This is a genomic window from Marivibrio halodurans (genome assembly GCF_017963645.1).
GTDB classification, from domain to species: domain Bacteria; phylum Pseudomonadota; class Alphaproteobacteria; order UBA8366; family Aestuariispiraceae; genus Marivibrio; species Marivibrio halodurans.
In genome coordinates, this window is the sequence record NZ_JAGMWN010000011.1 from 1 (window position 1) to 55794 (window position 55794).

At 68.4% G+C, this 55794-nt stretch carries 54 protein-coding genes and 1 tRNA gene (1 of these 55 only partly in view); 31 read left to right on the top strand and 24 right to left on the bottom strand.

Annotation, left to right across the window (positions count from 1 at the left end; translation table 11 throughout):
• Positions 1-375 precede the first annotated feature (375 nt).
• From KAJ83_RS17105 to KAJ83_RS17125, 5 genes are all read left to right on the top strand, one after another.
• Entirely contained in the window at positions 376-2208 is a 1833-nt protein-coding gene (locus KAJ83_RS17105) for a potassium/proton antiporter (RefSeq protein ID WP_246484801.1), read from the top strand.
• Positions 2209-2316: 108 nt separating this feature from the next.
• On the top strand, positions 2317-2550 hold the full coding sequence (locus KAJ83_RS17110) for a hypothetical protein (protein WP_210683334.1): 234 nt from the start codon (positions 2317-2319) through the stop codon (positions 2548-2550).
• Positions 2551-2661: 111 nt separating this feature from the next.
• Positions 2662-3354, top strand: coding sequence for an SAM hydrolase/SAM-dependent halogenase family protein (locus KAJ83_RS17115; protein WP_210683335.1), 693 nt, complete (start codon positions 2662-2664; stop codon positions 3352-3354).
• Between the two features lie 116 nt (positions 3355-3470).
• A complete protein-coding gene (locus KAJ83_RS17120; protein ID WP_210683336.1) occupies positions 3471-3938 on the top strand; it encodes a Dps family protein in 468 nt (155 codons plus the stop codon).
• 603 nt (positions 3939-4541) lie between these two features.
• Positions 4542-4955, top strand: a complete 414-nt coding sequence (locus KAJ83_RS17125; RefSeq protein WP_210683337.1) for a hypothetical protein — start codon at positions 4542-4544, stop codon at positions 4953-4955.
• Between the two features lie 30 nt (positions 4956-4985).
• Here the strand turns inward: KAJ83_RS17125 and KAJ83_RS17130 are convergent, their stop codons facing one another.
• Genes KAJ83_RS17130 through znuC form a run of 3 tightly spaced genes read right to left on the bottom strand, consistent with a single transcriptional unit; the run spans position 4986 to position 7055 of the window.
• The gene (locus tag KAJ83_RS17130) at positions 4986-5408 is read right to left on the bottom strand and encodes a Fur family transcriptional regulator (protein ID WP_210683338.1); all 423 of its coding nucleotides are present in this window, start codon (positions 5406-5408) and stop codon (positions 4986-4988) included.
• Positions 5405-6208 (bottom strand): metal ABC transporter permease, encoded by an 804-nt coding sequence (locus KAJ83_RS17135; RefSeq protein ID WP_210683339.1) that lies wholly within the window; start codon positions 6206-6208, stop codon positions 5405-5407. Before KAJ83_RS17135 ends, KAJ83_RS17130 begins: the two co-directional genes overlap by 4 nt.
• A complete protein-coding gene (znuC, locus tag KAJ83_RS17140; protein WP_281413174.1) occupies positions 6201-7055 on the bottom strand; it encodes a zinc ABC transporter ATP-binding protein ZnuC in 855 nt (284 codons plus the stop codon). Before znuC ends, KAJ83_RS17135 begins: the two co-directional genes overlap by 8 nt.
• A gap of 136 nt (positions 7056-7191) precedes the next feature.
• Between znuC and KAJ83_RS17145 the strand changes: the two genes are divergently transcribed.
• Positions 7192-8316, top strand: coding sequence for a zinc ABC transporter substrate-binding protein (locus KAJ83_RS17145; protein WP_246484810.1), 1125 nt, complete (start codon positions 7192-7194; stop codon positions 8314-8316).
• A gap of 24 nt (positions 8317-8340) precedes the next feature.
• On the opposite strand, the gene KAJ83_RS17150 is transcribed toward KAJ83_RS17145, so the two are convergent.
• The 7 genes from KAJ83_RS17150 to KAJ83_RS17180 all read right to left on the bottom strand — a co-directional run bounded on the left by KAJ83_RS17150 (position 8341) and on the right by KAJ83_RS17180 (position 14798).
• A complete protein-coding gene (locus KAJ83_RS17150) occupies positions 8341-9333 on the bottom strand; it encodes an LLM class flavin-dependent oxidoreductase (RefSeq protein ID WP_210683340.1) in 993 nt (330 codons plus the stop codon).
• 593 nt (positions 9334-9926) lie between these two features.
• Positions 9927-10003 (bottom strand) — tRNA-Arg (locus KAJ83_RS17155).
• 104 nt (positions 10004-10107) lie between these two features.
• Positions 10108-10842: a M48 family metalloprotease gene (locus tag KAJ83_RS17160; RefSeq protein WP_210683341.1), complete on the bottom strand. Its 735-nt coding sequence runs from the start codon at positions 10840-10842 to the stop codon at positions 10108-10110.
• A gap of 77 nt (positions 10843-10919) precedes the next feature.
• Complete coding sequence (locus KAJ83_RS17165; protein WP_210683342.1) at positions 10920-11705, bottom strand: SDR family oxidoreductase; 786 nt, start codon at positions 11703-11705, stop codon at positions 10920-10922.
• 115 nt (positions 11706-11820) lie between these two features.
• The gene (locus KAJ83_RS17170) at positions 11821-13161 is read right to left on the bottom strand and encodes an NAD(P)H-dependent oxidoreductase (RefSeq protein ID WP_210683343.1); all 1341 of its coding nucleotides are present in this window, start codon (positions 13159-13161) and stop codon (positions 11821-11823) included.
• Between the two features lie 77 nt (positions 13162-13238).
• A complete protein-coding gene (locus KAJ83_RS17175; RefSeq protein WP_210683344.1) occupies positions 13239-14042 on the bottom strand; it encodes a phytanoyl-CoA dioxygenase family protein in 804 nt (267 codons plus the stop codon).
• 96 nt (positions 14043-14138) lie between these two features.
• A complete protein-coding gene (locus KAJ83_RS17180) occupies positions 14139-14798 on the bottom strand; it encodes a GntR family transcriptional regulator (protein WP_210683345.1) in 660 nt (219 codons plus the stop codon).
• Between the two features lie 196 nt (positions 14799-14994).
• On the opposite strand from KAJ83_RS17180, the gene KAJ83_RS17185 reads away from it, so the two are divergent.
• The 5 genes from KAJ83_RS17185 (at position 14995) to KAJ83_RS17205 (ending at position 20493) form a co-directional block, all read left to right on the top strand.
• Positions 14995-16053, top strand: coding sequence for a TRAP transporter substrate-binding protein (locus KAJ83_RS17185; RefSeq protein ID WP_246484821.1), 1059 nt, complete (start codon positions 14995-14997; stop codon positions 16051-16053).
• A gap of 58 nt (positions 16054-16111) precedes the next feature.
• On the top strand, positions 16112-16624 hold the full coding sequence (locus KAJ83_RS17190; RefSeq protein ID WP_210683346.1) for a TRAP transporter small permease: 513 nt from the start codon (positions 16112-16114) through the stop codon (positions 16622-16624).
• Complete coding sequence (locus KAJ83_RS17195; protein WP_343222050.1) at positions 16621-17943, top strand: TRAP transporter large permease; 1323 nt, start codon at positions 16621-16623, stop codon at positions 17941-17943. Before KAJ83_RS17190 ends, KAJ83_RS17195 begins: the two co-directional genes overlap by 4 nt.
• 329 nt (positions 17944-18272) lie before the next feature.
• Entirely contained in the window at positions 18273-18986 is a 714-nt protein-coding gene (locus KAJ83_RS17200; RefSeq protein WP_210683347.1) for a response regulator, read from the top strand.
• Positions 18979-20493 carry a PAS domain-containing sensor histidine kinase gene (locus KAJ83_RS17205; RefSeq protein ID WP_210683348.1) on the top strand — a complete coding sequence of 505 codons (1515 nt, stop codon included), beginning with the start codon at positions 18979-18981 and terminating at the stop codon, positions 20491-20493. The genes KAJ83_RS17200 and KAJ83_RS17205 overlap by 8 nt, the downstream gene beginning before the upstream one ends.
• A 39-nt stretch (positions 20494-20532) precedes the next feature.
• On the opposite strand, the gene recQ is transcribed toward KAJ83_RS17205, so the two are convergent.
• On the bottom strand, positions 20533-22377 hold the full coding sequence (recQ, locus tag KAJ83_RS17210; protein WP_210683349.1) for a DNA helicase RecQ: 1845 nt from the start codon (positions 22375-22377) through the stop codon (positions 20533-20535).
• Positions 22378-22508: 131 nt separating this feature from the next.
• On the opposite strand from recQ, the gene KAJ83_RS17215 reads away from it, so the two are divergent.
• Complete coding sequence (locus KAJ83_RS17215) at positions 22509-23150, top strand: helix-turn-helix domain-containing protein (RefSeq protein ID WP_210683350.1); 642 nt, start codon at positions 22509-22511, stop codon at positions 23148-23150.
• A gap of 13 nt (positions 23151-23163) precedes the next feature.
• Here the strand turns inward: KAJ83_RS17215 and KAJ83_RS17220 are convergent, their stop codons facing one another.
• Complete coding sequence (locus tag KAJ83_RS17220) at positions 23164-23580, bottom strand: YraN family protein (RefSeq protein ID WP_210683351.1); 417 nt, start codon at positions 23578-23580, stop codon at positions 23164-23166.
• The gene (gene rsmI, locus KAJ83_RS17225; protein WP_210683352.1) at positions 23577-24488 is read right to left on the bottom strand and encodes a 16S rRNA (cytidine(1402)-2'-O)-methyltransferase; all 912 of its coding nucleotides are present in this window, start codon (positions 24486-24488) and stop codon (positions 23577-23579) included. The genes KAJ83_RS17220 and rsmI overlap by 4 nt, the downstream gene beginning before the upstream one ends.
• A 115-nt stretch (positions 24489-24603) precedes the next feature.
• Between rsmI and KAJ83_RS17230 the strand changes: the two genes are divergently transcribed.
• The 6 genes from KAJ83_RS17230 (at position 24604) to typA (ending at position 33693) form a co-directional block, all read left to right on the top strand.
• Complete coding sequence (locus tag KAJ83_RS17230; protein WP_210683353.1) at positions 24604-26232, top strand: penicillin-binding protein activator; 1629 nt, start codon at positions 24604-24606, stop codon at positions 26230-26232.
• 24 nt (positions 26233-26256) lie between these two features.
• Positions 26257-27549, top strand: coding sequence for an AmpG family muropeptide MFS transporter (locus KAJ83_RS17235; RefSeq protein WP_210683354.1), 1293 nt, complete (start codon positions 26257-26259; stop codon positions 27547-27549).
• Positions 27550-27730: 181 nt separating this feature from the next.
• A complete protein-coding gene (gene ppa, locus KAJ83_RS17240) occupies positions 27731-28330 on the top strand; it encodes an inorganic diphosphatase (RefSeq protein ID WP_210683355.1) in 600 nt (199 codons plus the stop codon).
• A 48-nt stretch (positions 28331-28378) separates the two neighbouring features.
• Positions 28379-28945, top strand: coding sequence for an O-acetyl-ADP-ribose deacetylase (locus KAJ83_RS17245; RefSeq protein ID WP_210683356.1), 567 nt, complete (start codon positions 28379-28381; stop codon positions 28943-28945).
• Between the two features lie 4 nt (positions 28946-28949).
• Positions 28950-31715, top strand: coding sequence for a bifunctional acetate--CoA ligase family protein/GNAT family N-acetyltransferase (locus KAJ83_RS17250; protein WP_210683357.1), 2766 nt, complete (start codon positions 28950-28952; stop codon positions 31713-31715).
• 124 nt (positions 31716-31839) lie between these two features.
• The gene (typA, locus tag KAJ83_RS17255; protein WP_210683358.1) at positions 31840-33693 is read left to right on the top strand and encodes a translational GTPase TypA; all 1854 of its coding nucleotides are present in this window, start codon (positions 31840-31842) and stop codon (positions 33691-33693) included.
• A gap of 39 nt (positions 33694-33732) precedes the next feature.
• Here the strand turns inward: typA and KAJ83_RS17260 are convergent, their stop codons facing one another.
• Entirely contained in the window at positions 33733-34074 is a 342-nt protein-coding gene (locus KAJ83_RS17260) for a DUF1674 domain-containing protein (protein WP_210683359.1), read from the bottom strand.
• A gap of 163 nt (positions 34075-34237) precedes the next feature.
• Here KAJ83_RS17260 and htpX point away from each other — a divergent pair, with 163 nt between their 5' ends.
• Positions 34238-35101 (top strand): zinc metalloprotease HtpX, encoded by an 864-nt coding sequence (htpX, locus tag KAJ83_RS17265; RefSeq protein ID WP_210683360.1) that lies wholly within the window; start codon positions 34238-34240, stop codon positions 35099-35101.
• A gap of 25 nt (positions 35102-35126) precedes the next feature.
• Here htpX and KAJ83_RS17270 read toward each other — a convergent pair whose 3' ends face one another.
• Positions 35127-35702, bottom strand: a complete 576-nt coding sequence (locus KAJ83_RS17270) for a hypothetical protein (protein WP_210683361.1) — start codon at positions 35700-35702, stop codon at positions 35127-35129.
• 192 nt (positions 35703-35894) lie between these two features.
• Here KAJ83_RS17270 and rsmB point away from each other — a divergent pair, with 192 nt between their 5' ends.
• Both rsmB and KAJ83_RS17280 read left to right on the top strand, forming a co-directional pair.
• Positions 35895-37265: a 16S rRNA (cytosine(967)-C(5))-methyltransferase RsmB gene (rsmB, locus tag KAJ83_RS17275; protein ID WP_210683362.1), complete on the top strand. Its 1371-nt coding sequence runs from the start codon at positions 35895-35897 to the stop codon at positions 37263-37265.
• Between the two features lie 55 nt (positions 37266-37320).
• Complete coding sequence (locus tag KAJ83_RS17280) at positions 37321-38070, top strand: glucose 1-dehydrogenase (RefSeq protein ID WP_210683363.1); 750 nt, start codon at positions 37321-37323, stop codon at positions 38068-38070.
• A 12-nt stretch (positions 38071-38082) separates the two neighbouring features.
• Here the strand turns inward: KAJ83_RS17280 and KAJ83_RS17285 are convergent, their stop codons facing one another.
• Both KAJ83_RS17285 and KAJ83_RS17290 read right to left on the bottom strand, forming a co-directional pair.
• Positions 38083-38796, bottom strand: a complete 714-nt coding sequence (locus KAJ83_RS17285) for a pyridoxamine 5'-phosphate oxidase family protein (protein ID WP_210683364.1) — start codon at positions 38794-38796, stop codon at positions 38083-38085.
• Entirely contained in the window at positions 38793-39236 is a 444-nt protein-coding gene (locus KAJ83_RS17290) for a GNAT family N-acetyltransferase (protein WP_210683365.1), read from the bottom strand. The genes KAJ83_RS17285 and KAJ83_RS17290 overlap by 4 nt, the downstream gene beginning before the upstream one ends.
• 156 nt (positions 39237-39392) lie before the next feature.
• Here KAJ83_RS17290 and pdxR point away from each other — a divergent pair, with 156 nt between their 5' ends.
• Both pdxR and KAJ83_RS17300 read left to right on the top strand, forming a co-directional pair.
• Positions 39393-40889 (top strand): MocR-like pyridoxine biosynthesis transcription factor PdxR, encoded by a 1497-nt coding sequence (pdxR, locus tag KAJ83_RS17295; RefSeq protein ID WP_210683366.1) that lies wholly within the window; start codon positions 39393-39395, stop codon positions 40887-40889.
• A 266-nt stretch (positions 40890-41155) separates the two neighbouring features.
• Positions 41156-42466, top strand: coding sequence for an adenylate/guanylate cyclase domain-containing protein (locus KAJ83_RS17300; RefSeq protein ID WP_210683367.1), 1311 nt, complete (start codon positions 41156-41158; stop codon positions 42464-42466).
• A 10-nt stretch (positions 42467-42476) separates the two neighbouring features.
• Here KAJ83_RS17300 and KAJ83_RS17305 read toward each other — a convergent pair whose 3' ends face one another.
• Positions 42477-43328 carry a LysR family transcriptional regulator gene (locus KAJ83_RS17305; RefSeq protein ID WP_210683368.1) on the bottom strand — a complete coding sequence of 284 codons (852 nt, stop codon included), beginning with the start codon at positions 43326-43328 and terminating at the stop codon, positions 42477-42479.
• Between the two features lie 108 nt (positions 43329-43436).
• Here KAJ83_RS17305 and KAJ83_RS17310 point away from each other — a divergent pair, with 108 nt between their 5' ends.
• Both KAJ83_RS17310 and KAJ83_RS17315 read left to right on the top strand, forming a co-directional pair.
• Entirely contained in the window at positions 43437-43841 is a 405-nt protein-coding gene (locus tag KAJ83_RS17310) for a tautomerase family protein (RefSeq protein ID WP_210683369.1), read from the top strand.
• Between the two features lie 94 nt (positions 43842-43935).
• Positions 43936-44811 (top strand): AEC family transporter, encoded by an 876-nt coding sequence (locus KAJ83_RS17315; RefSeq protein WP_210683370.1) that lies wholly within the window; start codon positions 43936-43938, stop codon positions 44809-44811.
• 9 nt (positions 44812-44820) lie between these two features.
• Here the strand turns inward: KAJ83_RS17315 and KAJ83_RS17320 are convergent, their stop codons facing one another.
• The 3 genes from KAJ83_RS17320 to KAJ83_RS17330 form a co-directional block, all read right to left on the bottom strand.
• Entirely contained in the window at positions 44821-45381 is a 561-nt protein-coding gene (locus tag KAJ83_RS17320; protein WP_210683371.1) for an HNH endonuclease, read from the bottom strand.
• Positions 45382-45666: 285 nt separating this feature from the next.
• Entirely contained in the window at positions 45667-46284 is a 618-nt protein-coding gene (locus tag KAJ83_RS17325) for a DNA-3-methyladenine glycosylase family protein (RefSeq protein ID WP_210683372.1), read from the bottom strand.
• Between the two features lie 15 nt (positions 46285-46299).
• Positions 46300-47400 carry a class I SAM-dependent methyltransferase gene (locus tag KAJ83_RS17330; RefSeq protein ID WP_210683373.1) on the bottom strand — a complete coding sequence of 367 codons (1101 nt, stop codon included), beginning with the start codon at positions 47398-47400 and terminating at the stop codon, positions 46300-46302.
• A gap of 116 nt (positions 47401-47516) precedes the next feature.
• On the opposite strand from KAJ83_RS17330, the gene KAJ83_RS17335 reads away from it, so the two are divergent.
• Both KAJ83_RS17335 and KAJ83_RS17340 read left to right on the top strand, forming a co-directional pair.
• Positions 47517-48707, top strand: coding sequence for a phosphoglycerate kinase (locus tag KAJ83_RS17335; protein ID WP_210683374.1), 1191 nt, complete (start codon positions 47517-47519; stop codon positions 48705-48707).
• Positions 48708-48795: 88 nt separating this feature from the next.
• Complete coding sequence (locus tag KAJ83_RS17340) at positions 48796-50064, top strand: PQQ-dependent sugar dehydrogenase (RefSeq protein WP_210683375.1); 1269 nt, start codon at positions 48796-48798, stop codon at positions 50062-50064.
• Between the two features lie 42 nt (positions 50065-50106).
• On the opposite strand, the gene KAJ83_RS17345 is transcribed toward KAJ83_RS17340, so the two are convergent.
• From KAJ83_RS17345 to KAJ83_RS17355, 3 genes are read right to left on the bottom strand one after another with little or no spacing between them, the layout of a single operon-like run.
• Positions 50107-50754 carry a demethoxyubiquinone hydroxylase family protein gene (locus KAJ83_RS17345; RefSeq protein ID WP_379786743.1) on the bottom strand — a complete coding sequence of 216 codons (648 nt, stop codon included), beginning with the start codon at positions 50752-50754 and terminating at the stop codon, positions 50107-50109.
• Between the two features lie 25 nt (positions 50755-50779).
• Positions 50780-51283 carry a disulfide bond formation protein B gene (locus KAJ83_RS17350; protein WP_210683376.1) on the bottom strand — a complete coding sequence of 168 codons (504 nt, stop codon included), beginning with the start codon at positions 51281-51283 and terminating at the stop codon, positions 50780-50782.
• 2 nt (positions 51284-51285) lie between these two features.
• Positions 51286-51876 carry a YqaA family protein gene (locus KAJ83_RS17355; protein ID WP_210683377.1) on the bottom strand — a complete coding sequence of 197 codons (591 nt, stop codon included), beginning with the start codon at positions 51874-51876 and terminating at the stop codon, positions 51286-51288.
• Positions 51877-52130: 254 nt separating this feature from the next.
• On the opposite strand from KAJ83_RS17355, the gene mdh reads away from it, so the two are divergent.
• From mdh to KAJ83_RS17375, 4 genes are all read left to right on the top strand, one after another.
• Positions 52131-53102, top strand: a complete 972-nt coding sequence (gene mdh, locus KAJ83_RS17360; protein ID WP_210683378.1) for a malate dehydrogenase — start codon at positions 52131-52133, stop codon at positions 53100-53102.
• 395 nt (positions 53103-53497) lie between these two features.
• On the top strand, positions 53498-54694 hold the full coding sequence (gene sucC, locus KAJ83_RS17365; protein WP_210683379.1) for an ADP-forming succinate--CoA ligase subunit beta: 1197 nt from the start codon (positions 53498-53500) through the stop codon (positions 54692-54694).
• On the top strand, positions 54694-55569 hold the full coding sequence (gene sucD / locus KAJ83_RS17370) for a succinate--CoA ligase subunit alpha (protein WP_210683380.1): 876 nt from the start codon (positions 54694-54696) through the stop codon (positions 55567-55569). Before sucC ends, sucD begins: the two co-directional genes overlap by 1 nt.
• A 115-nt stretch (positions 55570-55684) precedes the next feature.
• Positions 55685-55794 carry the start of a 2-oxoglutarate dehydrogenase E1 component gene (locus tag KAJ83_RS17375; RefSeq protein ID WP_210683381.1) on the top strand. The gene runs 3133 nt beyond the window's last position, so the window shows 110 of its 3243 coding nt (coding positions 1-110); the start codon lies at positions 55685-55687; its stop codon lies beyond the right edge, outside the window.

A 55794-nucleotide genomic window follows, 5' to 3' on the forward strand; every position in this document is an offset into this window, starting at 1 on the left:
GCTCGCTCCTTCCTTCTTTGGATACCGACATCTTAAACAGATGTCGGCGGGAGGGGCGGGCCATCCATAAAGGGGGGGGGGCTTTGGCCAGCGGTCCAGCGCTTCGCCCGGATCGTCCGAGGCAAAGCCCCGGATGTCACGGACGTGTGCATGATCATTCCACTTCTTGGGGGAGAGACCGCGCCAAATCCTTGACCCCGCCGCGCCGGCCGCCGTTCAGGATCATTGGCCCACGCGTAGAGCGAGGACTGAGACCGAAGGGGCGCGCCCATGAGGGCGTATCATGAAGGCATATCATGAGGGGCTGGCCATAAAGGACTGCCGCGCCTTCCGAAATTCCCCCAAGACCCCCTTCCGGGATGCTATATCTGACCCATGGAATCCGCCGATACGATCGCCCTCTTCGGGGCCCTCACCGTCCTGATCAGCGTCTTGGCCGGCGCGGCCTCGACCCGTTTCGGGGCACCGATGCTTCTGGTCTTCCTGATCATCGGGATGCTGGTGGGGGAGGACGGGCCCGGCAATATTTCCTTCGACGATTATCACACCACCTATCTGGTCGGCAGTATCGCGCTGGCGATCATCCTGTTCGACGGCGGCCTCCGCACGCGCTGGCCGGTCTTTCGCGGGGCGGCGGCGCCGGCCTCGCTGCTGGCGACATTGGGGGTTCTGGTCACGGCGGGGGTGACGGCGCTCGGCGCCTATGCGGTGCTGGATGTCGGGTATCTCCAGGCGATGCTGATCGGCGCGATCGTCTCCTCGACTGACGCGGCGGCGGTGTTCCTCATCCTGTCCGGCCGGGGCGTGCGCATAAGGGAGCGTCTGCGCGGTATCCTGGAGGCGGAAGCGGGCCTGAACGACCCGGTCGCCGTGCTGCTCACCACCACCTGCGTCAGCCTGATCCAGGCCGGCGTCGCGGCGAACGCGGGCGAGACGGGGTGGTTGATGGCGGAACGGTTCGTCTTTCAGATCGCCGGCGGGCTTCTGGGCGGGTTGGTCGGCGGCGCGGTGATGCTGATGGCGATCAACCGCATGGCGATCGCCTCCGGCCTTTATCCGATCATGGCGGCATCGGCCGCCGTGCTGCTGTTCGCGGCGATGCAGCAGGTGGGCGCGAGCGGCTTTCTCGCCGTCTATCTCGCGGGCCTCGTCGTCGGCAGCAACCGGCACCGGGCGACCTATGTCATCATGCGGTTCCATGACGGGCTGGCCTGGCTGTGCCAGATCGTGATGTTCCTAATGCTGGGTCTGCTGGTGACGCCGAGTTCGCTGGTGCCGTTGATCGTCCCCGCGCTCGCCATCGGGCTGACGCTGATCCTGGTGGCGCGCCCGGTCGCGGTGCTGCTCTGCGCGCCGTTCCTGAAGCTCGCCCCGAGGGAGGGGGCGTTTCTCTCCTGGGTCGGGCTGCGCGGGGCGGTGCCGATCTTCCTCGGCACCATTCCCGTGCTGGCGGGGCTGGAGGACGGCGATCTCTATTTCGGAATCGTCTATATCGTGGTGCTGCTCTCCCTCGTGCTGCAGGGGTGGAGCGTGGGGCCGGTCGGGCGGCGGCTCAACGTGCTGCTGGCGCCGCGTCCGGAGCAACCGCCGCGCGTCGAGATCGACATGCCGTCGGAGACCGGGCGGGTCCTGGTCGCCTATAGCGTCCAACCGCAGAGCCTCGCCACCCGCCGGACGGTCGATCGTCTGCCCCTGCCGGCGGATAGCCAGATCGTCTCCATTCTGCGCGACGGCCAGGTGCTGCCGGCGGCGCGGGTCGACCGTGTCGGGCCAGGCGACGATGTGCTGGTGACGACCGTCAGCGACGCGCTGCCGACCATGGACAGGCTTTTCGGGGCCCGGCCCAGCCAACCGCGCGACACGACCGCCCTGTTTCGTTTCCCCGCCGCGACGCAGGCCGGCGCGATCCTGGAGCAATATGGCGAATGGCTGCCCCCGGCGTTGGCACCGCTTCCCATCGGCGAGCTGTTGACGGCCCTTCTGCGTGTGAAGCCGCGCGAGGGGGCGCGCATCGTTTTCGCGCGTTGCGACCTGGTGGTCACCGCCATGGCGGACGGGGCGGTGACGCAGGTCGGCCTGGAACCCGCCCTGGACCGGACGCCGGGCCAGGTCGCGATGATTCGTGCGCGGCTCTATCCCCGCCTGCTTTGGGGGGCGCTTCGCCGTCGGGTCGTCGGCACGGTGCGCACCAAATCGCCGGAGGAGTAGGGTTGGCGCACATGGTGCGTCTTTTTCCTTCCATTGCGCACAGGGTGCGCTAGAATCGTAACAGGTACGTCATGAACGACATCATGCACGGCACGGAGACCTGGAACGATGGAAAGCGCGATCGAGACGGCGCAAATGCTGACCATGGTGGTGCTGATCGGTTTCACCTCGCCGGTGGACGGCCGGTTCGCGCCGGTTAGCTACAGCTTCTATCAGGCAACACCCCGGCAATGCGCGGAGGAACAGGCGCGCAATCACGACGATGCGCGGCGCATCCTTTGCCTGGATAAGAGCAAGGAAGACCGGCGAACCATGAGCGACATGCTGCGCGAAGTCGGCTGATCGTCCCCAGCGCCGCGGGATATATCGGCCGGTTTCGCCGGTTGCCGCGCGCGGACGCTTTACGCCGGGTGGCCCTCATCCCCATATGGACGCTATAGGGAGGGGATGACGATGCTTTGTTACGTCACGGATTTCGGGGTGACGGGCCCCTATGTCGGGCAGATGCGCGCGGCCGTGAGCGCGCGCGCTCCCGCGTTGCCCCAGATCGACCTGATGCATGATGCCCCGGCCTTCGCGCCCCGGCCGGCGGCCTATCTGCTGGCGGCCCTGGCGGCGGAGATGCCGGCGGGCGCCACCTTCTGCGTCGTGGTCGACCCGGGCGTCGGCGGGCCACGCCGTGCCTTGATGCTGGAAGCCGGCGGGCGGCGTTTCGTCGGCCCCGACAACGGGGTGCTGGCGATCGCCGCGCGGCGCGATCCGGCGGCGCGGTGGCACGAACTCACATGGCGGCCGGAGCGGTTGAGCGCGAGCTTCCACGGCCGTGATCTGTTCGCGCCGGCCGCCGCCCGCTGGGCGGTGGACGAGATGCCGGCCCATCGCCCGGTCGAGGAGACGCCGGTCGGCGCCGATTGGCCGGAGGATTTGGCGGAGGTGATCTATATCGACCGCTACGGCAACTGCATGACGGGCCTGCGGGGAGACAGGGCGAATCTGCCCTTCGCGCGATGCCGAACCTTCTCGGAAGCGGGGGTGGGCGAGGTCTTCTGGTACGCGAATTCCAACGGCCTTGCCGAGATCGCGGTCAATCAGGGCAGCGCCGCCGACACCCTCGGCCTGCGGGTCGGTTCGCCGATCGCGATGTGACGGCCCCGGCGACGGATTATAATTTAGAACAATTCCAAAAAACACTTGAACACATTCCGCCCCTTACCATCTATCATCGAGAAGGGACGCCAAAACAGCAGCCAAAGGAGGCAGCGATGGATATCGATATCGGCATGAAGCAGGATGAGCGTAGCGAGGTCGCGAAGGGCTTGGCGCGCGTTCTGGCGGACAGCTACACGCTCTACATCAAGACCCACAACTTCCATTGGAACGTGACGGGGCCGATGTTCAATTCGCTTCACGCCATGTTCGAGGAACACTATACCGAACTGGCCACCGCGGTCGACGAGATCGCCGAGCGTATCCGCGCGTTGGGCGAGTTCGCGCCGGGCTCCTACAAGGCCTTCGCCGAACTGACCTCGATCAAGGAGGAAACCGGCGTGCCCGAGGCCAAGGAGATGATCCGCCAGATGGTCGAGGGGCATGAGACCGTGGCGCGCACCGCGCGGGAGGTCTTCCCGACCGCCGAGAAGGCGGGCGACGAGCCGACGGCCGACCTGCTGACCCAGCGCATGCAGGTGCATGAGAAGACCGCCTGGATGCTGCGCAGCATGCTTGAATAACCGTCCGGCCGGCGGCCGCCGGGCGATCCTCCAACGATCCCCCAACGGGAAAGCCCCGCTCGATCCGCGAGCGGGGCTTTTTCGTGCCCCTGCGCGCGTTGGCGATCCCTAGGATAACACCTATTAGGTTAAATTTTATTTCATTTCATGTATAATGTGTATCCGTTCCAAATGGGAATCACCAAGAGGAGGGGGAAATGCGACATGTTTTTTCATTCTCCGTGGTCGTCGCGACATGGGGCGCGTTGCTCGCGGTGCCTACCTGGGCGCAGGGCGGGGCTCTGAGCGGCGGTGAGATCGAAACGCTGCTGTCGGGCTCCGTCGCCGAGGGAACGACGGATAAGGGGGCCGGCTATCAGATACGCTATGACGCCGACGGAACCGCGCATTTCAAGCTGGAAACAATTCATTCGCCGATGACGGCCAGTGGGGCGTCGAGGGCGATGCTTATTGCGCGCAATGGGAAAGGATACGCAAAGGCAAGCGGGGGTGCTGGACCGTCACGGACCTGGGCGACGGACGCTACACCTTCGGTGGCATCGACGGCGCGGACGATCTCGAGGTCGAAATCGAGAACTAATGACCGGACAGCGGGAGGGTGGAATGCGTCGAACGCTCTTGATCCTCGGCGCCATCGGGGCGACCGCGCTCGTCGCTTCCGGGTGCGCGTCCTATGACGAGCGCCAGGCGGAACTGCACGAGATTCTCCTGCACTGGCAGGGCGCCAAATCGACCTATCTCGATCATGAGGGCGAGAAGGTGAAGGTGGATCGATTGCCGGCGCGGGACGGGCGGCACGAAATACGCGTGCGGCATCTGTGCTCGGATTGCGGGATGGAGAACGCGGAACGCCTCCGGATCGCCGAATCGGTGGCCGAGGAGGTCATGGCGGGAACCTGCCCGGCCGGATATACCGTGCTGGAGGAAGGCCATACGGTCGAACCGCTGGGACAGAAGCGGAGCTATCGCGCCTTGTCGGCCGGCATCCGGCGCTATCTGTTCAGGTGCCGGACCTGACCCCACCTCACGCGGATCGATGCCGGCCGGTCACTCGGCGCCGCATCGCTCGCACAAGCCACGCAGCTCGACGATCGCGCTGTCGAGGGTGAAGGCGCGTTCCCGCGCCCGTTCGCAAAAGCGCGTATCGACCTCCGGGTCCGACCATTCGGCCACGTCCCCGCATTGCCCGCAGATCGCGAAGACCACCGCCCCATGATGCGCGTCGCGCCCGGCATGGCAGCAGGCGATATAGGCGTTGAGCGTCTCCAGCCGGTGGACCAGCCGGTCCGCGACCAGCCGGTCGAGGGCGCGATAGACCTGCATCGGCGCGCGCAGGCCCGCGCCGCGTAGCGCGTCCAGGATCGCATAGGCGCTGAGCGGCGCGTCGCTCGCCTCCAGCGCGTCGAGGACGAGCCGCTCGTTCCGGGTAAGGGTGCGGGCGGTTCTGGTCTTCGAGGGATTGTCGCTCATCGGCCAGTCTCCGCCCGCCCGCGCGGAATCGCAAGGCTCGTCAGGAAAATCGCGGTCGCGGCGACCACGATCGACGGGCCGGAAGGGGTGTCGGCCTCCAGCGAGCCAAAAAGGCCCAGGGCCACCGAGAGCGCCCCGAAGACGGCGGCCAACCCCGCCATCGCCTCCGGCGTCGGGGCGAAACGCCGTGCCGTCGCGGCCGGAATGATCAGCAAGGCGGTGATCAGCAGCACCCCGACCAGTTTCATCGCCAGCGCGATCACGCCCGCCATCAACAGCATGAAGAGCGCGCGGGACCGTTCCGGCCGCAAGCCCTCCGCGGCCGCAAGTTCCGGGTTGACCGTCGCCGCCAGCAAGGGGCGCCAGAGCCAGGCCAAGCCGGCCAGCACGGCCGCCCCGCCAAGATAGACCGCCAGGATATCCGCGTGGGAGACGGCCAGGATATCGCCGAAGAGAAGCGCCGTCAGATCGATTCGGACCCAGGGCATGGCCGCCACCATCACGAGGCCCAGCGCCAATGTCGCATGGGCCAGGATGCCGAGCAGCGCGTCGGTGGAGAGCGTCGGCCGCCGCTGCAACAGCAGCAGCGCCAGCGCGACCAGCGCCGCCACGGCGAAGACGCCAAGCATCGGCTCGATCTCGAACAAAAATGCGAAGGCGATGCCCAGCAGCGCCGAATGCGCCATCGTATCCCCGAAATAGGCCATGCGCCGCCAGACGATGAAACAACCAAGCGGCCCGGCCATCACGGCGACGCCGATGCCGGCGGCGAGCGCGCGCAGGAAGAAGGGTTCAAGCATTCGGCGTCTCCCGGCCTGCCGTATCGGTATCACCGGCCGTCGTCACGATACTGCCGTCGGCATGGTGGTCATGGTCGTGATGATGGGGGTAGATGGCAAGCGTCTCGCCCGCGCGCTTGCCGAAGAGGCGGAGATATTCCGGGCTCTCCAGCACTGTCTGGGGCGCGCCGCAGCAACAAACATGCCCGTTGAGGCAGATCACCGAATCCGTGTCCGCCATCACCACATGCAGATCGTGGCTGATCATCAGGATGCCGCAGCCCGTCTCGTCCCGGATCGTGCGGATCAGATCGTAGATCGCCACTTGGCCGGTGAAATCCACGCCCTGCACCGGCTCGTCCAGCACCAATAGCGCGGGGTCGCGCACCAGCGCGCGGGCCAGCAGGGCGCGCTGGAATTCACCGCCCGACAGGCGCTGGACCGACGCCTTGCGCAGATGGCCGATTCCCACCCGCGCCAGCGCCGCGTCGAGCGCCGCGTCGTTCGGTCGCGCGGTCAGGCGCATCAGCCGTTCCACCGTCAGCGGCAGGGTCCAGTCGATCGCCAGCTTCTGCGGCACATAGCCGACGGTCAGTCCGTCCGCGCGGCGCACCCGCCCCTCGTCCGGCGCGATCAGGCCGAGCGCGGCGCGCGCCGTCGTGCTTTTCCCCGAACCGTTGGGTCCGATCAGCGTCACGATCTCGCCGGGCCGTATGCTCAGATCGACGCCCCGGACCAGCCATCGCCCACCACGTTGCACGCCGAGCCCCGTTGCCTCCACCAGGGGTGCGGCGTTCCGCCGCCCGGCGGCGGCCGGCGGGGTCGGCGGGGGGCGGTCCATCGCGTGATCGACGGCATGTTTATGCATCGGGACCCCTTGCGGAAAATCAATTCGGGTGGCATATGCCTCGAACCGAAATGTTATGAGGTAACATCACATGTCTTCCCGGATACAGCATGGACCCGCCCGCCGGTCAAGCATCCTCGATCTTGGCGGAAATCGGATGCGGGGCGTCGCGGGCGCCCTGCTGGCGCTCGGCCTGCCCCTGGCCATGGCGATGGGCACGGCCGTAACCCCGGCCCGGGCGGAGGCGCCGCGCGTCGTCACCTCGGTCAAGCCCGTGCAGGGGCTGGTCGCCGCCGTCATGGGGGATGTCGGCACGCCGGAGGTTCTGGTGGAGGGAACACGGTCCCCGCACGGCTATGCCCTGACGCCGTCCGACGCGCGTGCCTTGGCGGGCGCGGATTTGGTGGTCTGGATTGGGCCGTCGCTCTCGGGATTCCTCGGCCGGGCCCTGGAGACGACGGCCGAGGGGGTGCCGGTCCTTACCCTGATCGAAGCCGATGGAATCGCGACCATGCCCTTCGCGTCCGGTCATCATCACGGCCATGATCATGGGCATGATGATGAAGACGCGCATCACGGGGAAGCGCATGAGGACGGGCATGCGCACGACCATGACGAAGCGCGCGCCGGGGAGGCGGAGCATGATCATGACCATGATCACGGGGACGAGCATGGCCATGACCATGATCACGGAGATACCCATGATCACGGGGACGACCACGGCCATGAGCATGGCCATGAGGAGGGACACGCGCACGGGGCCGGCACCGATCCGCATATATGGCTCGACCCGGAGAACGCGCGGCTGATGCTGGACGCGATCGCCGCCCGCCTGGCGGAGATCGATCCGGCCAACGCGGCCGTCTATGCCGGCAATGCCGGGGCGGCCAAGGCGCGGGTCTCGGCCTTGGAGACGGAGCTTACCCGTGAAATCGGCCCATTCGCCGAACGCGGCTATGTCGTCTTCCACGACGCCTATCGCTATTTCGAACGGCGTTTCGGCCTGCATTCCCTGGGCGCCATCGCCATCGACCCTGAAATTCCGCCGGGCGCCGAGCGGATCGTCGCGCTACGCCGATCCGTGCGGGAAAGCGGCGCGGCCTGCGTCTTCATGGAGCCGCAGTTCGACCCCGCCATCGTCGATACGGTCATCGAGGGAACCGGCGCGCGGAAGGGTGTTCTGGACCCGCTCGGCTCCACGCTGGCGGAGGGGCCCGATTTCTATCAACGGCTGCTCCGCGCGATGGGCGATTCCTTCCGGACCTGCCTGTCCGGGGGCTGACCGGCGGCGGCCGGCCTTGTCCCCTCATACCCGGGCAAGACCGGCCGCCGAGGCGATCAGTTCGAAGGAGCGCAGGCGCTTCGGGTGCTCGAAGACATCCGACACGACCATCAACTCGTCGGCGCCGGTCTCCTCGACCAGGGCCTGGAGGCCCTGCCCGACGGTTTCGGGCGATCCGACGACCGAACAGGCCAGCATTTGCCGTACATGCGCCTTCTCCGCCGGTGACCAGACGCTTTCGATGTCGTCGACGGGCGGGCGCGACAGGGTGCGCGTGCCGCGGATAAGCTCGGTGAAGGATATCTGTTGCGTGGTGGCCAGCCTGCGCGCCTCCTCGTCCGTTTCGGCGGCGATGACGTTGACGCCGACCATCGCATAGGGGCTGGAAAGCTGGTCGCTGGGTTTGAAGCGCTCGCGATAGATACGCAGCGCGGATATCATATGCTCCGGCGCGAAATGCGAGGCGAAGGCGTAGGGCAAGCCCAGTTCGGCCGCCAAGGTCGCCCCGAAATGGCTGGAGCCGAGAATCCACAGCGGCACGTTGGTTCCCGCCGCCGGCACGGCCTCGATGCGTTGATCCTCCGCGCGCGGCGCGAGAAACGCCTGAAGTTCCAGAACGTCCTGGGGAAAATTCTCCGCCGATTGCGGCGACCGGCGCAGCGCGCGCAGCGTGAGCTGATCGGTACCCGGCGCCCGTCCGAGACCGAGATCGATGCGCCCGGGGAACAGTTGCTCCAGGGTGCCGAATTGCTCCGCGACGATATAGGGCGCGTGGTTGGGCAGCATGATGCCGCCCGCGCCGACCCGGATGCGGGACGTCCCCCCGGCGATATGGGCGATCACCACCGCGGTCGCGGCGCTGGCGATGCCCTGCATGTTGTGGTGTTCCGCGACCCATAGGCGGCGATATCCCCAATCCTCCGCATGCCGGGCCAGGTCGCGGGCATCGTCCAGCGCCCGGCGCGCGTCCGAGCCCTGCTTGACCCGGGCGAGTTCGAGAATGGAAAGCGGAACCATGGCGGAAACTCCTATTCGCGGTCGCGCGTCTGTTCGGGTGTCTCTATTCGGGCGTTGGACGAACCGGCCGGATGGCCCACGCCCGCCCCGGCGGCCACGCCGTCATGACGCCTCGCCGGGAAAAGAGGGAACAAGGTGAAGTTGGGAACGCGCGGCGCGCATCGCCAGCACTGATTATCGATTGACGTGCCACTCGGCGGTCTTGGCCGCGCGGCGGGGACGCATTTTGGGCCGCGCGCCGAACCCGGGCGTGGGCGGGGAGCTGATTCGGCTGCCTTCCGGCTTCCCCCGCCCCGGCGGCGGGACCGAGAACCCGCCTGAACCAGACCATCCAACCGGCGATTCAGGCGGCCTCGTAGGAGGCGCCAGTGCAGACCCTAAGAAAGTGGGCGATCGAGCCACCGGCACGGTCGTCGAAGGGCTATGGAAAGATCGGGAAGGATCGTCGACGGGGGAGGGAATGGCGCGCCATCCCGAAGGGATGTTGACCCAAAACTGGAGTACCAGTTCGACGTCAGGAGAAATGGCGCGCCCCAAAGGACGAAGTCCGAACTCTTTAAAGAACCGGGAGCGGTGTTCGAGTGAAGGGAGAATGGCGCGCCCGACAGGATTCGAACCTGTGACCTCCGCCTTCGGAGGGCGGCGCTCTATCCAGCTGAGCTACGGGCGCTTGATCGCGGCGGCGGCCCGGTGACCGGGTCGCGCCATTATCGTTCAGTGCGCTCTATAACGAAGCCGGCCCGGCTTGGCCAGAATGAAGTTTGCCGGACAGCCTTAGCGCCCGGTCTTTTCATAGGCGCGGAACTGGTCCAGCAGGCGCGCGGCGGGGAGCAGGCGGGTCTGCCAGAGCGTCATGGAGTCCGGGGCCGCGCGGGCCTGCCATTGGCGGAAATCGCGGCACCAGCGCCCCTCGACCGCCTTGCGGAAGGCGACGGAGTCGGGGGCGATCGGGCCCGAGGCCGTATCGAGGCCGAGCGCCGCGCGGGCGCGCGCCTCCACCAGCGAGGCCTCGCATTCCAGGTCGAGCGTCCGGGCACCGCCGGCGATATCGCCTTCAAGCTCCTGCAGCCCGTGGCCGGCGAGTTCATGGGCCAGCACGCTCGCCAGCTCGGCCTCGCCGCGCGCCGCGCCGTGGCGCCCGACCACGACGAGGAACCGGGCGCCGATACCCGCATCGCCGCCCGGCAGAAAGGCGGCGAGCGTCACCCGGCTGAGGGCCGGATAGGGGAAGTCGGGATCATGGACCACCAGAACCTCGCCCGCGCCGGAGAGCCGCGCGATCGTCCGATCCGCCGCCGGATCGGCCGCGCGCAGCCGGTCGAGCGCCGCGCGGATATGCGCGATCGCCGCCCCGGCCGCCTTCTTACGCCTTGTCCCGTCACTCTCGGCTTGGCTGTCGAGGGCGTGGAAGGTGACGCCGCCCGCACGGGCCGTCGCCACGATCCCGCGCGCGGCCAGCCGGTCCGGGTCGAAGGGTGACAGCGCCGCCGCCCCGGCGGGGACGAGCACGGCAAGGATAAGCAGGAGGAAGAGAAGGCAAGGGCCCGGAGTCCGGCGCCTTCGGCGTTCCACCCGTGCCATGGGGGCTACAACCCTCCGCTTACCGTGATCGTCGTGCCGGAGACGAAGGGCGCCTCGTCCGACACGAGCCAGGCGACGGCGTTGGCCATGTCCTCCGCCGTGCCGTTGCGGCGCAGCGGCGTGCGGGCGGCGACCTGCGCCGGTTTGTCGTGTTGCCCCCGTTCGGCGTGGATGTCCGTCAGGGTCGTGCCGGGCGCGACGCCGGCGACCCGCACGCCTTCCGGTCCCAGTTCCACCGCCAGCGCGCGCGTCAGCACGTCGAGCGCGGCCTTGCTGGCGCCGTAATGGATGAATTCGTTCGGGCTGCCGAGGCGGGCCGCGACGGAGGAGATATTGACGATCACGCCGCCCGCCCCGCCGCGTCCGCGCGCCATGCGGCGGCCGGCCTCGCGCGCGGCGACGAAGGCGCCCAGGATGTTGACGTCGAACAGGCGGGAGAGATCGTCGATCTCCGCATCGATCAACGGGCCCGGCGGGGCGGTGACGCCCGCATTGTTGACCAGCACGTCGAGGCGTCCGAACGCCCCGTCCACCGCGTGGAAGAGGGCCAGCACCGCCGCCGGATCGCCGAGATCGCCCTTATGCGCGAGTCCCCGGGCGCCCGCCGCCTCGACATCGGCGAGGACGGCCCGGGCCGCATCCTCCCGGCTGGCATAGGACAACGCGATATCGAAGCCTTCGGCGGCGAGCCGGCGGGCCGTCGCCGCGCCGATCCCGCGCGAACCGCCGGTGATCAGCGCTACCGGACGCGAATTTGGCGGCGGGGTGGGGCCGGGGTCGGTCTTGGTCATGGGTCTTGTCTCCCTCGCGATGCATGGGGATGAAAAAGGACGGGCGCCGCCGGGATATCGGCCGCGCCCGTCCCTCCCCGTTATCGGGAGATCATGCCCGCTGTCCGAGGGTCTGTCAGGCGCTGAAAGCCTGCTCCATCGCGCGGCGGACCTGATAGGCCTGATCGGCCTCGTCCACCACGACGTCGGCATAGGTCAGCGGCTGGTCCTCCGGCACGTCGCGCGCGAGCTTGAGCTTGTGCGCCAGACCGATCGGCAAGGCGCCGATGCGCCGGCTGTCCTCCGCCCGCATCAGCTTGCCCCAGACGGTGTAGCCGCCCTCGCCGTCGAGCGTCTCCCCCGCCTTGAGCGGCCGCTTGGCGACCGCGACCGCGTCGCCGCGCCAGGACCGGGAGGTGCCGGTCGGCTCCCCGCGCAGGGCGGCGCTGGCGACCGAGACGCCGAGTTCCAGCCCGATCAGGTGATAGGGCTTGTACATCGCCGCGTACTCGCCGCTGTCGTCGGTCTTGAGGCCGTATTCGGCGAAGCAGCGCGCGGTATAGGGGCTGCCGGCAGCGAACACCGCATAGACGCCCCAGCGCAGATCGCGGAAGATATCGCCGCCGTCGCGCGCCAGGCTGGAGACCACCTCGACCGTGCCCCGGTCGGCCAGGACGCCGCCGTCGGCCGAGGGCTTCAGGATCTGCGGCAGGTCGTCGACGCCGCAGGGCGGGAAGGCCAGGCCGTCCGCCGGCGGGCTCAGGTCGCAGCCATTGGAGACGGCCGCCATCTCGATCGCGGATTTGGTGCCGTCGAGGAAGCTGTTGAACATCTGCGGGTTCATGCCGCCGGCCTTCGCCTGCTCCGGCGTCAGGCCGTAATGACTCCAGACATCGTCGGGCGTCACCTTGTGGAAATGCGGCAGGTACTTCGTGCCCTTGCCCGCGCACACGACCTCCAGGCCGCAGGCGCGCGCCCAATCCACCATCTCCGAGATCAGGGCCGGCTGGTCGCCATAGGCCATGGAATAGACGACGCCCGCCTCGCGCGCCTTGCGGGCGAGCAGCGGCCCGGCCAGCACGTCGGCCTCGACATTGACCATGACGATATGACGGCCCGCCTCGATCGCGGCCAGGGCATGGCGGATGCCGGCGGGGGGGCTGCCGGTCGCGTCGATCACGACCTCCAGCCCCTCGGCGGCGATGAGCGCGGCCGAATCCTCCGTCACCCAGGTCTTGCCGGTCTTCAGGGCGTCGCCGGCGTCCTTGGCGGTGGCCTGGTCGGCATCCCAGCCGACGCGCTCCAAAGTATCGGCCACCCGCTCGCGCGAGAGGTCGGCGATGCCCATTACATGGAAGCCGGGATGGCGGCCGGCCTGGCTCAGGAACATGGCGCCGAACTTGCCGGCGCCGATCAGGCCCACGCGCACCGGACGGCCCTCGGCCGCCCGCGCGCGCAGCGCGGTATCGAGATTCATGAAAAACTCCCCGTCGGGTCGCGATGCGTGAGAATCTTATCCGATTCGGACGTTAAAGCCGGTCATTCTCGGGCCAATCACTCCGCCGCGACGGCGGCGCGGTTGTCGACCAGTTCCCGCAGGCAATCATCCTCCAGGGATTCGATCGGAGTGAAGTCGCGATGGGCGATCCACTCCTTGCGGGTGAACTTGGTGATGTGGTTCGAAACCGCGCAGAGGCTGAGATAGACGATGGTGCGGTTCAGCGGGCTGATGTTCGGCGGGCTGGCATGAACCAGATTGCCGTGGAACATGACGACGGAGCCCTTCGGGCCGATCGGCGCCTCGCAGCCGCCCTCGGCCGCCAGCCGGCTCACCGCCTCGCGGTCGAGGGTCCAGAGCGGATAACTCGTCGTTTCCAGGTCGTGACCGGCCTCCAGGACGCCCTGCTTGTGCGACTTCGGAATGAACAGCAGCGGGCCGTTGGCGGGCGTCACATCCTCCAGGAAGACGGCGATGTTCATCGCGCGCGGTTCCGGCATGCCGTCGTCGCGGGCCCAGGTGCCGTAATCCTGGTGCCACTGCCAGACCTCGCCGTCGAAGGCGGCCTTCGCGTTGATCTTGTACTGATGCATGTAGAGCTTTTCGCCGAGCAACTGCTCGACCGGCTCGACCAGACGGGGATGGCGGCCCAGGCGCCGGAACGGCTCCGAATAGGTGTGGGCGGCGAAGGCGGTGCGGGCGACGCCGCTCGACTCGCGCCAGACTTCCTCGCGGTCCTGCTTATAGATGGCCTGCGCCTCGTCCATCAGCATCTGGGCCTCGTCCTCGCTGAACAGGCCCGGCAGGAACAGGAAGCCGTCGTCATCGAAGCGCTTCAGATCGGTTTCGTTGAGTTTCATGGGGGTTTCCTCTCGCTCTCCTTTGGTGGGTCCCTCTCCCGGAGGAGGGGCCCTTGGTCTTGATCCCTCGGCCTTGTTCCGGCCCGCGCGGCCCCTTCAGGCCGGTTGCGCCAGCATGCGCTCGGCCGCGTGGGCCGCGTGCCGGCTCGCCGCCTCCTCGGCGGCGGTCACGTCGCCCGCCAGGATCGCGTCTACGATCCGGCGATGTTCGTCCCAGACCGCGCGGCGGCTCCGTGTCTCGCGCAGCACCAACCCCATGACCCGCCGGATATGGCGCCATGGCTGGGCGGCCGCCTCCTCGACCAACGGATTGCGGGCCAGTTTGTAGATCGCCTGGTGAAAGGCGACGTCGGCCTCGATCAGGCGGCGGGTGTCGCCATCGGCGAGCGCCGCCTCCCCCTCCGCCATCACGGCTTCCAACCGCGCCTTGGCATCCGGTCCGGCGCGACGGGCGGCCGCGCCCGCCGCCAGCCGGTCGAGCGCGCCCCGCAACTCATAGACCTGCCCCACCGTCTCGTCCGTCAGCACGGTGACGCGATAGCCGCGCCGGCCGGCCGGCTCGACGAAGCCGTCGCGCCGCAGCATGGCGAGCGCCTGGAGCACGGGCTGGCGCGAGACGCCGAGGGTTTCCGCCAGCCGTTCCTGGACCAGCGATTCGCCCGGCGCCAATTCGCCCGCGCAGATGGCGTCGAGCAGGCGCGCATGCACGACCTCGCTCAAGGTCTGGCGATCTGTCTCCACGGGGGCTAGGGGCATGGGTGGCTCGTCCCGATCAATGGGTACTAAATTTTGAATACTGTATACGAACAACGATCGGCGCACAATGTCCTTGCATGCCCCGTGCCCGCGTCGGACCCTCGCGCCGCGCCGTGCGGCCCCGTCCGGTTAGGGCCGGGAAGGGACGCGCGTAGCCCCGAACCGGAAGGAATAAGCAGGAAGGATTGTCAGGATCATGCGGAAATCCCTGAAGATGTCGGCCGGCGCCGCCGGCCTCGCCATCGGTCTCGCGGCGGGGCTGGTCGGCGGCCTCGTCGGCGGGTCCGCGCCCGCCGCGGCGCAGGAGGTGACGCTGCGCCTGCATCAATTCCTGCCGTTGCGCTCCACCATACCCGCGGAGGCGATCACGCCCTGGATCGAGGCGGTGGAGGCGGACTCCGGCGGACGCATCGAGATCGAGCATTACCCCTCGATGCAGCTCGGTGGCGCCCCGCCCTCGCTCTATGATCAGGCCCGCGACGGCGTCGTGGATATCGTTTGGACGCTTCTCGGCTACACGCCCGGCCGGTTTCAAAAGCTGGAGGCCTTCGAGCTTCCCTTCATGGTCTCGACCGCCGAGGCGACCAGCAAGGCCTTCCACGAATTCGTCCAGAAGAACGGCCTCGACGAATTGTCGGACGTTCACCCGCTGGTGGTGCACACCCATGGCCCCGGTCTGCTGCATGTCCGTGGCGAGGGGGTGAGGAGCCTCGACGACATGGCGGGTCTCACGCTGCGCGGTCCGACGCGGGTGATCACCAAGATGCTCGACGACATGGGCGCGTCGGCGGTCGGTATGCCGGTCCCGGCGGTGCCGGAGGCCCTCTCCAAGGGCGTGATCGATGGCGCGGTCGTCCCGTGGGAGGTGACGGTCCCCCTCAAGATCGCCGAACTGGTGGACAGCCATACCGGTTTCGAGGGCGATCGCGGTCTCTATACCGCGACATTCGCGCTGGTCATGAACAAGGACAGCTACGCCGCCCTGCCGGACGATCTGAAAAAGGTGATCGACGCCCATAGCGGAATCGAGACGGCGGCCCTGTTCGGCGCCGCGATGGACGAGGGCGACAAGGCCGGCCTGGGCATCGCGCGTTCCAGCGGCAATGATATCCGCATGCTCGACCCCGGCCCATGGAAGCAGGCGGCGCAGGCGACGATAGACGATTGGATCGCGGAAATGGATGCGCAAGGCCATGACGGCGCGGCCTTGGTCGAGGAAGCGCGGGCGCTGATCGAGAAATACAGCGCCGAATGATCGCGCGCGCGATGACCGCCCCCCTATCGGCCCCCCAATCGCCCCCCTTGTCGACTCCATGATCCATCGTCTGGTCCATGCCCTCGCCAAGGGATTGGCGCTCGCGGGGGGGCTCGTGCTGGTCGCGATGCTGCTGCTGACGGTGGCGAGCGTCGCGGGACGCGCAATGAGCCCGCTCGGCCTGGAGTCGATCCCGGGCGCCTATGAGCTGGTGGAGATGGGGACGGCCTTCGCCATCTTCGCCTTCCTGCCCTGGTGCCAGTTGACGCGCGGCCATGTCACTGTCGATCTCGTGATGAACGCCGCCGGCTTCCGTGCCAACCGGGTTGTCGACCTAGCGGCCAATCTGTTGATGACGGGGGCGGCCGGCGTGGTGGCGTGGCGTCTCGTCCTCGGCATGCTGGACAAGCAGCGCTATGGCGAGACGACCTTCATCCTGGGCCTGCCACTATGGATCGGCTATGCGGCGGCGGTGGTGGGGGCGGTGCTGTTCGCGCTCGTCAGCCTTTATTGTTGCGGGCGGAGTTTGGGTGAACTGCAAGCCGGCCATCGTGAGGAGGGCGCGCCGTGACGTCGGTGGAAATCGCGCTCGCTTCCTTTCCGGTATTGATGGGGCTGATCCTGCTGCGGGTTCCGATCGGACTGGCCATGCTGGTCGTCGGTTTCGCGGGCATCTGGCTGGTGACCGGCAGTCCGCGCCCGATCATGGGGCAGTTGAAAAGTCTCCCCTACGACACCTTCTCGTCCTATTCGCTCTCGATCGTGCCGCTGTTCCTGCTGATGGGGCAGTTCGCGACGCGCGGCGGGATGAGCCGCGCGTTGTTCCACGCGGCGGAAACCTGGCTCGGCCATCGCCGGGGCGGGATGGCGATGGCGGCCGTGGGGGCCTGCGGGGCGTTCGGGGCGATCTGCGGCTCCTCGCTCGCCACCGCCGCGACCATGGGGCAGGTCGCGTTGCCCGAACTGCGCCGCGCCGGCTATTCGGGCGCGCTCTCGACGGGGGGGCTCGCCGCCGGCGGGACCCTCGGCATCCTGATCCCCCCCTCCGTCATCCTGGTGATCTATGCCGTCCTGACGGAGCAGAATATCGCCAAGCTCTTCATCGCGGCCGTCGTGCCGGGCGCGCTTGCCGCGCTCGGCTATCTGTTGGCGATCGCGGTTTACGTGCGCCTCAAACCCGACGCCGCGGGCACCCGGCCGCGCAGCGACCGGGCCACGCGGGTGCGGGCGCTGTCGCGCGTATGGCCGGTTCTCGCGATCTTCCTGCTGGTGATCGGCGGTATCTATGCCGGATGGTTCACGCCGACCGAGGGCGCGGCCGTGGGCGCGGCCGGGACGGGTTTGGTGGCGGCGTTGAGCGGTGGATTGAACCGGGGCGGGCTGATCGAGTCGCTGCTTTCCACCGCCGTGGCGAGCGGCATGATCTTCTTCATCATCCTGGGCGCGGCGGTCTTCAACGGCTTTCTCGCCTTCTCGCAATTGCCGCAGCAGGCCGTGGCGGCGGTGTCGGCCAGCGGCCTCGGCCCCTGGGCGGTGCTGGCGCTGATCCTGGCCTGCTATCTGGTCTTCGGCTGCATCATGGATTCGCTGTCCATGATCCTGCTGACCATCCCGATTTTCTTTCCGATGGTCATGGCGCTCGATTTCGGTTTGGGACCGGAGGCGACGGCGCTGTGGTTCGGTGTCCTGGTGCTGATCGTGGTCGAGGTCGGGCTGATCACGCCGCCGGTGGGCATGAATCTCTTCATCATCAATTCCATGACCGAGGACGTGCCGATCGGCGAGACCTTCAAGGGCGTCCTTCCCTTCATCCTGAGCGATCTGGCCCGGGTGGCGATCCTGGTGCTCTTTCCCGGTCTCACGCTGGGGCTCGTCGCCTTGCTGTTCTGAGGTCGCGTATCCGGTCGGGGTACGTAGGAGTACCCTGTTCGTGCAACCTTGAATACTTTGGCTGCCGAAACTCTACCAACTATCGAGGTTAATGCGATAAATTCGCATTCCCGAACACAAGAATCCACTGGCGCGGCTAGGGACTTTGTAGCATTAGTTCACGAGCTATCCGCCAGCCTAATACTTTCGGGCTCCTGACGTTTTCGTCACCGGGGTGCTATGCGACGCGGATGGGCTTGAACCGATCCGTTTGCGTATCCCGCGAGGGACTCGGGCTTCGCGGCGGTCGGCGCGCGATCAATACGCGATCAATAGTTGAGCGAATGGGCATGGATACCATTGTTTCCACCGACCCGTCCGGGACCAAGGGCGATGCGACGGCGATTCTGATCGTCGACGACCATGCGACCGTGCGTTCCGGTCTGAAGTTGATGATCGACGCGGCGCTCGACAAGGCCTGGGTCCGGGAATGCGCGTCCGTCGGCGAGGCGATCGAGCATCTCGCCGAGGCGCGTTATGATCTCGTGATCCTCGACATGCTCTTGCCGGATTCCGATGCCGGGACGTTGGAGGCCATCGGCAAGGCGGCCGATGGCGCCCGGGTCCTGGTTCTGTCGATGATCGAGGATTCGGATGCGGTTCGGCGTGCCCTGGATGCGGGGGCCAGCGGGTATCTCCCGAAATCGGCCAGCCCGGCGGTCACGGCCCATGCGTTGCGCATCGTGCTTGACGGCGGGGTCTATATCCCGGAGCAGGCGCTTCGCACGGGTCAGGAGACCCGGCCGAGTCACTCGCCGGCCCTGGACCCGTCCGGCGGTTTTCCCACGCCGGACCCGCATGCCGTCGATCGGGCCAAGCTTACGCGCATGCAGCTCAAGGTCTTGAGCGAGATGGCGCGTGGCGCCTCGAACAAGCAAATCGCGGATACGCTCGATCTCTCCGTTTCGACCGTCAAGGCGCATGTCGGCGCCGTGATCCGCAAGCTGGAGGCGCGCAATCGCACCCAGGCCGTGCTGATCGCGCAGAATAGCCGAATTGTCTGACCCGGCGCTTCCGATCCTTTTCACCATCGATGCGACCGGGGTCCTGAGCGAACCGGATGGGCGCGCCCGCGCGATTATCGCCGATCTTCCGCCGTCGCGCCGCGGCCCGGTCGACCGGCTGTTCCAGACCTGCCGCGCGGCGCCGGACGAGGCGACTCGCTCGCTTCTGATCGAGACGCGGGACGAGAGCCGTTGGCATTTGAGCGCGCGGCGCGATCCAACCGGCGATGATGAAAGCGGAGAAGGGGGCGCGCGGCTGATCGGCGTGCTGGTGCCGGCGGAGGGGGCGGCGCGCGTGGCCGAGGTCGATGGCGAGGTTTCGGCCGGTGACGGAAAGCCGTTCCGGGGGCGCACCGCCTTCACCGGCAGCCGCGATCAGGAGCGCCTGATGGTCGCGGCGCTCGACAACACGGCGACCGCGGTCGCGATCTTCGACCGGGCGGCCGACCATCTGATCTATACCAACCAGGCCTTCGAGACCCTGTTCGGCACCGGGCCGGGCGATCGGCCCTGGACCGAGAACGTCGTCGATTGGAATGAGCCGGGAGCCCGGGTCCTGGCCGAATCGACGAAGGCGAACCGTCCCTTCACGGCGATGATGACGGTGCGCAATCCGCGCACGGGCCGGGTGTTTCCGGCCAGCTTCACGGTCGATGTGGTCAAGGATTGGGAAACCGGACAGCCGCGCTATTTCTTCGGCACGGGCACCGACCGCAGCGAGGAATGCGAGCGTCTGCGGGGGCTGCGCGACGCGATCACCGATGAACGACGCGCCCATTCCGGCAAGATCGATTTCATCCGCGCGATCAGTCACGATCTGCGCCAGCCGGTCTTCGCTCTCGGCCTGCTGGCGGAGGCCGCGAAACCGATCCTGGAGCGCGAGAAGCCGGAGATCGCCAACGCCCTTTGGCAATCGGTGGAGGGGCTTCGCCGGATGCTGGAAAGCCTGTTCGAGATGGGTGCCTTGGGCGCCCGCCGCTTGACGCCGAAACCCGAGACGGTGTCGTTCGACCGGCTTTTCCGCCAGGCGACGACCGAGATCGCGCTGCGCGCCAAACAGCGCGGAATTGATCTTCGGATCGGCACGGCGGACGCCGCGCTGCGGTCCGATCCGGTATTGATCGGGCGCATGCTGCGCAATCTGCTGACCAATGCGGTCGAGCATGCCCATGCCTCCAGCATCACGCTCGCGGCCTGGCGGACGGCGGATGGGGTGCGGTTCTCGGTCAGTGACGACGGCATCGGCGTGCCGGCCGACTCGCGCGAGCGCATCTTCGCGGAGTTCGTGCAATTGCACCAGAAGCCGCGGGCCAAGGACATGCCGGAAGGCGGGGGGCTGGGCCAGGGCCTGGGGCTCGGCCTCAGCATCGTGGCCGGGATCGCGGACCTGCTCGGCGGCAGTGTCGCCTTGCGCGCGCCGGAGGAGGGGGGGGCCTGCTTCGTCGTCACGTTGCCCGACCTCTCGACCGAATCGGCGGCCGACACGGTGGACGGCGCGCATATTTGAGGGGCGGGTAGCCGTTCGGCGCGCCAATGCCCCTCCCGTCTATCCTGTCCCCTCCCGCAACACGCCGAGGAAGGCGTCGCCATAGCGTTCCAGCTTGCGGCTGCCCACGCCATGAACCCGGGCCAAGGCCGCGCGGTCGGCCGGCCGGTCGGCGGCGATCTCGATCAGGGTGCGGTCGGGAAAGACGACATAGGCGGGCACGCCCTCGTGCCGGGCGATGGCCAGCCGTTTCTCCTTCAGGCGCGCCAGGAGGTCCGTATCCACCCCTTCCGGCAGGTCGCGGGTACCGCCGCGCGCGCGTTCGCTCCGCCGCGTGGGCTCCAGGCGCAGGCGCACGGCCTCCCCGTCCTTCAGCACCGCGCGGCCGTTCGGCCCGACCCGCCAGGCGCCGTGGTCCGCCGGTTCAAAACCCGCGATGCCGAGCGCGTAGAGTTGGCGGAAGATGCCACGCCACTGCACCTTGGTCCGGTCCGCGCCGACGCCGAAGGTGGGCAGCTTGTCATGGCCGAAGCGTTCGATCTTCTCCGTCGCCTCGCCGCGCAGCAGGTCGATCAGATGCTCCATGCCGAAGCGCTCGCCCGTGCGCAGGATGGCCGAAAGCGCCTTCTGCGCCTCGATCGTGCCGTCCATGGTCTCCACCCCGTCGAGGCAGAGATCGCAATTGCCGCACGGGGCCGCATCCGTCTCCCCGAAATAGGCCAACAGCGTCTGCCGACGGCAGCGTGGCGCCTCGCACAGCGCGACCAGCGCGTTGAGGCGCTGGCGATCCACGCGCTTGCGTTCTTCCGGCGCCTCGCTCTCGTCGATCTGGCGGCGGCGCAGCCGGATATCGTCGATTCCGTAGAGTGTCAGCGTATCGGCCGGCAGCCCGTCGCGCCCGGCGCGGCCGATCTCCTGGTAATAGGCCTCGACGCTTTTCGGCAGGCCGGCATGGGCGACGAAGCGCACATCGGGCTTGTCGATCCCCATGCCGAAGGCGACGGTGGCGAAGATGACCACGCCGTCGCTGGCGAGGAAACGGTCCTGCACCGCCTCGCGCGCCTCCTTCTCCATGCCGGCGTGATAGGCGTGGGCGTCCACCCCCCTGCCCGCGAGGTCGACCGACAGTTCCTCCGTCTGGCGGCGGGAGTTGCAATAGACGATACCGCTCGCCCCGCGATGCAGCGCCAGGAACTGCTCGATCTGGCGGCGCGGATTGGCCTTGGGCCGCATGGCGAGACGCAGGTTCGGCCGGTCGAAGCCCATCACCAGGATATCCGGCGGGCTTTCGAAAAGCTGGGCGGCGATATCCTCGCGCGTCGCCCGGTCCGCCGTTGCCGTCAGCGCGATCGTCGGCGGCCCGCCGAGCCGCGCGCGCACCGCGCCGAGGCGGGTATATTCCGGGCGGAAATCATGCCCCCATTGCGAGACGCAATGCGCCTCGTCGATGGCCAGAAGGCGCACGTCGCTACGCTCCAGAAGGCGCATGGTCTCCGCGCCGCCCAGCCGTTCGGGCGAGAGATAGAGCAGCCGCAGCCGCCCTTCCGCCAGCGCGGCCAGAACGCGCTCGCGCTCGGCCGGGTCGCTCGCGGAATTGAGGCTCCCGGCTTCCACCCCGGCGGCGCGCAGGGCGGCCACCTGATCGCGCATCAGGGCGATCAGGGGCGAGACCACGACGGTCAGCCCGCCGCGCACGACCGCCGGCAATTGATAGCAGATCGACTTGCCGGCGCCGGTCGGCATGACGGCCAGCAGGTTCTGGTCCCGCATGACACGGGCCAGCGCCGCCTCCTGGCCGGGGCGCAGGCTGTCATAGCCGAACACCTCGCGCAGCGCGCGCATCAGCGCGGCGCGGATCTCCTCGGGCAGATCGGCTGTGGTCTCGGCGCTGGTTTCGTCGGGCATGGGGCGGTCGATCGGGACTGCATGCGGAAGCGGTGTGTGGAGCGCGAGCCTAGCCGCTTCGTCCGGGCCGGGAAAGGCGCCTGGGGAAATCAGCCCTCGCCCCATCGGTATCATTCGGTATGCTGAAGGCCATGAGCGAACTGCGACGAATCCCCCGCACGCCCCCCACGGACCGGGAGGCGGCGGAAGACACCCGGCCGCTTGAGGAATATGTCGGCCAGGAAATCCGGGCCCATCGCAAGCGTCAGGGTATGACCATGGCGGAACTGGCCGCGGCGGCGGAGGTGAGCCAGGGCATGCTCTCCAAGATCGAGAACGGGCAGTCGAGCCCCTCGCTCTCGACCCTCGCCGCGCTGGCCAACGCGCTGTCGGTGCCGATCTCGGGCTTCTTCACGCCGATAGAGTCGGCCCGCGCAGTGAGTTTCATTCCCGCCGGCGAGGGCCGGGTGATGGATCGGCGCGGCACGCGTTCCGGCCATCTCTATCAGCTTCTCGGGGAAGGGGTCGGCGGCGATGTCGGGATGGAGCCCTATCTGATCACGTTGAGTTCGGAGTCCGAAACCTACGATCAGTTCCGGCATGAGGGGGTGGAATTCATCCATGTCCTCTCCGGCGAACTGGTCTATCGCCACGGTGACCGGGATTTTCATATGAAGCCGGGCGATTCGCTGTTCTTCGACGCGGGCGCGCCGCACGGCCCGCGTGAGTTGATCGCGCTGCCGGCGGTCTATCTCTCGATCATGGGCTATAAGGCCGAGGGCGCGATCGCCTGACGGCCGGCTCTTCTCACGCTTCCGGCCGCCAGGCGTCCGGGATATGGCGTGGGCGGCGGCCCGGGACCACCAGCACCAGGTCGAAGCGTTGGTCGAGCGCGGCGAGCGCCGGACGGTGGGTCAGCCAGTGCGCGAAGGCCCGCGCCACGCGGCGGCGCTGCGCCGGCCCCAGGGATTCGGCCGCGCTCGCCAAATCGGGGCGGGCCTTCACCTCGACCGCCGCGATCAAGCCGCCGCGCCGCACGATCAGGTCGATCTCCCCCACCGGGGTTCGCGCGCGCCGGGCGAGCACGCGATAGCCCTTGAGGCGCAGCCACCAGAGCGCCAGCGCCTCCGACCGCCGGCCCCGCCGCTCCGCATGCCGCCGTTTGGCTTGCCCCCGTTCGGCTTGCCCTCGACGGGACGCGCGACCGTTCGCGGAGGCGCTCACGCGTCGTTTCCCCGCTTGGCCACGGCCAGGGCACGGGCATAGATTTCCTTCTTCGGGCGTCCGGCGGCCTCGGCCACCATGTTGGCGGCTTCCTTCACCCGCATGCTGGCCAGCGCGTCGGCGAGCATGCGGTCGATCGCCATGTCGTCCATCGCGTCTTCCGCCGCCTCGGGCGGGCCGACGACGATCACGACCTCGCCCCGGGGCGGTCCGTCCCGTCGATAGGTCCCGGCCAGGGCGGCCGGGCTGCCGTGCCGGTGCTCCTCGTGCAGCTTGGTCAGTTCGCGCATCACCGCGACGCGGCGGTCGGGGGCCAGATGGGCGATATCCTCCAGCGTCGCGGCCAGCCGCGACGGCCCCTCATAGAGGATCGCGCTGGCCCGCGCGGCCAGCACCTCGCCCAGCCATGTGCGCCGCGCGCCCTGCTTGGGCGGGGGGAAGCCGGCGAAGAGGAACCGGTCGCTCGGCAGGCCCGCGCCGGCCAGCGCGGCCAGCGCCGCCGAGGCGCCGGGGATCGGAATCACGGGCAGGCCCTGGGCCACCGCCTCGGCCACCAGCTTGTAGCCGGGATCGGAGACCAGCGGCGTTCCCGCGTCGGAGACCAGCGCCACCGCCTTGCCCTCCGCCACCGCGCGCAGCAGCCCCGGCCGTCGCGCCGCCGCATTGTGGTCATGATAGGGAGTCAGGGTGCCGCTCAGACCATGGGCGGAGAGCAGACGCTGGGTCACGCGCGTGTCCTCGCAGGCGATCATGTCCGCATCGCGCAGCACGTCGAGGGCGCGCAGCGTGATGTCGCGCAGATTGCCGATCGGCACGGCGACGACATAGAGGCCCGGGGCGAGCGTCCGGGTGGGTCGGTGGGCCTCGCCGGCCCGTTCGCTTGCGTTGTCGTCCGCGTCTTCGCGCATTGGTTCGCTTGGCCTTTCCGGCTACCTATAGCATTGTGTCGGTCGCGAATGGACCGGCGATCGGCGGGCGGCTGGAGGCCCGGACGACCCGCGACCCAGAGGAGAGATGACCCCCTTGGCCGACGGATTCTGTTTCCCCTACCGACATTCCCTCCATTCCGGTTCGCCCCGGTGGTGCCTCGGCCGTGTCCTGGCCGCCGCGCTGCTTAGCTTAACGCTGGCCGCCTGCGCGAGCGAGCCCTCGGACGACGCCACCGTCGGCGAGGGGTTGCCGCCGCATTCGCCGGGCGTCGATCCCGGCTCGGCGCCGAACGACACGGCGGCGGCGGCCGACGATCTCTTCGGCGACGAGGGGTTCATGACCCCGGAGGAGATGCGGGACGATGCCCGCGATCCGCGCCGGGAGCATGTGATCGCCCTTATCGTGCCGCTCAGCGGTCAGCATGCCGATGCCGGTCAGGCCCTGCTGGACGGCGCGCAGATGGCGTTCTTCGATCTGCGCAATCAGGAGGCCGTGTTGCGGCCCTTCGACAGCGGCGGGACGCCGGACGGCGCCGCCCGGGCCATGAGCCAGGCGCTGGAGGCCGGGGCCGGCCTCGTTATCGGTCCGTTGCTGGCGCAATCGGTCGAGGCCATTCGCCCGATGGCCGAACGGGCGGGCGTGCCGGTCATCTCCTTCTCCAATTCGCCGGATGTGGCGGGGCCGCCGGTTTATCTCGCGGGTTATGCGCCCCCGGCCCAGGTCGCGCGCGCGATCGGCAACGCGGTCGCCGAGGGGCGCACACGGATCGCCGTGCTGGCGCCGAGCGGTGCTTATGGCGACGCCGTCATCTCCGCCGCGCAGGATGTGGTCGATAGTTATCGGCGCGGCGACCGGCAGGTGCCGCCCGGCATCGCGTCGGCCATCGAATCGGGCCGCCTCGACGGGACATCCACGACGCGGACCGCGCCCGCGGCGGCGGCCGATGTCGTGCCGGGCCTGACCCCGACGCGCGAGGCGCCGCCCGCGCCGGTCGACCTCGCCCGGGTCGCCTATTATGATCCGGGCGCGCCGGACCATAGCGAGGTGATCCAGAGCTTTTCCAACTATCGCCAACGCGTCCAGGCGCTGGAACGTCAGCGCGGCCAGTTGGCGGCCAAGGGGGACGAGGCATCGAAGGCGGCGCTGCGGCGGCTGGAAAACCTGGATACGCTCGGCGATCCGCCGTTCGACGCGGTGCTGCTGCCCGCGCTCAACGCGCAGAGCCTCAAGATCCTGGCCGCCCAGCTTGCCTATTACGATGTGGACGAGCCGGCGGTCCGCCTGCTCGGCCTGCAGCCCTGGGACGGCTTCGGCGATTTGTCGGGGGAGCCGACCCTGATCGGTTCGCGCTATGTCGCGACGCCGGATTCCTATCGCAAGCGCTTCGGCGAGCGCTTCGCCGCGACCTTCGGTCAGCGCCCCTCGCGCCTCGCCTCGCTCGGCTATGACGTGGCGGCGGTGGCGGTCAGCCTCGCCGCGCGCGGGGAGGAACCCGCCCGCTTCAATGCGGAGGCGATCACCAATCCGACGGGCTTCATCGGCGCGGAGGGGCTGTTCCGCTTCACGTCCGACGGCTTGAACGAACGCGGTCTGGCCGTCATTCAGATCACGCCCGAGGGACGCCGCACGATCGATCCGGCGCCGGAAAGCTTTCCGCAGGACCCGGTGGTCGGCGGCGGGGAAACGTCGCCGCCGCTGGAGGAACCGGTTCCCTCCTCCTGACGCGGCGGGGGCCGGGCCGGTATCATGCGGGCGCCTTCCTTCCTTTCCCGATGGCTCGGCGCCGCGGCGCTCTATGGCGACCGGCGCGTGCTGGCGATCGCCGCCATGGGAAGCGCCAGCGGCCTGCCCTATGTGCTGATCGTCTCGACGCTCGGCTATTGGCTGGCGCGGCTGGAGGTCGATCTGGCCGCCATCGGCATCTTCGGGCTGGTGGCGCTGCCCTATGCCTGGAAGGTGCTGTGGGCGCCGGTGATCGACCGGGCGCGGCCGCCCGTGCCGTTTCGCGCGCTCGGCCGGCGGCGCGGTTGGGCGGTGCCGATCCAACTCGCGCTGGCGGGCGCGATCCTCGCGCTCGGCTTCACCGACCCGGCGGAGGCGCCGGCGATGGTCGCCGTCCTCGCGCTCGCCGTGGGCTTCCTGGGGGCGAGCCAGGATGTGGTGATCGACGCGGTGCGCATCGAACTGCTGCGCGAGGACGAGCAGGGCGCCGGCGCGGCCGCGACGCAACTCGGCTGGCGTATCGGCGGGTTGATCGCGGGCGCGGGCGCCATCGGCCTCAGCGATTTCGTCGGCTGGCCGGTGGTCTTCGCGGTCATGGCGGGCGCGGTGCTGGTGGGCATGCTGGCGTTGATCCTGGTGGGCGAGCCGGAGAGCGCCGGCGCGCGCGAGGTGCTGGACGGGCCGCGTCCGGCCCCCGCGACCGCGCTTCGGCGCGCCGTCATCGAACCGTTTCGCGAATTCCTGACCCGGCCGCAGGCGCTGGCGATCCTGGTCTTCGCGTTGCTCTATAAGTTCGGCGACGCGATCGGTGGGGCGATGGCGAACCCCTTCTATGTCGATCTGGGCTTCACCGGCGCGGAGATCGCGGCCGTCACCAAGCTGTTCGGTCTGGGGGCCACGGTCGCGGGCGTGCTGGGGGGTGGTTTGCTGGTCCGGGGCTATGGCCTCTATCCCGCCCTGATGATCGGCGGCGTGGCCCAGGCGGCGACCAATCTCGCCTTCACCTGGCTGGCGCTCGCCGGCACCGATATCGGGGTGCTGACGGTCGCGATCGCCGTCGATAATTTCGCGGGCGGGTTGGGCTCGGCCGCCTTCGTCGCCTATCTTTCCGCGTTGTGCGACGCGCGCTTCACGGCGACGCAATACGCGCTCCTGACATCGGTCATGGCGCAGGGGCGCTCCCTGATGGCGGCGGGCAGCGGGTTCCTCGCCGAATTCCTCGGCTGGCCCGCCTTCTTCGCGACGACCGCGCTGCTGGCGGTGCCAGGGCTGCTTCTCTTGCTCCATCTCATGGCCCGGCGGCCCGAGAGAGCGTAAAATAACCGTCGCCGGCCGGCCGCCGGAATTTCCCTTGCGGGCCGGCATCGAAATCGCCATGTTGCGATGCAATAATTAATGCTGCGGTGCAGCATCATGATAGGATCGATCCCTGGCGCCCGTTCGGCGTGACACCGTCGCATCGTTTCCGGGCGCCCTCAGTACAAGGAAAGACCGGGCAATGAACATCAATCTGGTGACCTGCGGCGAGAATCCGCCGCACGATATCAATGTCATCATCGAGGTGCCGCTGGGCGCCGATCCGGTCAAGTACGAGCTCGACAAGGATTCGGGCGCCCTCTATGTCGACCGTTTCCTGCATACCTCGATGGTCTATCCGGCCAATTACGGGTTCATGCCGCATACCCTGTGCGGTGACGGCGATCCGATCGACGTGCTGGTCCTGGGGCAGGTGCCGGTCGTTCCGGGATGCATCGTGCGCTCCCGCCCGGTCGGCGTCATGCTGATGGAGGATGAGAGCGGCGAGGACGAGAAGATCCTGGCCGTCCCGCACGACAAGCTGCATCCCTATTACGAGAACATCACCGGCTATCGCGATTTGCCGCAGATCCTGATGGATCAAATCGCGCATTTCTTCACGCATTATAAAGACCTCGAGAAGAATAAATGGGCCAAGGTCGCGCGCTGGGGCGGCCCGGACGAGGCGGCCCGGCTGATCGAGCAATCGATCGCGCGCGCCGACGAGAAGGGCTGCGGGCCACGGCGCGCGGCCGCGACGGCCGAACGGATCCTGGCCTCGCGCGAGGCCGATGCGAATTGAGGCGGTGTCCGGCGACGGCCGGCCGCACTATTGGACGGATGACCGGGAATGAGCGGGTTCGAAACGATCGTGGAGAGGCTTGAGATCGTGGAGGGCGATATCACGCGCCTTACGGTCGATGCGATCGTCAATGCCGCGAACGAGAGCCTGCTGGGCGGCGGCGGTGTCGATGGGGCGATCCATCGCGCGGCCGGGCCCGGGCTGCTGGCGGAATGCCGGGAACTCGGCGGGTGCGAGACCGGCTCGGCCAAGATCACCGGCGGGCATCGCCTGACCGCCCGTCACGTGATCCACGCGGTCGGCCCGGTCTGGCACGGCGGCGAGCGGGGCGAGGACGCGCTGCTGGCCGGATGCTACCGCACCGCCCTCGACCTCGCCGCGGCGGCGGGCGCGGAAAGTATCGCCTTCCCGGCGATTTCCTGCGGGGTCTACCGCTTTCCGGTGGCTCGCGCCGCGCGGATCGCGGTCGGCACGGTGGCGGAGAGCCGCCATCTGGCCGCCTCCGACGGTTCGGATCGACCCCAAGGGCGCGGATCGATAAGAAAAGTGCTATTCTGCTGTTTCGGCGAGGAGACGGCCAAAGCCTATCGGGAGGCACTTCGGGAGCTCCGGTAAGCCCATGTCCCTACGCGATCTAGATTCCTTCTTCCATCCGAAGTCGATCGCCCTGGTCGGCGCGTCGAACCGTGACGGGTCCGTCGGGGCGGTGCTGGCCCAGAATCTCATGACCGGCGGCTTCGAGGGGCCGATCATGCCGGTCAATCCGAAATACCGCTCGATCGGCGGCGTCTATGCCTGGCCGGATATCGACAGCCTGCCGGAGGCGCCGGAGCTCGCCGTCGTCGCGACGCCGGCGGACGCGGTGGCGGGCGTCATCGGCGAATTGCGCGCGAAGGGCTGCAAGGCCGCCTGCATCATCACCGCCGGATTCGGCGAGGGCGCGGCCGACGCCGAGGGCCGGGCGCGCCGCGCGGCGGTCCTGGAAGCGGCCGGACCGATGCGCCTCCTGGGGCCGAACGTGCTCGGCCTCATGATGCCGGAAACCGGGATCAATGCCAGCTTCGCGCATATCGCCCCGCCGAAGGGCGATCTCGCCTTCGTCTCGCAATCGGGCGCGATGCTGACCTCCGTGCTCGATTGGGCCAGCGGCCAGGGCATCGGCTTCTCCCATCTGATCAGTCTCGGCGACATGATCGATGTCGATTTCGCCGATCTTCTGAACCATCTGACGCGCGATACCTCGGTGCGCGCCATCCTGCTCTATATCGAGGCGATCGGCGACGCGCGGAAATTCATGTCGGCCGCGCGCGCCGCCGCCCGCACCAAGCCCGTCGTCATCATCAAGGCCGGCCGCTTCGCGGAGGGGGCGAAGGCCGCGACCTCCCACACCGGCGCGCTGGCCGGCGCGGACGGCGTCTATGACGCGGCCTTCCGCCGCGCGGGCATGCTGCGCGTCTATGACATGCAGGAACTGTTCGACGCGGTGCAGACGCTGTCCTCCAGCCTGCGGCGCCTCGGCATCCAGGGGCCGCGCGGGGAAGGCGGGGACCGCCTCGCGATCCTGACCAATGGCGGGGGCATCGGCGTGCTGGCGACGGATTCGCTGATGCAGCTTGGCGGGCGTCTCGCCCCGCTCGACGAGAAGACGATCCAGGCGCTCGACGGCGTGTTGCCGCCGACCTGGAGCCACGGCAACCCGGTCGACATCATCGGCGATGCCTCGGGCGCGCGCTATGTCGCCGCGCTCGACGCGCTGCTCAAGGATGAGACCTCCGACGCGGTGCTGGTGATCAACTGCCCGCAGGCGATTTCCAATTCGCGCGAGGCGGCGGAGGCGGTGATCGCCGCCCTGCCGGGCCAGCATAAGCCGGTACTGACCAACTGGCTCGGCGACGAGGCGGCGCGCGCCGCGCGCAAGCGCTTCGCCGAGGCGCGCATCCCCACCTACAACACGGCCGAGGAGGCGGTGCGCGCCTTCATGCATGTCGTGCGCTACGGCCGTAACCAGGCGATGCTGATGCAGGCGCCCGCCGCCGACAGCCTGGACGGCAGGGAGCCCGACCGCGCGGCGGTGCGCGCGATCATCGACGACGCGCTGGCCGAGGGACGCGCCTGGCTCAGCGAGGTCGAGGCGAAGAATGTCCTCGATGCCTATTCCATTCCGGTCGCGCGCACCTACTGCGCCCGCGACGCGGAGGAGGCCTATTGGATCGCGCGCGGCTTCAAGATGGGCGATCTGGTCGCGGTCAAGGTCCTGTCCCGCGATATCACCCATAAATCCGACGTGGGCGGGGTGGTGCTGAATCTGACCACGCCGGAGCAGGTGCGCGAGGCGACGGAGCAGATGTTGACCCGCCTGCACCGCGATTATCCGGACGCGGTGATCGAGGGGGTCAGCGTGCAGGAGATGATCAGCCGCCCCGGCGCCCACGAACTCATCGTCGGCCTCAACGAGGACCCGCAATTCGGCCCGGTCGTGCTGTTCGGGCGCGGCGGCAAGGAGGTCGAGGTGATCGGCGACACCGCGACCGGCCTGCCGCCGTTGAACGATGTGCTGGCGGAAGGCTTGATCGAGGAGACGGCCGTCTATCGCCTGTTGAAGGGATTCCGGGACACGCCGCCCTCCGATCTGCCGGCGATCCGCCGGGCGCTGATCCGGGTCGGGCAACTCGCGATCGATTTCGCGGAGGTCAAGGAGCTCGACATCAACCCGCTGATCGCGGACGCGGACGGGGTGGTCGCGCTCGACGCGCGCATCCGGATCGCGGCCGACGACCGGCCGGCGCGCGAGCGGCTCGCCATCCGCCCCTATCCGCGCGAGTTGGAAGGGGAGGTGAGCCCGCGCGACGGCGATCCGATCCGCCTCCGCCCGGTGCGGCCGGAGGACAAGGACGCGTTGATGGAACTGGTCGATCGCTGCGACGCGGAGGATATCCGCTTCCGCTTCCTGCATCCGATGAAGCGCCTGCCGGACCAGCTCGCCGCCCGTCTCTCGCAGATCGATTACGCGCGCGAGATGGCCTTCGTCGCCCTCGTGCACGAGGACGACCCGGCCGAACATATCGCGGGCGTCGTGCGCCTGTTCGCCGACGCGGACCTGGAGACGGCGGAATACGCCATCCTGCTGCGGCGCGATCTGAAGGGAAAAGGGCTGGGCTATGCCTTGATGCAACGGCTGATCGACTATGCCCGGGGCGTCGGGATCGGCCTGCTGCATGGCGATGTGCTGTCGGACAACCGGCCGATGCTGGATCTCTGCGCGGATCTGGGGTTCGAGGCGCGCGAGCAGGCGGACGATCCCGGCGTGACCCGGGTCAGTCTCGACCTGGACGCGGCGGCCGGAAGGACGCCGGCGAAGCTTCCGGCCCCGGCCGACGCCGAGTGACGCGCGGCGCGCCGGCCCGCCATGCGCGGGCGGCGGGGCCAAGGCGGCGACGGGGCAGATTGATTGCAACGCGGGAAGCGCGTATAGACCCGCGCGACATTTCTCAAGAACAGGCGAACTTTCAATGACCGACGGTGCGACCAAGCTAGCCGACGCGCTGCGCAACATCGCCATCATCGCCCATGTCGATCATGGCAAGACGACGTTGGTGGACCGGCTGTTGCAGCAATCCGGCGCGGTGCGCGCCAACCAGGCGCTGGCCGAGCGCGCCATGGACTCCAACGACCTGGAGCGCGAGCGCGGTATCACCATCCTGGCCAAATGCACCTCCGTCGAATGGCGAGGGCTGCGCTTCAACATCGTCGATACCCCCGGCCATGCGGACTTCGGCGGCGAGGTGGAGCGCATCCTCTCCATGGTCGATGGCGCGCTGCTGCTGGTCGATGCCTCCGACGGGCCGATGCCGCAGACCAAGTTCGTGCTGATGAAGGCGCTCTCGCTCGGCCTGAAGCCGATCGTCGTCGTCAACAAGGTGGACAAGCCCGACGCGCGGCCGGACTGGGTGGTGGATCAGATCTTCGACCTCTTCGCCGCGCTGGACGCGGACGAGGAGCAGTTGGATTTCCCCGTCCTCTACGCCTCCGCCAAGGAGGGGTGGGCCGCCCACGCGCTGGACGACCCGCGCGAGAACATGACGCCGCTGTTCGAAACGGTGATGGAGAAGGTGCGCGCGCCGGTCGCCGACCCGGACGGCCCCTTCCGCATGCTGGCCACGACGCTGGAGAACGACCCCTATCTCGGCCGTATCCTGACGGGACGGATCGAATCCGGCGTGGTTTCGATGAACCAGACCGTCCACACGCTGGCCCGCGACGGGCGGGAACTGGAGCGCGCGCGGCTGACCAAGCTGTTGGCCTTCCGGGGCCTCGACCGCGTGCCGGTGGAGCGCGCGGAGGCGGGCGATATCGTGTGCGTCGCCGGCCTCGCCAAGACCACGGTCGCCGATACGATCTGCGAGCAGGGGGTGAAGGACCCGATCCCGGCGCGCCCGATCTCGCCGCCCACAATGGCGATGACGGTTTCCGTCAACGACAGCCCGCTGGCCGGCCGCGAGGGCGACAAGCTGACCGGCCGCATGATCGGCGATCGCCTGGCCCGCGAATCGGAGGGCAATGTCGCGATCCGCGTCACCGAGACGACGGACAAGGACGCCTACGAGGTCGCCGGGCGCGGTGAATTGCAACTCGGCGTATTGCTGGAAACCATGCGGCGCGAGGGCTTCGAGCTTACCGTCGGCCCGCCCCGCGTGCTGTTCCAGAAGGGCGAGGGCGGCGAGACGCTGGAGCCGATGGAGGAAGTCCAGATCGATGTCGACGAGGAATTCTCCGGCGTCGTCGTCGAGAAGCTGGGCCTGCGCAAGGGCGAGCTGCAGGAGATGAAGCCGTCGGGCGGCGGCAAGATCCGTCTCGTCTTCGCGATCCCGTCGCGCGGACTGATCGGCTATCAGGGGGAATTCCTGGCCGACACGCGCGGCACCGGCATCATCTCGCGCCTCTATACCGGCGCCGCTCCCTATAAGGGGCCGATCCCGGGCCGGCGCGAGGGCGTGCTGATCTCGGCCGAGCAGGGCCGCGCCGTCGCCTATGCGCTGTGGAACCTGGAGGAACGCGGCCCCCTCTTCATCGGGGCGGGCGAGGATGTCTATCCCGGCATGATCCTGGGGGAGCACAACAAGGGCTCCGACCTCGAGGTCAATCCGCTCAAGGGCAAGCAATTGACCAATATCCGCGCGGCCGGCAAGGACGACGCGGTCCGTCTGACCAACCCGATCCGCCGCACCTTGGAGGAGGCGCTCGCCTATATCGAGGATGACGAGCGCGTCGAGGTCACGCCCAAGTCGATCCGTCTGCGCAAGGCCATCCTGGACCCGCACGAGCGCAAGAAGGAACGCCGCCGCCGGGAGCAGGGGGCGGCCTGACGCCCCCGGTCGCCCGCATCCTTTGACAGCGGGGACCGTTCAGAAATCGTAGCAGCGGCCCGCCTTCTCCCAATCGCCGTAGCGGGTGGGCTCCAGCCCTTGGGGACCGCCGGTCTCGCGCGGTTTCTGGCCGCTGGCCTCGGCCTGGAGGCGCCATCTGCGGCCCGCCTCCTCCGCCTTCAATTCGGCCAGACGGCGGGCGTCGACGCCCTTGACCTCCGGGTCGATCAGCGGTGCCTCGCCCGCGTCGACCGCGGCTTGGGAGGCGGCGCGCGCCTGCTCCGCCACCGGGGGGCGCTTGGTTTCGGCGGCACCCTGCGCGGCGGGCTTCTTGCTCTCCGGGCTCTGCCCGGCCTTCAGCAGGTCTTTCAGCGTTTTCATGGCCCCTTCGATATGGCGCCGGACGGGGCCTTGGCAAGCCCTATCGGGCAAGAGGACGACGGCCGGGAATCGCTTGAATCGGCCCTCGATTTTCCCATTTACCATTGGATTTCGGCAATGGGCCCGGGATGGGCCCGAAAACGGGCGAGGACGAGGGAACGCGATGAACTGGGTACGGACCGGCCTTCTGATGGCGGGGCTGACCGCGCTGTTCGTGGGCTGCGGCTATCTGGTCGGCGGCGAGGGCGGGATGCTGATCGCGCTCGCCTTCGCGGGCTTCGGCAACATCTTCGCCTATTGGAACGCGGACAAGATCGTGCTGCGCATGTATGGCGCGCGCGAGGTGGACCGGCGCACGGCCCCCGATCTCGTCGGCTTGGTGGAGCAATTGGCCGCGCGCGCGGAATTGCCCATGCCCAAGGTCTATATCATCGAGAACGACCAGCCGAACGCCTTCGCCACCGGCCGCAATCCGGAGAACGCCGCCGTCGCGGCCACGACGGGCCTGCTGCAAATGTTGAGCCACGAGGAGGTGGCCGGCGTCATGGCGCACGAGCTCGCCCATGTGAAGAACCGCGACACCTTGATCATGACGGTGACGGCGACGCTGGCCGGCGCGATCTCCGCGCTGGCCAATATCGCGATGTTCGCGCAGATCTTCGGTGGCGACAATCGCAACAACCCGCTGGGATTCGTCGGCATCCTGCTGGTGATGGTCCTGGGGCCGATCGCGGCGATGCTGGTGCAGATGGCGATCAGCCGGTCGCGGGAATATGGCGCCGACCGGATCGGCGCGGAAATCTGCGGTCAGCCGCTCTGGCTCGCCTCGGCGCTGGAGAAGATGCAGCGCGCGGCGGAGCGTACCGACATGGACACCGCCGAGCGCAATCCCGCGACGGCGCAGATGTTCATCGTCAACCCGCTACATGCCCGCGCCTTGGACGGCCTCTTCTCCACCCACCCCAAGACCGAGGAGCGCATCCGCCGCCTGCGCCTCATGGCGGGCGAGGCCCGGCCCTGGGGCTGAGACCAGGAGTGCCTGGAGAAGGACGTCACGAACCACGGGGCGTCTTGAGCACCATGTCGAGCCCCCAACTGATTTCGTTCGTGCCGGCGAGATAGAGCACCGCGATCAAGCCGACGGTCACGGCGAACTGAAACCCCATCGCCCAATCGGAAAGGAAGGCCCGGATCGATCCGCCGGGCCGGTCCCGGCCGCGTCCGATCCTGATATCCGTGCGTTCGGGAAGGCTTTCGACGCCGTATTTCTCCAGGAACCGTTGCCCCTGGTTGAAGAAATGCCAGGCCAGATTGGCATCCGAGGTATGGCGGACCCAGATATTGCGCAGCCACCATCCATGCCCGACGACGACCAGCAGCCCGACCAGCAGCGGCAATATCTCGAACCCGCGATAGATCGCGGCGGCGAGCAGGGTCCAGAGACCGATGGTGATCTTCCATTCATAGGACCGGCGCGCGTCCCACCGCCCGAATCCGATCTCCGCCATCCGGATGCAGGCATTGAATATCCCCATATCCTCCTCGTGACCGGCACCCCGGTCCCGTTTCGGCGGGAGCGGGGCGTCGTCCAGGACGTGGTCGACGATATCTTCCGGATTCGGGGGCATGGCGTTATTCCCGTCGCGCCTCGATCCTCCGCCGTCGGCCTCGACGCCGACACGGCCCGGTGGGGAGGCGTGTCGTCACCGGGAAGCGGCCTCGCGGGCAAGCTAACAGCCGGTCGGTGGCACGCCCAGCCATTTGCACGTACCCGTGCGCGGGCTTTGACCACCGCCCGCGAAGCGCCTAAAGCAAGGGCCATGCGGGACAGTCAAACATTCGAGAATGATGGGGCACGGGAAAGCGGCGGCCTTGCCGCGCGGCGGGCGGCGTTCCTGCTGCTCGATGCCGTGCTGACGCGCCGGCAGGCGCTCGACGACGCGTTGGAGCGGGCGACCGCCCCCACCGGCGCGCTCGCCGAGGTGCCGGAGGCGCGCGACCGGGGCTTCGCGCGCACGATGGTTCTGACCGTTCTGCGCCGGTTGGGACAGATCGACCAATTGATCGACCGCTACATGGCGCACGAGCCCAAGGGGAAGGCGCAGTCGGTGCGGCATATCCTGCGGCTCGGCACGGCGCAGATCATCTTCCTGGGCACGCCGCCGCACGCGGCCGTGGACACCTCGGTCGCGCTGGCGGTCGCCCTGCGGCTCGGCGCGTTCAAGGGGCTGGTCAACGCGATCCTGCGGCGCATCGCCAAGGAGGGCACGGCGATCGCCCGCAAGCAGGAACCCGGGCGCCTCAACAGCCCCGCATGGCTGCGCGAGCGCTGGATCGCGGCCTATGGCGAGGCGGCGGCCCGCGCGATCGGAGAGGCGCATCTGGGCGAGCCGCCGCTGGACCTCACGTTGGCCGACGCATCGACGGGCGCCGATTGGGCTGCGCGTCTGGGCGGGCAGCTTCTGGACCGCGCGGGCACGGTCCGTCTGGCCCAGACCGGCGATGTGCGGGCGCTTCCCGGCTTCGCGGAGGGGGCGTGGTGGGTGCAGGACGCCGCCGCCGCCCTGCCCGCGCGCCTGCTGGCGGAGGCCGCCGGCGGCCTTGCCGACAAGCGGGTGATCGACCTGTGCGCCGCGCCGGGCGGCAAGACGGCGCAACTGGCCGCCATGGGGGCGTCGGTGACGGCGCTCGACCGCTCCGCGCCGCGCCTGAGGCGGCTGTCGGAGAATCTGGCGCGCCTCTCCCTGACGGCGGAGGTGGTGACGGCCGACGCCGCCGAATGGCGCCCCGAGGTGCCGGTGGACGCCATTCTGCTGGATGCGCCGTGCAGCGCGACCGGGACCCTGCGCCGTCATCCGGATATCGCGCATCTCAAGGGACAGGGCGATGTCGACCGGTTGGCGGCCCTGCAACGCCGCTTGATCGCGGCGGCGGCCGATATGCTCAATCCCGGCGGGGTGTTGGTTTACGCCACTTGCTCCCTCCAGCCGGAGGAGGGGGAGGAGGCGGTGGAAGCCGCGCTCGCCGACGGCCTGCCGCTGGAACGGATCGTGGAAGCGCCGGCCGCGCTGGGCGGGTTCAGGGAGGCCTTGCGCCGCGACGGTTCGGTGCGCACGCTTCCCTATCTGCGGGGCGAGGAAGGTGGCTGCGACGGCTTCTTCATCGCGCGGCTCAGGAAACGGCCGGGCTGACGGGCGCGACGGGGCGCACGCTCCCGCCGAAACGCTCAGGGAAGGGACGGCGCCCATGCGGCTCAAGGATAAAATCGCCATCGTGACGGGGGCCGCCTCCGGCTTCGGGGAAGGCATCGCGCGGCGCTTCGCCGCCGAGGGCGCGAAGGTCGTCATCGCCGACATCCAGGAGGAAGCCGGCCGCCGCGTCGCGGCGGAGATCGGCCCCGCCGCGCGCTTCGCCCGCTGCGACGTCACCGACGCGGATGACTGGCGGGCGACGGTCGCGGCGGCGGTGGAGGGCTTCGGGCGCCTCGACATCGTCGTCAACAATGCGGGCTACAGCCATTATAACCGCCCGATGCTTGAGGTGGACGAGGCCGAGTTCGACTGCGTCTACGCCGTCAATGTGAAGGGTCTCTTCCTTTCCGCCCATGCGGTGCTGCCGGTCTTCCGCGCGCAGGGCGACGGCGGCGTCTTCCTGACCATCGCCTCCACGGCGGGCGTGCGGCCCCGGCCCGGATTGGCCTGGTACAACAGTTCCAAGTTCGCGGCGATCGGGGTGACGAAATCGATGGCGATCGAACTCGCGCCCGAGAAGATCCGCGTCAACGCGATCAATCCCGTGGCGGGGGAGACGCCGTTGCTGGAACGCTTCATGGGCGAGGACACGCCGGAGAAGCGCGCCGCCTTCAAGGCGAGCGTGCCGCTCGGCCGCCTGTCCACCCCCGCCGACATCGCCAACGCCGCCCTTTTCCTGTGCGAGGGCCAGTCGGAATTCCTGACCGGCCTGTGCCTGGAGGTGGATGGCGGCCGCTGCATCTGACCGCCGACCGGATCAAAGCGCCTTTCCGACCATCCGGCGCAGGGCGTCCGGCACCGGACGCGCCGCCATCGTCCCAGGACTGGAGGGGGGAAGGGGGCTGGAGGGATGAGGCGTGGGGTCGGGGACGGGCGCGCCCCAGACTTGCGCGCTCGGCAGAACGCCGGCCCAGCAGGTGGCGATCTCGTAATCCTCGGCGTCGTCCTCCGGCGGGCCGGCCGATATCTTGGCCGACGCGGTCTCGATATCCATCGCGACGACCGTGGTCGCCTTCAATTCCCTTGCGGTGTTGGGGCGCAGCTCCTGCCCACGCCCCGGCACCAGGATATCCATCAAGCGGTCGAGCGCCGCTTCCTTCTCGACCGCGTCCTCGACCGCCCGCGCGCGGCCGAAGACCATCGCCGCGCGGTAATTGGCCGAATGGTTGAAGGCCGACCGCGCGAGGACGAGGCCGTCGAACAGCGTGACCGTGACGCAGACCGGCACCGCCTGCTTCACCGCGCGTAGCATCCGGCTGGCGGCGGAGCCGTGCCAGTAGAGCCGCTCCCCCTCCCGCCAATGCATGGTCGGCGTGACATAGGGCTGGCCGTCGATGACATAGCCGACATGGCAGACCCGCGCGGCATCCAGGATGGCATGCACGCTTTCCCGGTCGTAACGGCCGTGCTCATGCACGCGCTTCACCCGGTTTCGCGGCTCGACGGGATAGGCGTCGGGCGCGGCGCTCATGCCGTGAACTCGTAGAGGTTCCAACTGGTCTTCGCGCCGATCCGGTCATAGAGCACGCGGGCACGGTAATTGTCGTCGGCGGTGATCCAGCGGATCCTGGGCCAACCGCGTTCGGCGGCGATGGATTTCAGCCGGTCGAACAGCGCCTCGCCCACCCGCGCGCCGCGCGCAGGCGGATCGACGAACAAGTCGTCCAGGAAGCCGATGGTCGTGGCGCGCAGCGGGCTCGGCATCGCGCGGAAATGGGCGAGGCCGAGAAGCGCGCCCTCGCGCTCCGCCACCAGCCCCTCCAATAGATGCGCCTCGTTCGTCAGCCAGGACCAGACGGTGGCCAGACTCTCCTCCGTCATCGCCACCTTGTAGAAATCGCCATAGCCGCGATAGAGCCGCGACCAGGCCCCGAAATCCTGCGGCCGCACCTCGCGTATCGTCACCGTCATCGCCTTTTCCTCCGATGAGTGGGGCCGTCCCTCCCGGCCACCTCGCGGGGAAGGATTGCGGATAAATTGGCTTGGCCACAAGCGCCCTTATTGACAAATCCATGGGACCATTTATCGACTGTCCGATACGCTTGTTCCACTCCGAGGGTCCCGCCCATGCCCCGCCGCGTCGCCGATGCCGCCCTGCTTCCGATCGCGCTCGACCGCGCGGAGGCCGTGCCGCTGCATCGCCAACTCTATGACCAGATGCGCGATCTGATCCTGGCCGGGCGCCTGGGCGCGGGCGCGCGTCTGCCGTCGACCCGCACGCTGGCGCGCGAGCTCGGCGTCTCCCGCAACACGGTGACCGGCGCCTTCGACCAGTTGCTGGCGGAAGGCTACGTCGTCGGCCGGGTGGGGGCGGGCTCCTATGTCTCCGACGAGCTGCCGGAGGAGGCGCTCTCCGCCCGCACGGCCCGCCCGCCGGAGGGGTTGAGCGAACGGCCGCGCCTGCGAGGGCTCTCCAACCGGGGCATGCGGCTGGCGGGCCTGCGCAAGGCCGGCGGCGGCGTGCGCAGCGCGGCCTTCACGCCGGGGCTGCCGGACCTCGACGCCTTTCCCTTCGATGTTTGGTCGCGCCTGATGAGCAAGGCGTGGCGCCGGCCGCCGCGCGACCTGCTCGCCAATGCGGAGCCGGCGGGCTATCTGCCGCTGCGCCGGGCGATCGCCACATATCTGCGCGCGGTGCGCGGTGTGCGCTGCGAGGCCGATCAGGTGATCGTCGTCTCCGGCGCGCAGCAGGCGATCGGGTTGGCGGCCCATGTCCTGATGGATGAGGGCGATCCCGCGCTGATCGAGGAGCCGGGCTATGCCGGCGTGCGCGGTGCGCTGACCGCCGCCGGCGCGCGTCAGGTGCCCGTGCCCGTCGACGCGGAAGGCATGGATATCGCCTGGGCCGAGCGGGAGGCGCCGGACGCGAAGCTCGCCTGCGTCGCGCCCTCGCTGCAATATCCGCTGGGTATCACCATGACGCTCGCCCGGCGGCTGAAACTGCTGGATTGGGCGCAGCGGCGCGACGGCTGGATATTGGAGGATGATTACGACAGCGAGTATCGCTATGCCGGGCGGCCGCTGGCGGCCCTTCAGGGGCTCGATCGCGATGGGCGGGTGGTCTATGTCGGCACCTTCTCCAAGGTGATGTTCCCCAGCCTGCGGATCGGCTATCTGGTGGTGCCGGCGGATTTGACCGACCCCTTCCGGTTCGCGCGCACGGCGCTCGACGATCACCCCTCCACCGCGGCGCAACCGGCGCTCGCCGCCTTCATGGAGGAAGGGCATTTCGCCGCCCATGTCCGGCGCATGCGCAAGCGGTACAAGGACCGCCAGGACGCCCTTTTGGAGGCCGCCCAGGTCCGCCTTGCCGGGGCCTTCGAGATCGAACCGGCGGAGGCCGGCATGCATCTGGTGGCGCGCATGACGACGACGCTGACGGCGCGCATGGACGACCGCACGGCGCGGCGCCGGGCGGCGGAGGCGGGCATCAACGTCTCCGCGCTCTCCTCCTTCTATGCCGATGGGTTCGGTCGTCAGGGCCTGTTGCTCGGCTATGCCGCCGTGCCGGAGGCGGAGATGCCGGCGGCGGTGGCGCGGTTGGCCGGGGCGCTGGGCCTGTAGCGCACAGGGCATCGTCCTTCCAGCCACCCGGTATTTGTGGTCCGCCAAGCAGATGACCACCATATCTAGAGTGAAAAAGAGAAAAATCGTTAGTAATCAATAGTTTTCTTGCAATTCTTAAGGAAACGCTCAAGAATTTCCAAGGATTCGATGGTGGAGAGCTGTGTCGAATCCACGGTTTTGGAGAGAACCGAAGGCCGACGTCCAGAAAGGCGGCGGAGGCCCTGTCGCCGGCAGAAACGCCGGGTGCGAGAGGGAGAGGGGCGATGACGAACGACGAGAAGCCGGCCGGTGGTGGCGCGGCGGGCGGGTCCAATGTGACGGCGCTGAACGGTGCCGCGCGCGGCGGCGACGAGCAGGGCGCGCGCAAGGCGTTGCAGCATCTTACGGTCGAGGATCTCTCGACCCCCGCCTATCTGGTCAATCACAAGTTCCAGATCGAATGGGCGAACGACCACGCGTTGGCGGGGATTTTCGCGCGGCCGGACGGGCTGCCGCGCGCGATCGACGATTCCAGCCTGTTCAGCCTGTTGTTGTCGAGTTCGGTGGTGCGCAAGGCGGATGGCCTCCCGGAACTCCTAAAGTTTCATCTCGCGATCGCCAAGAAACGTGCCTCCAAGACCTATCTGTTCCTCAGCAATCCCGATCTCGGCCCCCGGGAATCGGAACTGATGGGCCAGCTCTACGATCGGGTGGAGCCGATCGGCGCGCACCGCATGACGAGCGAGGTGGAGGTCAATCTCGCGCCGCGCGGCGAGGAACCGCGCTGGCATAAGCTTTACGCCACCTTCTTCCGCGAGGGTATCTTCTTCACCGTCGCCCCCGACGACCGGGAGCAGGAGAGCTTCCTGACCTGGCTCGCCCGGCGCGACGTGGTGATCCGCGATCTGCTGCGCGTGCGCCGCCCCTATGTGACGCCGTTGGCGGTGCTGGTCGCGGACCTGCAAAGCTCCATGCGCATCTGCGCGGAACTGCCGCCGGAACAGTATTTCGAGCTCATCAACTCGATCTGGACCACGATGCAGCCCTATCTACGGAAATATTTCGCGACCTACGGCAAGCATGCGGGCGACGGCATGCTCTATTACTTCCTGCCGCAGCCGGATTCCGATTATCTCGTCAACGCGATCTGCTGCGCCTTCGAGATGCAGAACGCCATGCGTCAGGTGAACCGGGACTGGCAACGCAAGAAGAACTGGACCAAGACGCTGCATCTCAATATCGGCCTGGACCAGGGCGAGGAATGGTTCGGCACCTTCGAGGGGCCGACCTTCATCGAGTTCACCGCGCTGGGCGACAGTATCAACCGCGCCGCGCGGTTGAGCGATTTTTGCAGCGACGGCGCCATCTGGGCGACAAAATCCATGCTGAGCCGGTTGAGCGAGGAAGACCGCGCGCGCGTGCGCTACGGCATCCGCCAGACCCTGGCGAACGGCACGGAGGCCGTGGTGCCGGAGATGTATTCGCGCATCGGCAACCTGATCGATCTGGACGATCCGAAGTATCACAAGCTGGGCGATATCTCGACGCTGGCGGCGACCGAACTGTTCGATATCGAGGGGATGGAGCGCGACTGACGCGCGTCGGTCACCCGGGGAAGAGCGCGGCGCAGGCCCGGGCCAGAGCCCTTGGCGTCTCGCCCGACCCGGGCCGAAGGATAAGCCGATAGGTCAGGGACGGCAGCGGCGGCAACCCCCAGTCGGCCGGCGGCGTTACGAAGCGCGCGCCCGCCCAGCGCCGGGTGCGCGCCGTGACGGCGAGCCCCGCGCCGAGCGCCGCCTCCAGCCCGGCGAGCCCCTGGCTCTCCACCGCGACGCGCCACGCCACGGCCCGCGCCTGAAGCGCCGCCAGCGCGGCCGTGCGGTAATCGCAAGGCGGCGGCAGCAGGGCCATCGGCAGAACTTCGGGCCGCGCCCCTTCCGCGATATCCGGGGCGGCGAGCCATTCCATGGGCAATCGCGTCTCCCCCGTCACCTCCGCCTCCGTTACCGGCCCCGGCGTGATGGCGACATCGAGGGCGCCGTCGTCGCGCAGGCGGTTCAGATAGGCGCTGGTTCCAACATGAAGGACGAGGCGCGCGCCCGGATGCGCGGTGGAAAAGCCGCGCAGGCAGTCCTCCAGCCGGGTATCCGCGAAATCGTGCGATATGCCGAGGGCCACCCTTTCCTCCGCCCGCTCTCCCCGCAACCGGGAGAGCGCGGCCTCATGCGCTTGCAGGATCGACCGGGCCTCGGCCCGCAGAACCTCGCCCAGCGGGGTCAAGGCGAGGGTCCGGCCCGTGCGTTCGAGGATGGGGCCGCCCGCCGCCTCTTCCAGAAGCTTCATCTGCGCCGTCAGCGCGGCCGGGGACCGGCCGACGGCCTGGGCGGCGCGCAACAGGGTGCCGCCCTCGCAGAAGGCGAGGAAACTGCGCAGATGATCCGGGTCGAGTGAACGCATGGCGAAGAATAATTCGATAAATCTGAATATAATAGTCAAAACAATTGGATTTTTCTTTTTTATGGGTAGGGCATGATCGCGGAAACCACGGCATATGGAGGTTCCGCCATGCCCATTCTCACGCTCGTCACCAGCACGCCCCTTTCGCCCGATGCCAAGGCGTCGATCGCCCGCGACCTCGTCGCGATCACGGCGGAGACGCTGGCCAAGGAGCCGGCGGTCACGGTCGTCTCGATCGATGACGGCCGGTCGATGCATGTCGGGCCCGCCGGTTCTCCAGGTGGCGGGGCGCGCGACGAAACGGGCGCGCTTTTCGCGCTCTCCATCCGCGTGACCCAGGGCACCAATACCAAGCGTCAGACGGCGGCGTTCCAGGCGGCCGCCCACGCGGCGTTGGTGGCGGCGCTCTCCGCCGGGACGGGGCCGAACTATGTCAGCGTCGATGAGGTGCCGGCGGCCAATTGGGGGTTCGGCGGCGTCACGCAGGAGGCGCGGGCGCATGGTTGTTCCTGACGGGAACGAGTGTAAGCCGCCGCGAAGGGTTTCATCGCGCGCGAAGCCGCACTAGAAAGCGGGCTTCGCCTTCCGGTACAGGGTCGGTTTCCGCATGCTCGCTCAACTCTTCGCCGTCATCGCGCCCGTCTTCTTCACGGCGCTGGTCGGATTCACCTGGATCAAATCCGGCCGCGGCTTCGACACCGACAAGCTGACGCCGCTGATCACCTCGGTCGGGACGCCGTGTCTCGTCGTTTCGACCCTGCTGAAGGCGGATATCTCGCTCGACCATCTGGCGCGCATGGCGGGGGCGGGGGCGCTCGCGCATCTCGCGGCGCTCGTCGTCGGCTTCGTGTTGTTGAAGGCGATCGGGCGTTCGGTTTCCGCCTTCCTGCCGGCGCTGTCCTTCCCGAACACGGGCAATATGGGGCTGCCGCTGTGCCTTTTCGCCTTCGGGGAACAGGGGCTGGCGCTCGCCATCGGTTATTTCGTGGTCTCCGCCGTCGGCCAGTTCACGCTGGGCTATGCGATCGCGGCCGGCACGGTCGATATCCGCCGGCTGGCGCGCACCCCGATTCTCTGGGCGGTCGCGGTCGCGCTGGTGCTGATGGCGGTGGACGCGGATATCCCGCTTTGGGCGGCGAACACGATCCAGCTTATCGGCCAGTTCACGATCCCGCTGATGCTGATGACGCTGGGCGCGTCGCTGGCGCGGCTGTCGGTGCGGCGGCTCGGCCTGCCGGCGGCGCTCTCGGTCCTGCGTCTCGTGGGCGGGGCGGCGCTCGGCCTCGCGATCGCCTCGATCATGGGGCTGGAAGGCGCGGCGCGCGGCGTGGTCGTGTTGCAGACGGCGATGCCGGTGGCGGTCTTCAACTATCTCTTCGCGCAACTGCACGACAATCAGCCGGAGGAGGTGGCGGGCCTCGTCGTGATCTCCACCGCGCTCAGCGTCGTCACGCTGCCGCTGCTGCTGGCCTATCTGCTCTAGGTCCGGGGGCTAGGCTTCCAGTTCGGTATCCCAGTAGAGATAGTCGCGCCAGCTTTCATGCAGGAAGTTGGGTGGGAAGCCCCGGCCGTTCTCCTGAAGCTCGAAGGTCGAGGGTTCCTTCGGTACGCGCAGCAACGGCATGGTCGCCTGCCGGGGCGTTCGCCCCCCCTTGCGCAGATTGCACGGTCCGCAGGCGGAGACGACGTTCTCCCACGTCGTGCGGCCGCCCTGGCTGCGCGGAATGACATGGTCGAAGGTCAGATCCTGGGCGTGGAACGGATCGCCGCAATATTGGCAGAGCAGCCGGTCGCGCAGGAAGACGTTGAAGCGCGTGAAGGCGGGGCGCTTGGCCGGCTGGATATATTCCTTGAGGGAAATGACGCTCGGCAGCTTGATCTCGAAGGAGGGGCTGTGAACCGCGCGGTCATATTCGCTGATGACGTTGACCCGGTCGCCGACGACGGCCTTGATCGCCTCCTGCCAGGACCAGACGGACAGCGGAAAATAGCTGAGCGGACGGAAGTCCGCGTTGAGCACAAGGGCCGGACAGTCACTCAGACTCATCTGCATCGCGTCGCGTGCTCTCCCTGCTGTCCCCTTGGAGCGTGCCGTGGCGGGATGTTTCCCCGGAGGCTCCTGAAGGGCTCGACCCTCGGGACAGAAGCGGCCGGTCGGGGCCGTCCGCCTCCGGTTGAGGGCAGGATCGAGGATAACTCTAGACCGATCCGAATCCAGCCACAATATTTTGTGGGGCGGGCCGGAAAAATATCATGACCTTGTAACCGGCGGGGTTTCACCCCGATCTTTCGCGGCAGCCATACGCGATTGTCGTGACGCGCGCATGACAGGCGCGTCCTACTGCGGCGCCCCGCGATAATAGTGCCACAGGAAGACGGAGCCCGCGCTGCGATAGGGGCTCCAGGGGGCGACCAGTTCCCGCGCCTCCCGGCCCTTGGGGCGGTGGGGCAGGCCTTTCAGGCGGCGCAGACCTTCCTGCAGCGCCATGTCGTCGGCCGGAAAGATGTCCGGCCGGTGCAGCGCGAACATGGCATAGACCTCCGCCGACCAGCGGCCGAATCCGCGCAGCGCGCTGATCGTGGCGATGACCGCGTCGTCGTCCATGGCGGGCAGGTCGGCGAGCGGCAGGCGCCCGTCGCGCACGGCCTCCGCCACGCCCCGGCAATATTCGACCTTCCGCACGGAGAGGCCGGCGGCGCGCAGCCGTTCCCCCTCCAGGGCGAGCAGGGCGTCGGGCGTCACCCCGTCCGGCATCAGGGCCTCCACCCGGGCGTTGATGGCGGCCGCCGCCTCCTTCGAGATCTGCTGCGAGACGACGGCGTCGATCAGCGGCTTGAAGCCGTGTTCCTTCACGCGCGGCGCCGGATAGCCGACCCGGGCGAGGCCCGCCGCGACATCCGGGTCCATTCCGGCAAGCGCGTCGAGCGCGCGGTCGAGGGAGGCTTGATCGCGCATTGTCATCCGCCGCCGTTATTCGCCGCCGTCCGCGGGCTTGTCGAAGACCATCACCCGGCTGAGGAAGGCCCGCTCGGTTCCGGCATGGACGAGGCCCAGGTCGGTCAGGACGCGCACCAGATCGTCGCGGATATAGTCGGCGTAATAGGGTTCGTGGAAGGCGATGGGAAAGCGGTCCAACAGCGCGTCATAGGGGCCGTGATCGCCCAGTTGGATCGAATCCACGATGACCAGCCGCCCGCCGGGCGCCAGGACCCGCGCCATCTCCGCCGCCACGGCGCGGCGGACCTTTCGGGGCAGTTCGTGGAAGAGATAGACGGAGGTGACGAGATCCACCCCGCCGGAGGCCGCCGGCAAGCGCTCCGCCAGCCCCTGGGTCAGCGCGATATCCGGGAAGCGCCGCAGGACACGCCGCGCGCGCCGCAGATAGGCGTCGCTGAGGTCCAGACCCGTGACCGAGAGCCCCGGATGGGTGCGTTTCAGGTCATGGAGGAATCGCGCCGTCCCGCAGGCGACATCCAGGTGCCGGCGCCCTTCCGCCCCGCCATGGGCGCGAAGCCAGTCGCCGATCGGCACCAGCGCCTGACGGCGCATCGCGTCCGCCCCGCCGGTGAACAGCACCTCCACCTGATGGTCGTAACGCGCGGCCGAGGCGTCGGAGAGCCAGCCGTCGCTTTGATAATGGAAATTCTGCAGGTAATAGCGCGGATAGCGTTCGCGTGTTCGCGCGTCGAACACCTCGCTGTTCGTGCCGAGGCGCCGGCGCAGATTGACCGCCGGCAGATCGCGCAGGAAGTCCAGCGCCTTGGCCACCGCGCGGCCCGGCGGCGGCATCATGTCGGTCGGCGGCGGATAATAGCCGTCCTCCACGTTGCGCCAGTCCCGGCGGAACAGTTGGAAGAGGTCGGCGCGGATCGTGTCCCATCCGGGCAGGCTGCCCGGCCGTACCGGCGGTGCGCCGTGCATCGGCGGCGCCAGCTTGTTGGCGAGGATATATTGCCCGCCATACCAGGCCGCGCGCGCCGATTGGCCGAGGCCGTAGCCGAGGCCCCGCACGGTGCGCGCGAAGCCGGGCGGCGGGCGTGGAACTCGGGGCGGGTGCGGAGTGTCCTTCATGGGGTAAGAGTGGCGCGGCCGCGGCCGCTCGACAAGCCGGAGCGCTTCCGTTATCTGGGCGGCCAATCGACGCGGAAGCCGCCTTCCGCGCGGCATGAGAAGAGGAGACAGCCCCCATGTTCAAGACGATCGACGATATCGCGCTGTCCGGGCGTACCGCGCTCGTGCGCGCGGACCTGAACGTGCCGCTGCGCGAAGGCAAGGTGACCGACCGGACCCGGATCACGCGCCTGAAGCCGACCGTCGACGATCTGATCGCGAAGGGGGCGAAGGTCGTGTTGCTGTCCCATTTCGCGCGGCCGAAGGGCGAGCGCGTGCCGGAAATGTCGCTGAAGCCGCTGGTGGAGGATCTGGCGGACGAATTCGGCCGCCCGGTACGCTTCGCGGAGGATTGCATCGGCGGCCCGGCCGAGCGCGCGATTCGCGCGGCCGGCCCGGACGAGATCGTGCTGCTGGAGAATCTGCGCTTCCACCCGGGGGAGGAAGCGAACGATCCCGATTTCGCCCGCGCGCTGGCCGCGCTCGGCGGGGTCTATGTCAACGACGCCTTTTCTGCCGCGCACCGCGCCCATGCCTCGACGGAGCGGATCGCCCATCTGATGCCGGCCATCGCCGGGCGCAACATGCAGGCGGAGCTGGAGGCGCTGACGGCGGCGTTGGAGGACCCGAAGCGCCCGGTCGCGGCCATCGTCGGCGGCGCCAAGGTCTCCACCAAGCTGGACGTGCTGGAGAACCTGATCGAGAAGACCGATCTGCTGATCATCGGGGGCGGCATGGCCAACACCTTCCTTCATGCCGAGGGGGTCGCCATCGGCAAGAGCCTGTGCGAGCCCGATCTGGCCGTGACGGCGCGCCGCATCCTGACCAAGGCGCGCGAGCGGGGGTGCGAGATCGCGCTGCCCCATGATGCCGAGGTCGCGATCGAGTTCGCGGCCAACGTCCCGCACCACACGGTCGCGATCGACGCGGTCGACACGGACATGATGATCCTGGATATCGGCCCGGCGACCACGGACGCGCTGGCCGCGAAGCTGGCCGATTGCCGCACCCTGATCTGGAACGGCCCGATGGGCGCGTTCGAGGTGCCGCCCTTCGACCGGGGGACGGTCCAGCTCGCCCGCAAGGCGGCGGAACTGACGGACAGCGGCGCGCTCATCTCCGTCGCCGGCGGCGGCGATACCGTCGCCGCCCTTGCCGTGGCCGGGGTTACCGACCACTTCACCTATGTATCGACGGCCGGCGGCGCCTTCCTGGAATGGATGGAGGGACGCACCCTTCCCGGGGTCGCCGCGCTGGAACGGGGCTGAAGGGGCGCGGCCGCATCCACCGCGCCGGCCTTCGCCGCCCCTGTCCTCCTCCGAAGTCGGAGTGGGGATGGAATAGGGAGAGGCGCGCATGTGGCCGAAGGGTAGGATCGCGGCAGGGGTCGCCACAGGGATCGTCACCGTCCTCGGAGTTGTCGCCGGGGCCGTTCCACGGGCCGATGCGATGGAGCGGCCGGGCGAGCGCTTTCGCGTCGAGGCGGCCGATCTGCCGGAACCCTATGCCACGCAATCGGTGGCGAATTCCGTCAATACGGTGCGCCGTCCGGAGACTTTCGAATTGCTCGTGCCGGAGGGGTTCGAGGCGACGCTCTTTGCCGACGATCTCTCCCATCCGCGCAATCTGGTCGTGACGGGGGACGGATCGGTCTATCTCGCCCAGTCGCGCGCGGGCGTCATCGCGCGCCTTCGCGACAGCGACGGCGACGGTCGGGCCGACCGGCGCGAGACGCTGCTCGACGATTTCGCGCGGCCGCACGGGCTGGCCCTGCATGACGGGTTTCTCTATTTCGCCGATCTGGAGGCCGTCTGGCGCGCGACGATCCGTGACGACGGGACCCTCGCCGAGGCGGAACGCCTGACGGAGCCCGGGGCGCTCGGTCCCGGCTCGGGCCATTGGACGCGCAATATCGCGATCGCGCCGGATGCCTCCGCGCTTTTCGTGGCGATCGGCAGTCGCGGCAATATCGCGGAGGAGCCCGAGCCGCGCGCGACGATCCAGCGTTTCGCCATGAAGGCGGACGGCACGCTCGGCGCGCGATCGACCCATGCGACCGGGCTGCGCAATCCGGTGGGGACGGCCTTTCATCCGGAAACCGGCGATCTCTATACCGTCGTCAATGAACGCGACGGCATGGGTGACGGGCTGGTGCCCGATTATCTGACCCGGGTCGAGGAAGGGGCCTTCTATGGATGGCCCTATGCCTATGCGGGCGGCCTGCCGCAGCCGGATTATGCCGAGGACCGCCCGGATCTGGTCGAGGCCACGGTCATGCCCGATATGTTGATCCAGTCGCATTCCGCGCCGATCGGCCTCGCCTTCCTCGACGGCGCGGATGTGCCGGCGGATTGGCGCGACGATGCGTTGATCGCGTTGCGTGGCTCCTGGAACGCGGCGATTCCGAGGGGGTACAAGGTGGTGCGCGCGGTCTTCGAGGATGGCACGCCGACCGGCGACTACGTCAATTTCGCCACCGGCTTCCGCCTCGACGACCCGGACGAGGCGCCGAACGGCCCGGCCGATGTCTGGGGGCGGCCGACGGGGGTCGCGGTGATGCCCGACGGCTCCATCCTGATCAGCGACGATACCGGCGGCACGATCTGGCGCGTCACCCGGCGATAGGCCGCCGGCCCCGCCCCGTGGTGCGGATCCAATGCCGGGGGCTCAGAACCGTTCGGAAAGCCAGATCGCCAGCTTCGAGGCGCGTTTGATCGCGCCGTAGAGGACGGGATAGGCCGGCGCCCCCTCCGCCCCGTGCTCAAGGCCGATATCGCGATGTTCGAGCTCCTCCTGGCGGAAGCGCTCGATCGTGTCCTTCAATTCCGCCTCGCTCTCCGGCAGGGCGTCGTGCTGCTGGCGGTAGTGGTCGTCGATCGTCTCCTCGATCGCGACGGTGCAGGCCATGGCCGCCTTCTCTCCCATCATCGCGGTCCCGGCGCCCAGCGCGTAGCCCGCCCAGTGCCAGAAGGGGGTCAGGATCGTCGGCCGCACGCGCCGCGCGGTCAGGATCGCGTTGAAGCTGTCGAGATGATGCTGCTCCTGCTCCTGCATGTGGCGCAGGATATCGCCGCGCGGCCCCTTGCCCAGCACGCTGATCTGGCCGGCATAGATGCGCTGGGCCCCGAATTCCCCCGCCTGATCGACCCGGATCATGGCGGCGATGTCGTCTTTCGCCCGCCCGCGCGCGTCCCCCCGCACGCCCCCCCGCACGCCGGGGTCGCCCGGCAGGTATTTCGGCCCCGCGTTGTCCGGGCCGGGGCGCGCGTCGACTGCCTTCTTGGTCCGTTCCGTCATGTCCTTGACGTCCGTCATTCTAGCGGGCGGTCCGGTTCCTCATTCACGCGCGGTGGCGGCCGGCGTGGCGCATCGCCGCGAACAGCAGCAGCGCGCCGCCCAACGATATCAGGAAATTATAGCCCGCCATGGATATGCCGAACAGGGACCAGGGCACATCGTCGCACCGTGGCGGCGGCGGGCCCTTGAGCGCCTCGTTCAATCCGCCGAGGCTCGTCGGCAGATTGTCGCCGGTGCATCCGGCGGGGCCGGGCCAGAGACCGTATTCCACGCCCGCGTGATAGCCCGCGATCCCGGCCCCCGCCAACAGCGTCAGCACCCCGAGCCCCAGCGCCACGCTGGCCAGAACGGGCGCCCGCCGGCCCAGGATAGCCAGACAGCCGAGGCCGAGCGCGACCCACCAGGGAACGCGCTGATAAAGACAGAGCGCGCAGGGCTTCAGCCCCATCGCATGCTCGAAGAAATTGGCCACGCCCAGCACCGCGACCGCCGCGACGGCGAGGATGAGGCCGAGCCGGCCCGGCCGTTCGATCCAGGGGGAAAGCATCGTCATAGCGCCAGTTTAAGCACGGCGAACCCGCCGACCAAGAGGATGAAGAAGAGGGCGGTCATCAGGCCGAAGCGTTCCTCGATCACGCGCCGGATCGGCGGGCCGAATTTCCACAGCAGGGCCGCCACCGCGAAGAACCGCAGGCCCCGCCCGACGATTGAGGCGCCCGTGAAGGCCAGCGGATCGAGCGCCAGCGCGCCCGAGACGATGGTGATGATCTTATAGGGAACGGGCGTCAGCCCGCCGCCGAAGACGATCCACCAGCCATATTCATGATACTGCTCGGCCACCGCCGCGACGGCGTCCTGGGCGGCATAGAATTCGACCAGCGGCTGGCCGACCAGATCGTACAGGAAGAAGCCGATGCCGTATCCCGCCAGCCCGCCGAGCACGGAGGCGGCGAGACAGACGGCGGCATAGTGGAAGGCGCGGTCCGGCCGCGCGATCACCATCGGGATCAGCATGACATCCGGCGGGATCGGGAAGAAGGAACTCTCCGCGAAGGAAACGGCGGCGAGCCACCAGACCGCGCGCGGATCGGCGGCTTTCTCCATGGTCCAGTCATAGAGGCGGCGAAGGGGTTTCAGCATGGGCGCGATCGGTGATGTCGTTGCGAAGGGGCGGCGATGCCGGGCGATTGTCCGGGCCGTTATATCGGCCCGGAACGCGTGGCGAAAGCGCGACGGCGCCCCCGGATCGGCGGTGGCCGGGCCATGGGGCGGCCACCGCCTTGCCCTCGTCCGCGCTTTGGCGTAACCCTTCGGCCCAAGCTTTGGCTCACCGGCGCCGAAGGGGACGCGTTCGCCGCGCTCCGGGCGCCTTGGGAAGGGGGTCTCTGACCATCATGGCACGGAATAAGATCGCGCTTGTCGGCGCGGGCAATATCGGGGGCACGCTGGCGCTGCTGGCCGGCCTCAAGGAACTGGGCGACGTGGTTTTGTTCGACATCGTCGACGGCGTTCCGCAGGGCAAGGCGCTGGATATCGCGGAGGCCTCGCCCGTCGAAGGCTTCGACGCCAAGCTCGCCGGCGCCAGCGACTATTCGGCGATCAAGGACGCGGACGTCGTCATCGTCACCGCCGGCGTGCCGCGCAAGCCGGGCATGAGCCGCGACGACCTGATCGGCATCAACTCCAAGGTGATGAAGGCGGTCGGCGCCGGCATCAAGGAGAACTGCCCGAACGCCTTCGTGATCTGCATCACCAATCCGCTCGACGTCATGGTCGGCGCGTTGCAGCGTGCCTCGGGCCTGAAGCCGGAGAAGATCGTCGGCATGGCGGGCGTGCTCGACAGCGCGCGTTTCCGTTATTTCCTGGCCGAGGAGTTCGGCGTCTCGGTCGAGGACGTGACGGCCTTCGTGCTCGGCGGGCACGGCGACAGCATGGTGCCGCTGACCCGCTATTCCACGGTCGCCGGCATTCCGGTGCCCGACATGATCAAGATGGGCTGGTCGACGCAGGAGAAGATCGACGAGATCGTCCAGCGCACCCGCGACGGCGGCGCGGAGATCGTCAATCTGCTGAAGACCGGCTCGGCCTTCTACGCGCCGGCCTCCTCGGCGATCGTGATGGCGGAGAGCTATCTCAAGGACAAGAAGCGCGTCCTGCCGGCGGCGGCCTATTGCGACAAGGAATACGGCCTCGGCGGTCTTTATGTCGGTGTGCCGGTCGTGATCGGCGAGGGTGGCGTCGAGCGCGTCGTCGAGATCCAGATGACCGACGACGAGCGCGCGATGTTCGATACCTCCGTCGGCCATGTGAAGACGCTGAACGAGGCGCTCGCCAAGGTCGAGGCCGAGCAGGCGGACGAGGGATAGGCCGGGGCCCCGGCCGCGCGGGCGTGCCGGTCCGTCCGGTTCCGATCCGGCCTTCCGGGCCGACAGGGATCGCGCGGAACGGCGCGTGCCGTGTTGAACGCCGGGGGCAGGCTGTTAAAGTGCCGGTGGCATGAGGGGACGGCGCCCCACCCTCGGGGCGTCATGCCCACGACACCAGGGCGGCGATAGGATCGCCGCGGGGCGCAAATGGTGGGCTCGGGCCGTGGCGCGCGAAGGCGCGGCGCGGTCCCGCCCGGACGGAGAAGCGACACGGGCTGGCGAGGCTGGGTTGCGAGACCGGGGCGATCGGCGGACAAGCGTGCCGGCGGCTCCGTTCCAATCGCCCGCCAAGTAGGACAACCCCAAGCAGGACAACCGAGGGCGAGAAGGCATCCATGAATATCCATGAATATCAGGCGAAGGAACTGCTTCGCCGCTTCGGCGTGGCCGTGCCGGACGGCAAGGTCGCCTACACGGCCGAGGAGGCGGTGCAGGCCGCCAACGACCTCGGCGGGCCGATCTGGGTGGTGAAATCCCAGATCCACGCGGGCGGCCGCGGCGCCGGCCGCTTCGCGAACGATCCCGACGGCAAGGGCGGCGTGCGCGTCTCCAAGTCGATCGAGGAGGTGCGCGAGAACGCCAAGGCGATGCTCGGCCAGACGCTGGTGACCAAGCAGACCGGCGCCGACGGCAAGGAGGTCAAGCGCCTCTATGTCGAGGACGGCTGCGACATCAAGCGCGAGCTCTACCTCTCCATGCTGATCGACCGGTCGACCAGCCGGGTGACGATCATGGCCTCCTCCGAGGGTGGCATGGAGATCGAGGAAGTCGCCGAGGAAAGCCCGGAGAAGATCTGCAAGGTCTCGATCGACCCGGCCAGCGGCATCTCCGGCTTCCATTGCCGGCGCATCGCCTTCTTCCTCGGCCTGGAAGGCCCGCAGATCAAGAGCTGCACCAAGTTCCTGATGTCGATGTACAAGGCCTTCCTGGAACTCGACGTCAGCCTGGTGGAGATCAACCCGCTGGTCGTCACCGGCACGGGCGAGGTGATCGCCCTCGACGCCAAGATGAACTTCGACGACAACGCGCTCTTCCGTCACTCCGACGTCGCCGACATGCGCGACGTGGACGAGGAGGACCCGAGCGAGATCGAGGCCTCGAAGCACGAGCTCAATTATATCAAGCTCGACGGCCAGATCGGTTGCATGGTGAACGGCGCGGGCCTCGCCATGGCGACCATGGACATCATCAAGCTGAAGGGCGGCAGCCCCGCCAACTTCCTCGATGTCGGCGGCGGCGCCACGAAGGAGCGGGTGACCGCCGCCTTCAAGATCATCCTCTCCGACGAGAACGTCGAGGGCATCCTGGTGAACATCTTCGGCGGCATCATGCGCTGCGACGTGATCGCCGAGGGCGTCGTCGCGGCCAGCCGGGAAGTGAACCTGGACGTGCCGCTCGTCGTGCGCCTGGAAGGCACGAATGTCGAGCAGGGCAAGAAGATCATGAAGGAAAGCGGTCTGCCGATCATTCCGGCGGACAATCTCGCGGACGCGGCCGAGAAAGTGGTCGCCGCGGTCAAGGAGGCGAAGTAATGGCGGTTCTGATCGACGCGAACACGAAGGTCATCTGCCAGGGCTTCACCGGCGCGCAGGGGACCTTCCACTCCGAGCAGGCGATCGCCTACGGCACCAAGATGGTCGGCGGCGTGACCCCCGGCAAGGGCGGCGGCAGCCATCTCGATCTGCCGATCTTCGACACGGTCGCCGAGGCGAAGGATCGCACCGACGCCGATGCCAGCGTGATCTACGTCCCGCCGCCCTTCGCGGCCGACGCGATCCTGGAGGCGGTCGACGCGGAAATCCCGCTGATCGTGTGCATCACCGAGGGCATTCCGGTGCTCGACATGGTGAAGGTGAAGCGCGCGCTCACCGGCTCCAAGAGCCGGCTGATCGGCCCGAACTGCCCGGGCGTCATCACGCCGGATGCCTGTAAGATCGGCATCATGCCGGGCCATATCCACAATCGCGGCAAGATCGGCGTGGTCTCGCGCTCCGGCACGCTGACCTACGAGGCGGTGGCGCAGACCAGCGCGGCGGGCCTCGGCCAATCGACCTGCATCGGCATCGGCGGCGACCCGGTCAACGGCACGAACTTCATCGATTGCCTGGAGATGTTCCTGGCCGATGACGAGACCGAGGGCATCGTGATGATCGGCGAGATCGGCGGCACGGCCGAGGAGGAAGCGGCCGAGTTCGTGAAGAGCAACAAGGTGAAGAAGCCCATGGTCGGCTTCATCGCCGGCGTGACGGCGCCTCCCGGCAAGCGCATGGGGCATGCGGGCGCCATCATCTCCGGTGGCCAGGGCACGGCCGAGAGCAAGCAGGACGCCATGCGGTCGGCCGGAATCCGGGTGGCGGACAGCCCGTCCGAACTCGGCTCCACCATGGTGGAGGCCTTGAAGGGCTGAGGGCGGTCGGGTGCCGGGGCGGGCCCGTCGCGACGGGGGCCGCCCCGGCGCCGCGCTTGATCGGGCGCCCGGCGCCGGCCGGACGCCCGCGTGACGACGAAGGAGCGCTGCGGCGATGGCGTATATCGGCGAGACCACCCCGCTCTACGGAGCGAACGAGGCCTATATCGCGGAGCTGTTCGAGAAATGGCAGCAGGACCCGGAGGCCGTGGACCCCGGCTGGGC

Excerpts from the sequence above, each read along its gene's own strand:
- rsmI (WP_210683352.1), bottom strand. The coding sequence starts at position 24,488 with ATGCGCGAAGACGCGGACGACAACGCAAGCGAACGGGCCGGCGAGGCC.
- KAJ83_RS17175 (WP_210683344.1), bottom strand. The coding sequence starts at position 14,042 with ATGAAACTCAACGAAACCGATCTGAAGCGCTTCGATGACGACGGCTTC.
- KAJ83_RS17245 (WP_210683356.1), top strand. The coding sequence starts at position 28,379 with ATGAGCGGGTTCGAAACGATCGTGGAGAGGCTTGAGATCGTGGAGGGC.
- KAJ83_RS17310 (WP_210683369.1), top strand. The coding sequence starts at position 43,437 with ATGCCCATTCTCACGCTCGTCACCAGCACGCCCCTTTCGCCCGATGCC.
- pdxR (WP_210683366.1), top strand. The coding sequence starts at position 39,393 with ATGCCCCGCCGCGTCGCCGATGCCGCCCTGCTTCCGATCGCGCTCGAC.
- KAJ83_RS17185 (WP_246484821.1), top strand. The coding sequence starts at position 14,995 with ATGCGGAAATCCCTGAAGATGTCGGCCGGCGCCGCCGGCCTCGCCATC.
- KAJ83_RS17105 (WP_246484801.1), top strand. The coding sequence starts at position 376 with ATGGAATCCGCCGATACGATCGCCCTCTTCGGGGCCCTCACCGTCCTG.
- KAJ83_RS17250 (WP_210683357.1), top strand. The coding sequence starts at position 28,950 with ATGTCCCTACGCGATCTAGATTCCTTCTTCCATCCGAAGTCGATCGCC.
- ppa (WP_210683355.1), top strand. The coding sequence starts at position 27,731 with ATGAACATCAATCTGGTGACCTGCGGCGAGAATCCGCCGCACGATATC.
- KAJ83_RS17120 (WP_210683336.1), top strand. The coding sequence starts at position 3,471 with ATGGATATCGATATCGGCATGAAGCAGGATGAGCGTAGCGAGGTCGCG.
- KAJ83_RS17125 (WP_210683337.1), top strand. The coding sequence starts at position 4,542 with ATGCGTCGAACGCTCTTGATCCTCGGCGCCATCGGGGCGACCGCGCTC.
- KAJ83_RS17115 (WP_210683335.1), top strand. The coding sequence starts at position 2,662 with ATGCTTTGTTACGTCACGGATTTCGGGGTGACGGGCCCCTATGTCGGG.
- KAJ83_RS17340 (WP_210683375.1), top strand. The coding sequence starts at position 48,796 with ATGTGGCCGAAGGGTAGGATCGCGGCAGGGGTCGCCACAGGGATCGTC.
- sucD (WP_210683380.1), top strand. The coding sequence starts at position 54,694 with ATGGCGGTTCTGATCGACGCGAACACGAAGGTCATCTGCCAGGGCTTC.
- KAJ83_RS17325 (WP_210683372.1), bottom strand. The coding sequence starts at position 46,284 with ATGCGCGATCAAGCCTCCCTCGACCGCGCGCTCGACGCGCTTGCCGGA.
- KAJ83_RS17290 (WP_210683365.1), bottom strand. The coding sequence starts at position 39,236 with ATGACGGTGACGATACGCGAGGTGCGGCCGCAGGATTTCGGGGCCTGG.
- KAJ83_RS17270 (WP_210683361.1), bottom strand. The coding sequence starts at position 35,702 with ATGCCCCCGAATCCGGAAGATATCGTCGACCACGTCCTGGACGACGCC.
- KAJ83_RS17235 (WP_210683354.1), top strand. The coding sequence starts at position 26,257 with ATGCGGGCGCCTTCCTTCCTTTCCCGATGGCTCGGCGCCGCGGCGCTC.
- KAJ83_RS17350 (WP_210683376.1), bottom strand. The coding sequence starts at position 51,283 with ATGCTTTCCCCCTGGATCGAACGGCCGGGCCGGCTCGGCCTCATCCTC.
- mdh (WP_210683378.1), top strand. The coding sequence starts at position 52,131 with ATGGCACGGAATAAGATCGCGCTTGTCGGCGCGGGCAATATCGGGGGC.
- KAJ83_RS17345 (WP_379786743.1), bottom strand. The coding sequence starts at position 50,754 with ATGACGGACGTCAAGGACATGACGGAACGGACCAAGAAGGCAGTCGAC.
- KAJ83_RS17110 (WP_210683334.1), top strand. The coding sequence starts at position 2,317 with ATGGAAAGCGCGATCGAGACGGCGCAAATGCTGACCATGGTGGTGCTG.
- KAJ83_RS17335 (WP_210683374.1), top strand. The coding sequence starts at position 47,517 with ATGTTCAAGACGATCGACGATATCGCGCTGTCCGGGCGTACCGCGCTC.
- typA (WP_210683358.1), top strand. The coding sequence starts at position 31,840 with ATGACCGACGGTGCGACCAAGCTAGCCGACGCGCTGCGCAACATCGCC.
- KAJ83_RS17305 (WP_210683368.1), bottom strand. The coding sequence starts at position 43,328 with ATGCGTTCACTCGACCCGGATCATCTGCGCAGTTTCCTCGCCTTCTGC.
- KAJ83_RS17180 (WP_210683345.1), bottom strand. The coding sequence starts at position 14,798 with ATGCCCCTAGCCCCCGTGGAGACAGATCGCCAGACCTTGAGCGAGGTC.
- znuC (WP_281413174.1), bottom strand. The coding sequence starts at position 7,055 with ATGCATAAACATGCCGTCGATCACGCGATGGACCGCCCCCCGCCGACC.
- KAJ83_RS17165 (WP_210683342.1), bottom strand. The coding sequence starts at position 11,705 with ATGACCAAGACCGACCCCGGCCCCACCCCGCCGCCAAATTCGCGTCCG.
- KAJ83_RS17330 (WP_210683373.1), bottom strand. The coding sequence starts at position 47,400 with ATGAAGGACACTCCGCACCCGCCCCGAGTTCCACGCCCGCCGCCCGGC.
- KAJ83_RS17315 (WP_210683370.1), top strand. The coding sequence starts at position 43,936 with ATGCTCGCTCAACTCTTCGCCGTCATCGCGCCCGTCTTCTTCACGGCG.
- KAJ83_RS17260 (WP_210683359.1), bottom strand. The coding sequence starts at position 34,074 with ATGAAAACGCTGAAAGACCTGCTGAAGGCCGGGCAGAGCCCGGAGAGC.
- KAJ83_RS17280 (WP_210683363.1), top strand. The coding sequence starts at position 37,321 with ATGCGGCTCAAGGATAAAATCGCCATCGTGACGGGGGCCGCCTCCGGC.
- KAJ83_RS17355 (WP_210683377.1), bottom strand. The coding sequence starts at position 51,876 with ATGCTGAAACCCCTTCGCCGCCTCTATGACTGGACCATGGAGAAAGCC.
- recQ (WP_210683349.1), bottom strand. The coding sequence starts at position 22,377 with ATGCCCGACGAAACCAGCGCCGAGACCACAGCCGATCTGCCCGAGGAG.
- rsmB (WP_210683362.1), top strand. The coding sequence starts at position 35,895 with ATGCGGGACAGTCAAACATTCGAGAATGATGGGGCACGGGAAAGCGGC.
- KAJ83_RS17285 (WP_210683364.1), bottom strand. The coding sequence starts at position 38,796 with ATGAGCGCCGCGCCCGACGCCTATCCCGTCGAGCCGCGAAACCGGGTG.
- KAJ83_RS17320 (WP_210683371.1), bottom strand. The coding sequence starts at position 45,381 with ATGCAGATGAGTCTGAGTGACTGTCCGGCCCTTGTGCTCAACGCGGAC.
- KAJ83_RS17135 (WP_210683339.1), bottom strand. The coding sequence starts at position 6,208 with ATGCTTGAACCCTTCTTCCTGCGCGCGCTCGCCGCCGGCATCGGCGTC.
- htpX (WP_210683360.1), top strand. The coding sequence starts at position 34,238 with ATGAACTGGGTACGGACCGGCCTTCTGATGGCGGGGCTGACCGCGCTG.
- KAJ83_RS17300 (WP_210683367.1), top strand. The coding sequence starts at position 41,156 with ATGACGAACGACGAGAAGCCGGCCGGTGGTGGCGCGGCGGGCGGGTCC.
- KAJ83_RS17170 (WP_210683343.1), bottom strand. The coding sequence starts at position 13,161 with ATGAATCTCGATACCGCGCTGCGCGCGCGGGCGGCCGAGGGCCGTCCG.
- sucC (WP_210683379.1), top strand. The coding sequence starts at position 53,498 with ATGAATATCCATGAATATCAGGCGAAGGAACTGCTTCGCCGCTTCGGC.
- KAJ83_RS17130 (WP_210683338.1), bottom strand. The coding sequence starts at position 5,408 with ATGAGCGACAATCCCTCGAAGACCAGAACCGCCCGCACCCTTACCCGG.
- KAJ83_RS17145 (WP_246484810.1), top strand. The coding sequence starts at position 7,192 with ATGCGGGGCGTCGCGGGCGCCCTGCTGGCGCTCGGCCTGCCCCTGGCC.
- KAJ83_RS17215 (WP_210683350.1), top strand. The coding sequence starts at position 22,509 with ATGAGCGAACTGCGACGAATCCCCCGCACGCCCCCCACGGACCGGGAG.
- KAJ83_RS17200 (WP_210683347.1), top strand. The coding sequence starts at position 18,273 with ATGGATACCATTGTTTCCACCGACCCGTCCGGGACCAAGGGCGATGCG.
- KAJ83_RS17150 (WP_210683340.1), bottom strand. The coding sequence starts at position 9,333 with ATGGTTCCGCTTTCCATTCTCGAACTCGCCCGGGTCAAGCAGGGCTCG.
- KAJ83_RS17190 (WP_210683346.1), top strand. The coding sequence starts at position 16,112 with ATGATCCATCGTCTGGTCCATGCCCTCGCCAAGGGATTGGCGCTCGCG.